Annotated in this window: 53 protein-coding genes and 1 tRNA gene (1 of these 54 running past the window's edge); 25 read left to right on the top strand and 29 right to left on the bottom strand. The window is 62.6% G+C overall.

Annotation, left to right across the window (positions count from 1 at the left end):
* Positions 1–102: 102 nt before the first annotated feature.
* Together IAE33_RS04425 and IAE33_RS04420 are read right to left on the bottom strand one after the other, a co-directional pair.
* Positions 103–1,686 (bottom strand): rhodanese-related sulfurtransferase, encoded by a 1,584-nt coding sequence (locus IAE33_RS04425; RefSeq protein WP_201162459.1) that lies wholly within the window; start codon positions 1,684–1,686, stop codon positions 103–105.
* Entirely contained in the window at positions 1,683–2,291 is a 609-nt protein-coding gene (locus IAE33_RS04420) for a cysteine dioxygenase (protein ID WP_201162457.1), read from the bottom strand. Before IAE33_RS04420 ends, IAE33_RS04425 begins: the two co-directional genes overlap by 4 nt.
* A gap of 244 nt (positions 2,292–2,535) precedes the next feature.
* On the opposite strand from IAE33_RS04420, the gene IAE33_RS04415 reads away from it, so the two are divergent.
* Positions 2,536–3,489, top strand: a complete 954-nt coding sequence (locus IAE33_RS04415; protein ID WP_201162455.1) for an ABC transporter substrate-binding protein — start codon at positions 2,536–2,538, stop codon at positions 3,487–3,489.
* 29 nt (positions 3,490–3,518) lie between these two features.
* Positions 3,519–4,838, top strand: a complete 1,320-nt coding sequence (locus IAE33_RS04410) for an LLM class flavin-dependent oxidoreductase (protein WP_201162453.1) — start codon at positions 3,519–3,521, stop codon at positions 4,836–4,838.
* 46 nt (positions 4,839–4,884) lie between these two features.
* On the opposite strand, the gene IAE33_RS04405 is transcribed toward IAE33_RS04410, so the two are convergent.
* The 9 genes from IAE33_RS04405 to IAE33_RS04365 all read right to left on the bottom strand — a co-directional run bounded on the left by IAE33_RS04405 (position 4,885) and on the right by IAE33_RS04365 (position 16,906).
* Positions 4,885–7,359 (bottom strand): TonB-dependent receptor plug domain-containing protein, encoded by a 2,475-nt coding sequence (locus IAE33_RS04405; protein ID WP_201162452.1) that lies wholly within the window; start codon positions 7,357–7,359, stop codon positions 4,885–4,887.
* Between the two features lie 175 nt (positions 7,360–7,534).
* The gene (locus IAE33_RS04400) at positions 7,535–8,635 is read right to left on the bottom strand and encodes an LLM class flavin-dependent oxidoreductase (RefSeq protein ID WP_201162450.1); all 1,101 of its coding nucleotides are present in this window, start codon (positions 8,633–8,635) and stop codon (positions 7,535–7,537) included.
* 93 nt (positions 8,636–8,728) lie between these two features.
* On the bottom strand, positions 8,729–10,345 hold the full coding sequence (locus IAE33_RS04395) for a dipeptide ABC transporter ATP-binding protein (RefSeq protein ID WP_201162448.1): 1,617 nt from the start codon (positions 10,343–10,345) through the stop codon (positions 8,729–8,731).
* A complete protein-coding gene (locus tag IAE33_RS04390) occupies positions 10,342–11,271 on the bottom strand; it encodes an ABC transporter permease (protein ID WP_201162446.1) in 930 nt (309 codons plus the stop codon). Before IAE33_RS04390 ends, IAE33_RS04395 begins: the two co-directional genes overlap by 4 nt.
* 1 nt (position 11,272) lies before the next feature.
* The gene (locus tag IAE33_RS04385; protein WP_201162444.1) at positions 11,273–12,223 is read right to left on the bottom strand and encodes an ABC transporter permease; all 951 of its coding nucleotides are present in this window, start codon (positions 12,221–12,223) and stop codon (positions 11,273–11,275) included.
* A complete protein-coding gene (locus tag IAE33_RS04380; RefSeq protein ID WP_201162442.1) occupies positions 12,220–13,839 on the bottom strand; it encodes an ABC transporter substrate-binding protein in 1,620 nt (539 codons plus the stop codon). Before IAE33_RS04380 ends, IAE33_RS04385 begins: the two co-directional genes overlap by 4 nt.
* Before the next feature lie 38 nt (positions 13,840–13,877).
* Positions 13,878–14,672, bottom strand: a complete 795-nt coding sequence (locus IAE33_RS04375) for a class II aldolase/adducin family protein (protein ID WP_201162440.1) — start codon at positions 14,670–14,672, stop codon at positions 13,878–13,880.
* Between the two features lie 57 nt (positions 14,673–14,729).
* On the bottom strand, positions 14,730–15,863 hold the full coding sequence (locus tag IAE33_RS04370; RefSeq protein ID WP_201162438.1) for an acyl-CoA dehydrogenase family protein: 1,134 nt from the start codon (positions 15,861–15,863) through the stop codon (positions 14,730–14,732).
* 152 nt (positions 15,864–16,015) lie between these two features.
* Complete coding sequence (locus tag IAE33_RS04365) at positions 16,016–16,906, bottom strand: LysR family transcriptional regulator (RefSeq protein ID WP_201162436.1); 891 nt, start codon at positions 16,904–16,906, stop codon at positions 16,016–16,018.
* A gap of 208 nt (positions 16,907–17,114) precedes the next feature.
* Between IAE33_RS04365 and IAE33_RS04360 the strand changes: the two genes are divergently transcribed.
* Positions 17,115–18,080 (top strand): ABC transporter substrate-binding protein, encoded by a 966-nt coding sequence (locus tag IAE33_RS04360; protein ID WP_201162434.1) that lies wholly within the window; start codon positions 17,115–17,117, stop codon positions 18,078–18,080.
* A gap of 13 nt (positions 18,081–18,093) precedes the next feature.
* Positions 18,094–19,050, top strand: coding sequence for an aliphatic sulfonate ABC transporter substrate-binding protein (locus IAE33_RS04355; RefSeq protein ID WP_201162433.1), 957 nt, complete (start codon positions 18,094–18,096; stop codon positions 19,048–19,050).
* Positions 19,051–19,086: 36 nt separating this feature from the next.
* On the opposite strand, the gene fdhE is transcribed toward IAE33_RS04355, so the two are convergent.
* From fdhE to IAE33_RS04330, 5 genes are all read right to left on the bottom strand, one after another.
* On the bottom strand, positions 19,087–19,995 hold the full coding sequence (fdhE, locus tag IAE33_RS04350) for a formate dehydrogenase accessory protein FdhE (RefSeq protein ID WP_201162431.1): 909 nt from the start codon (positions 19,993–19,995) through the stop codon (positions 19,087–19,089).
* Complete coding sequence (locus tag IAE33_RS04345; protein ID WP_201162429.1) at positions 19,992–20,624, bottom strand: formate dehydrogenase subunit gamma; 633 nt, start codon at positions 20,622–20,624, stop codon at positions 19,992–19,994. Before IAE33_RS04345 ends, fdhE begins: the two co-directional genes overlap by 4 nt.
* Positions 20,624–21,505, bottom strand: a complete 882-nt coding sequence (gene fdxH / locus IAE33_RS04340; RefSeq protein ID WP_028633574.1) for a formate dehydrogenase subunit beta — start codon at positions 21,503–21,505, stop codon at positions 20,624–20,626. Before fdxH ends, IAE33_RS04345 begins: the two co-directional genes overlap by 1 nt.
* A gap of 12 nt (positions 21,506–21,517) precedes the next feature.
* Positions 21,518–24,568, bottom strand: coding sequence for a formate dehydrogenase-N subunit alpha (gene fdnG / locus IAE33_RS04335; protein WP_201162427.1), 3,051 nt, complete (start codon positions 24,566–24,568; stop codon positions 21,518–21,520).
* 482 nt (positions 24,569–25,050) lie between these two features.
* A complete protein-coding gene (locus IAE33_RS04330) occupies positions 25,051–25,236 on the bottom strand; it encodes a hypothetical protein (protein WP_028633572.1) in 186 nt (61 codons plus the stop codon).
* A 233-nt stretch (positions 25,237–25,469) separates the two neighbouring features.
* On the opposite strand from IAE33_RS04330, the gene IAE33_RS04325 reads away from it, so the two are divergent.
* Together IAE33_RS04325 and IAE33_RS04320 are read left to right on the top strand one after the other, a co-directional pair.
* Positions 25,470–25,823, top strand: a complete 354-nt coding sequence (locus tag IAE33_RS04325) for an SH3 domain-containing protein (protein WP_201162425.1) — start codon at positions 25,470–25,472, stop codon at positions 25,821–25,823.
* Positions 25,824–26,224: 401 nt separating this feature from the next.
* On the top strand, positions 26,225–26,419 hold the full coding sequence (locus tag IAE33_RS04320; RefSeq protein ID WP_201162474.1) for a hypothetical protein: 195 nt from the start codon (positions 26,225–26,227) through the stop codon (positions 26,417–26,419).
* A gap of 195 nt (positions 26,420–26,614) precedes the next feature.
* Here IAE33_RS04320 and IAE33_RS04315 read toward each other — a convergent pair whose 3' ends face one another.
* From IAE33_RS04315 to IAE33_RS04305, 3 genes are all read right to left on the bottom strand, one after another.
* The gene (locus tag IAE33_RS04315) at positions 26,615–28,039 is read right to left on the bottom strand and encodes a GGDEF domain-containing protein (protein ID WP_201162423.1); all 1,425 of its coding nucleotides are present in this window, start codon (positions 28,037–28,039) and stop codon (positions 26,615–26,617) included.
* A 128-nt stretch (positions 28,040–28,167) separates the two neighbouring features.
* A complete protein-coding gene (locus IAE33_RS04310; RefSeq protein ID WP_201162421.1) occupies positions 28,168–29,997 on the bottom strand; it encodes an SLC13 family permease in 1,830 nt (609 codons plus the stop codon).
* Between the two features lie 134 nt (positions 29,998–30,131).
* A complete protein-coding gene (locus IAE33_RS04305) occupies positions 30,132–30,518 on the bottom strand; it encodes a glycine zipper domain-containing protein (protein WP_201162420.1) in 387 nt (128 codons plus the stop codon).
* Between the two features lie 224 nt (positions 30,519–30,742).
* On the opposite strand from IAE33_RS04305, the gene IAE33_RS04300 reads away from it, so the two are divergent.
* Positions 30,743–31,903, top strand: coding sequence for a GGDEF domain-containing protein (locus tag IAE33_RS04300; RefSeq protein WP_201162418.1), 1,161 nt, complete (start codon positions 30,743–30,745; stop codon positions 31,901–31,903).
* On the opposite strand, the gene IAE33_RS04295 is transcribed toward IAE33_RS04300, so the two are convergent.
* Complete coding sequence (locus tag IAE33_RS04295) at positions 31,904–32,194, bottom strand: RcnB family protein (RefSeq protein ID WP_028633565.1); 291 nt, start codon at positions 32,192–32,194, stop codon at positions 31,904–31,906.
* A 116-nt stretch (positions 32,195–32,310) separates the two neighbouring features.
* On the opposite strand from IAE33_RS04295, the gene IAE33_RS04290 reads away from it, so the two are divergent.
* Positions 32,311–32,661, top strand: a complete 351-nt coding sequence (locus IAE33_RS04290; protein WP_028633564.1) for a hypothetical protein — start codon at positions 32,311–32,313, stop codon at positions 32,659–32,661.
* 39 nt (positions 32,662–32,700) lie between these two features.
* On the opposite strand, the gene IAE33_RS04285 is transcribed toward IAE33_RS04290, so the two are convergent.
* The 4 genes from IAE33_RS04285 to IAE33_RS04270 form a co-directional block, all read right to left on the bottom strand.
* The gene (locus IAE33_RS04285) at positions 32,701–33,468 is read right to left on the bottom strand and encodes an SDR family oxidoreductase (protein ID WP_201162416.1); all 768 of its coding nucleotides are present in this window, start codon (positions 33,466–33,468) and stop codon (positions 32,701–32,703) included.
* Between the two features lie 41 nt (positions 33,469–33,509).
* Entirely contained in the window at positions 33,510–34,577 is a 1,068-nt protein-coding gene (locus IAE33_RS04280; RefSeq protein ID WP_201162414.1) for a phosphotransferase family protein, read from the bottom strand.
* A gap of 192 nt (positions 34,578–34,769) precedes the next feature.
* Complete coding sequence (locus IAE33_RS04275; protein WP_028633561.1) at positions 34,770–35,087, bottom strand: SCP2 sterol-binding domain-containing protein; 318 nt, start codon at positions 35,085–35,087, stop codon at positions 34,770–34,772.
* Between the two features lie 57 nt (positions 35,088–35,144).
* A complete protein-coding gene (locus IAE33_RS04270; protein WP_201162413.1) occupies positions 35,145–35,855 on the bottom strand; it encodes a histidine phosphatase family protein in 711 nt (236 codons plus the stop codon).
* Between the two features lie 197 nt (positions 35,856–36,052).
* On the opposite strand from IAE33_RS04270, the gene sohB reads away from it, so the two are divergent.
* Both sohB and IAE33_RS04260 read left to right on the top strand, forming a co-directional pair.
* Complete coding sequence (gene sohB, locus IAE33_RS04265; protein ID WP_201162472.1) at positions 36,053–37,072, top strand: protease SohB; 1,020 nt, start codon at positions 36,053–36,055, stop codon at positions 37,070–37,072.
* A gap of 154 nt (positions 37,073–37,226) precedes the next feature.
* Positions 37,227–37,300 (top strand) — tRNA-Cys (locus IAE33_RS04260).
* A gap of 259 nt (positions 37,301–37,559) precedes the next feature.
* Here the strand turns inward: IAE33_RS04260 and IAE33_RS04255 are convergent.
* Entirely contained in the window at positions 37,560–37,859 is a 300-nt protein-coding gene (locus tag IAE33_RS04255; protein WP_201162411.1) for a HigA family addiction module antitoxin, read from the bottom strand.
* Positions 37,860–37,867: 8 nt separating this feature from the next.
* Positions 37,868–38,146 carry a type II toxin-antitoxin system RelE/ParE family toxin gene (locus tag IAE33_RS04250; RefSeq protein WP_201162409.1) on the bottom strand — a complete coding sequence of 93 codons (279 nt, stop codon included), beginning with the start codon at positions 38,144–38,146 and terminating at the stop codon, positions 37,868–37,870.
* Between the two features lie 542 nt (positions 38,147–38,688).
* Between IAE33_RS04250 and IAE33_RS04245 the strand changes: the two genes are divergently transcribed.
* The 5 genes from IAE33_RS04245 to bla all read left to right on the top strand — a co-directional run bounded on the left by IAE33_RS04245 (position 38,689) and on the right by bla (position 42,990).
* Positions 38,689–39,039 (top strand): hypothetical protein, encoded by a 351-nt coding sequence (locus tag IAE33_RS04245; RefSeq protein WP_201162407.1) that lies wholly within the window; start codon positions 38,689–38,691, stop codon positions 39,037–39,039.
* A gap of 191 nt (positions 39,040–39,230) precedes the next feature.
* On the top strand, positions 39,231–39,593 hold the full coding sequence (locus IAE33_RS04240; RefSeq protein WP_201162405.1) for a hypothetical protein: 363 nt from the start codon (positions 39,231–39,233) through the stop codon (positions 39,591–39,593).
* A gap of 290 nt (positions 39,594–39,883) precedes the next feature.
* Complete coding sequence (locus IAE33_RS04235) at positions 39,884–40,189, top strand: NIPSNAP family protein (protein ID WP_201162403.1); 306 nt, start codon at positions 39,884–39,886, stop codon at positions 40,187–40,189.
* 384 nt (positions 40,190–40,573) lie between these two features.
* Positions 40,574–41,905, top strand: coding sequence for a hypothetical protein (locus tag IAE33_RS04230; RefSeq protein ID WP_201162401.1), 1,332 nt, complete (start codon positions 40,574–40,576; stop codon positions 41,903–41,905).
* A gap of 206 nt (positions 41,906–42,111) precedes the next feature.
* A complete protein-coding gene (bla, locus tag IAE33_RS04225) occupies positions 42,112–42,990 on the top strand; it encodes a class A beta-lactamase (RefSeq protein WP_201162399.1) in 879 nt (292 codons plus the stop codon).
* Positions 42,991–43,027: 37 nt separating this feature from the next.
* Here the strand turns inward: bla and IAE33_RS04220 are convergent, their stop codons facing one another.
* On the bottom strand, positions 43,028–43,933 hold the full coding sequence (locus IAE33_RS04220; protein ID WP_201162397.1) for a LysR family transcriptional regulator: 906 nt from the start codon (positions 43,931–43,933) through the stop codon (positions 43,028–43,030).
* A gap of 93 nt (positions 43,934–44,026) precedes the next feature.
* On the opposite strand from IAE33_RS04220, the gene IAE33_RS04215 reads away from it, so the two are divergent.
* The 10 genes from IAE33_RS04215 (at position 44,027) to IAE33_RS04170 (ending at position 50,244) form a co-directional block, all read left to right on the top strand.
* The gene (locus IAE33_RS04215) at positions 44,027–44,971 is read left to right on the top strand and encodes a ketopantoate reductase family protein (RefSeq protein WP_028633425.1); all 945 of its coding nucleotides are present in this window, start codon (positions 44,027–44,029) and stop codon (positions 44,969–44,971) included.
* Positions 44,968–45,366 carry a VOC family protein gene (locus IAE33_RS04210; protein WP_201162396.1) on the top strand — a complete coding sequence of 133 codons (399 nt, stop codon included), beginning with the start codon at positions 44,968–44,970 and terminating at the stop codon, positions 45,364–45,366. The genes IAE33_RS04215 and IAE33_RS04210 overlap by 4 nt, the downstream gene beginning before the upstream one ends.
* Entirely contained in the window at positions 45,363–45,818 is a 456-nt protein-coding gene (locus tag IAE33_RS04205) for a MaoC family dehydratase (RefSeq protein ID WP_201162394.1), read from the top strand. The genes IAE33_RS04210 and IAE33_RS04205 overlap by 4 nt, the downstream gene beginning before the upstream one ends.
* A complete protein-coding gene (locus IAE33_RS04200; protein ID WP_201162392.1) occupies positions 45,815–47,047 on the top strand; it encodes a CaiB/BaiF CoA transferase family protein in 1,233 nt (410 codons plus the stop codon). The genes IAE33_RS04205 and IAE33_RS04200 overlap by 4 nt, the downstream gene beginning before the upstream one ends.
* Positions 47,044–47,862: a shikimate dehydrogenase gene (gene aroE / locus IAE33_RS04195; protein ID WP_201162390.1), complete on the top strand. Its 819-nt coding sequence runs from the start codon at positions 47,044–47,046 to the stop codon at positions 47,860–47,862. The genes IAE33_RS04200 and aroE overlap by 4 nt, the downstream gene beginning before the upstream one ends.
* A 115-nt stretch (positions 47,863–47,977) precedes the next feature.
* Entirely contained in the window at positions 47,978–48,154 is a 177-nt protein-coding gene (locus IAE33_RS04190; RefSeq protein ID WP_154660064.1) for a hypothetical protein, read from the top strand.
* Positions 48,155–48,533: 379 nt separating this feature from the next.
* Positions 48,534–49,229 carry a lipopolysaccharide kinase InaA family protein gene (locus IAE33_RS04185; RefSeq protein ID WP_201162388.1) on the top strand — a complete coding sequence of 232 codons (696 nt, stop codon included), beginning with the start codon at positions 48,534–48,536 and terminating at the stop codon, positions 49,227–49,229.
* Positions 49,230–49,347: 118 nt separating this feature from the next.
* Positions 49,348–49,620 (top strand): hypothetical protein, encoded by a 273-nt coding sequence (locus IAE33_RS04180; RefSeq protein ID WP_201162386.1) that lies wholly within the window; start codon positions 49,348–49,350, stop codon positions 49,618–49,620.
* 85 nt (positions 49,621–49,705) lie between these two features.
* Positions 49,706–49,969 (top strand): hypothetical protein, encoded by a 264-nt coding sequence (locus tag IAE33_RS04175; protein ID WP_201162384.1) that lies wholly within the window; start codon positions 49,706–49,708, stop codon positions 49,967–49,969.
* Between the two features lie 35 nt (positions 49,970–50,004).
* Entirely contained in the window at positions 50,005–50,244 is a 240-nt protein-coding gene (locus tag IAE33_RS04170; protein WP_201162382.1) for a hypothetical protein, read from the top strand.
* A 46-nt stretch (positions 50,245–50,290) separates the two neighbouring features.
* Here the strand turns inward: IAE33_RS04170 and IAE33_RS04165 are convergent, their stop codons facing one another.
* Both IAE33_RS04165 and IAE33_RS04160 read right to left on the bottom strand, forming a co-directional pair.
* Positions 50,291–52,765 (bottom strand): TonB-dependent siderophore receptor, encoded by a 2,475-nt coding sequence (locus IAE33_RS04165; RefSeq protein WP_201162380.1) that lies wholly within the window; start codon positions 52,763–52,765, stop codon positions 50,291–50,293.
* A 93-nt stretch (positions 52,766–52,858) separates the two neighbouring features.
* Positions 52,859–53,709, bottom strand: the 3' portion of a protein-coding gene (locus IAE33_RS04160) for a FecR domain-containing protein (protein ID WP_201162378.1). Its footprint extends 79 nt past the window's final position; only the last 851 of its 930 coding nucleotides appear in the window; the start codon falls outside the window, past its right edge; the stop codon is at positions 52,859–52,861.

Genomic DNA, 53,709 nt, shown 5'->3' with positions numbered 1-53,709 from the left:
GTAGGAGCGAGCAAAGCTCGCGATGCGCCGCGCGGGCGGCGCTCGGTCTCACAGGCGCTGCAAACCTAACGATGTACACCCCCAGCCCCACCGCCCTCCAGCCTAAATCACCCGGAACCCATGCGTCCCGTCCCGCTCAAGCTGCGCCACCAGCCCAAACTCCCAATCAAGGTAGCCCTGCATCGCCTCCCGGGGGTTATCCGTGCCCTCATAAGGGCGGCGGTACCGATCACTACGGGCCACGGCCAGCCGGGCTTCCCCCGTTTCCAGCGGCTTTCCGGCCGCAATCCAGGCAGCAGTACCGCCCGTGAGCACATGCACCGGTGCACGGGTCAGCGCTCGCAGGTCCTGGGCGGCGAAGCGTGCCAGCAGGCTGCTGCCGCAGGTCAGCACGTAGCGTTGGGCCGCCGGCGTGCGTTCGAGCACTTCGGGCAGTTGCGCACGGATCGCCCACCAGGCGCCAGGGATGTGGCGTTTGACGTAGTTGGCGCTGGTGGTGAAGTCCAGCACCACGGTGCCGTCTTCATCCAGCCACTGGACCAGTTGCCGAAGATCGATTTCATCGGCGGTGGGCACGGCCGGCAGCGGTGGCTGCCAGTCGCCCTGGGCACTGAAGTGCTGCTGGCCCAGGCCGTCCAGTACTGCGACCTCCCAGCCCATTTGCGCCAGCCACGAGGCGCTCATGTTGGCGCGCACGCCGTCGTCGTCCACCAGCACGATGCGGGCACCCCGCACGCTGGCGACATGGTCGGTTTCCTGCACCAGTTGGCCACCCGGCACCGAACGGCTGCCAGGGAGGTGGCCGGCGCTGTACTCCTCAGGTGTACGCACATCGAACAGGTAGGTGGTACGGGCAAGCTCACCTTGCCAGCGTGCCAGCCCGTCAAGACCGAGCCGCTGTACACCGGCGCGGTCAGCCACTGCTCTGGCCTGGCGTGCGGCGCGGGCGCGGGTGCCTTCGCTCACCTGGGCAAAACGTTGCGCTTGGCCGTGGGCCAGGGCCTGACCTGCCAGGGTCCAGCCGATGGTGCCGTTGCGCAGGGCCGCTACCGGGTTAGGGATGCCTGCGTTGACCAGGGACTGGGTGCCGATGATGCTGCGCGTGCGGCCGGCGCAGTTGACGATCACCTGGGTGGAAGGGTCTGGCGCCAGTTCTGCCACGCGCAATACCAGTTCGGCACCCGGTACGCTGATGCCGCCTGGGATGCTCATGGTCTGGTACTCGTCGAAGCGACGCGCATCCAGCACAACCACGTTGGCGTTTTGCACCAGCAGTTGCTGCACCTGCTCAGCGGGTAACGAGGGGGTATGGCGCACGCTCTCGACCAGCTCGCCAAACGCCTTGCTGGGTACATTCACGTCGCGGAACAGCTCGCCACCCGCTGCCCGCCAGCCGGCCAGGCCATCTTCAAGGGTGGCCACGTCGCGGTAACCGAGGTCCAGCAAACGCCGGGCAGCCTGTTCGGCCAGGCCCTCGCCGTTGTCATACACGGTAATGGCGGTATCGCGCCGTGGGATGCGGGCCAGCACCTCCAGTTCCAGTTTCGACAACGGGATGTTGGCGGCAAACAGTGGGTGCGCCTGGGCGAACGGGTCTTCTTCGCGCACGTCCAGCAGGGCCAGTTCCTGCCGTGCCAGCAAGGCCCGGCGAATGTCAGTGTATTGGCGGGTGGTGACGGCGCTCATGGGGCAAGGTTCTCTTTGGACAGGTCCCAGATATTGGGCAGGTGAAGGTTGGAGTAACCGGAAATGAACGGCTTTTCGGTACCGTCCTCGCTGTACACGGCGCGTCGGACGGCGCCGATGTTGGCCCCGTAGACATGGATACTGACGGACACCTGGTCGGTGTAGGCATTGCTGACCTGATGGATGTCCCCCACCTGGGGCGATACCGCTTCCACCTGCCCGGGCGACAGGCGTATGGCGGGGCCATCAGGGCGCAGCCCGCCTGCCGGGTCGCGGACGAAACCTTGCGAGTCCTCGGCACCGCGCAGCATGCCGATCAGGCCCCACACACGGTGATCGTGCACTGGCGTACGCTGGCCCGGGCCCCACACGAAGCTCACCACAGAGAAGCGCTGGCGTGAATCGCAGTGCAGCAGGTATTGCTGGTAGCGCTGCGGGTCAGGCCTGGCGAGGTCGTCTGGCAGCCAGTCGTCGTGGCTGACAAGGTTAGCCAGCAGGGGCTGGGCATGCCGCAACAGGGTGGCTTCATCCGGTTGCCGGTCCAACAGCCCGGCCAGGCTGTCGATGAAGTGGCGCAAGCGTTCCGTGCGCAAGGGGTGGCTCATGACAGGGGCTCTTCGGCGTAAGGTTGGGTAAACCCTAGCAAAGGGGCCATCTATAATCAAAATGCAAAATATTCATAAGCTAATATGCAAATAATGCATTTACAGATGGCCTTTCATGCTTTCAAATCCCCCCACAATGCCCTGTTCGATCAAGCGTGGCGCTGCCACCTGGCTTGATCATTCACCCTGACGAGACCGCACGCGCGGATCGCCTTACAGGCCCTGATGGGCCCTGGAGACGTACGTGCGTTATTTCAAGCGATTGGCCGCCACCCTGTTGGCGTCTTCCCTGAGCGTTGCCGCTGCTGCCCAGACCCTGGTAGTAGGCGATCAGAGCTACAACGCCCGCGCGGTGATGGAAGCCGCCGGCGTGCTCGACGACCTGCCCTATACCCTGGAGTGGAAGCAGTTCACGGCGGGCTCCCCGGTCGCCGAAGCCCTAAACGTGGGCAGCCTGGACGTCGGCCTGCTGGGCGATGCGCCGCCGCTGTTCCTGGGGGCCCTGGGTGCGCCGATCAAGGTGATCGCGGTCAGCCGGCAGAACCTCGAAGGGGTGGCCATACTGGCACGCAAGGACTCGGCCATACACAGCCTGCAGGACCTGCGCGGCAAGCGCGCGGCCATCTGGAAAGGCTCATGGAGCCAGCAATTACTGTTCAGCGCCCTGGACAAAGCGGGCGTACCGCGCGATGCGCTGGAACTGCGTTACCTCAGTGCGCTGGATGCCTCCCATGCCCTGGATGGCGGCTCCGTAGACGTGATCGCCACGTGGGAACCCTACGTCACCCAGCAGGAGCGCCATGGCGCACGGGTACTGGCCACAGCCGAAGGGATCATCCCGGCGCAGAGCTTCGTGGTCGCCAACAGCAAGGCGATCGAGCACAAGCGCCCACAGATCGCCGACTTCCTGCACCGCCTGAAAAAAGCCCGTGACTGGGCCCTCGGCAACCCGGCCAACACCGAGGCCTATGCCGATGACTGGGCCAAACGCACCCGTGCCGACGCAGATATTGCCCGCGCCTGGTTCGCCCGCGCACGTACCGACCTGGCCCCGCTCGACCCGCAGGTGATCGCAGACGCACAGACCACCGTGGACTTCTTCGCCGGGCTCGGCCTGATCAAGGCCTACCCCGCAGCAACCCTGTTCGACACCTCGTTCACGGCAGCGATCGCCCAGCCCCAGGCCAGCAACCATTGAACCGGTCATCACCCCTTGCAAGGATTCCCATGAGCAAACGACAGATCAAGCTTGGCGCCCTGACCATGGGTTGCGGTGGCCCCGGCCGGCACAACCTGTGGCTGGACCCGGCGCTGCCCACCGACGCCAGCGTCAACATCGATTGGTACATCGATATAGCCCGGCAAGCCGAGGCCGCGCTGTTCGACCTGGTCTTCATCGTTGACAGCCAGTACATCACCCCCGGCTCGCCCTCGCACTACCTCAACCGCCTGGAGCCCCTGACACTGCTCTCGGCCCTGGCGGTAAGCACCCGCCATATCGGCCTGGTAGGCACGTTGACCACCTCATACAACGCGCCGTACAACGTTGCCCGCCGGCTGGCTTCGCTGGACCTGATCAGCAAAGGGCGCGCCGGCTGGAACGTGGTCACCAGTGGTGATGCCGGAACGGCTGGCAACTATGGCCTGGATGAGCATTACGACTACGACACCCGCTATGCGCGCGCCCAGGAGCATGTGCAGGTGGTGCAGGGGTTGTGGCAGTCGTACGAGGAAGGCGCGTTCCCCCGCGACCGGGCCAGCGGGCGGTTCCTCGACCCCTCGAAGCTGCACGCCTTGAATCATCAGGGGGCGCACTTTTCGGTGGTCGGCCCGCTCAACATCCAGCGCTCGCCTCAAGGGCAACCGGTGATCTTCCAGGCAGGGGACTCGGAACAGGGGCGTGACCTGGGGGCTGCCACCGCCGATGTGGTGTTTACCCATGCTGCCAGCATCGAACAGGGCCAGGCGTTCTACCGTGACATCAAGGGGCGCGCGGCACGCTTGGGGCGCGACCCGGACCAGTTGCTGGTGCTGCCGGGCGCGGAAATCTACGTGGGTGACAGCGATGAGCACGCCCGTGAGATCGAGCGCCATTACCACCAGGCCGACCACAGTTTCGACCTGGCCTTGAAAGAGTTTGGCCGTAACTTCGGTTGGCATGATTTCACCCAGTACGACCTCGACGCTCCCTTCCCCCAGCAAAGCCTGGAGCATGCGCGCAGTAGCTTCTTCACCAACGCCAAGCGCATCGCCGATCAGGCGCGGGACAAGAGGTTCACCCTGCGCCAGGCCATCGAGTTCGGGCGCCAGTTGCGCCCCGGGGCATTTGTGGGCTCGGCCCAGACCGTGGCGGCGAAGATGGCGCACTGGTTCGAAGCGCGAGCCCTGGACGGTTTCAATATCTACATTGGCCACCCGGAGCAGTTCCGCCGCTTCACCGAAGAGGTCGTGCCGCTGTTGCAGGAGCGGGGCGTCTACCGCAATGCTTATGAGGGCACGACGCTGCGCGAAAGCCTTGGGCTGAGCATTCCGCGTTTCAGCCGCTAGTGCACTGAAGGCCGCAATGCGGCCTTCAACCATTCCAGCCCCTGCCTTAGAAATCGTAGGCCAGCTTGGTGTACCAGTAGCCGCCGCCGGGATGGAAGGGTGGGTTGCCATAGGCGGCCTGGTTGCCGTTGGGGTTGTAGACCCCATTCTTGTCAGGCCGCACGTTGAAGATGTTGGTGCCGCCCAGGCTCAGGGTAAGGCTGTCGAACAGCAGATAGGACAGGTCCAGGTCGGTGATCCATTTGGCGCCGAAGCTGCGGTCCTGCGCGGCGTTCTGCTGCCAGGTCTCTACCTTGCCGTAGCGGGTGGTCTGCAAGGTGCCGGTGAAATTGCCCAGCAGCCATTGCCCCCCCAGTACCCACTTGGTTTTCGGTGAGGCCGCCACCAGGTCGCCCTCACGGCCATGCCCGACTACCTGAATGCCCGCATCCGCCAGCGCTTGTGGCGTGCCACGGGTACCGCGCACGGTGGTCTTGTTCCAGTTGAAGCCCAGGGTCCAGCGAACATCGCCCATGGCACCGAACTCGCTGGTGTGGTCGGCCACCAGGTCCAGCCCGCGGGTACGGGTGTCGAACGCGTTGGTGTAGTAGTTGATCCAGGTGGTGCGGGCCAGGCCGAGTGATGCAAGCATGTCGCCCACTGCGCCTGCACCGCCGGCGCGGTCGTAGAGGTTTTCGGTAAGCAGAATGCGGTCATCGATGTCGATCAGGTAGGTATCCAGGGTCACGCTGGTGCGGCGTGCCGGCTGCCAGGTAATGCCCAGGCCTGCGTTGCGCGACTTTTCCGGGTCCAGGGTGCCACCGCCGAAGGCCTGCGCTGCGGCGCTGCCCGGGGCTACGGTGCGCCGCAGCGCGGGCACCACATTGCCATCGGCATCCAGCGCGGTGCGGTTGTCGCTGACGGTGTAGCCCGACTGGGTCAGCGAAGGGGCCCGAAAGCCGCTACCCAATGTGCCGCGCACGGCCAGCGTGTCGGTGAGGGCGTAGCGTGAATTGAGCTTGAAGCTGGCCGTGTTGCCCGACTCGTCGTCATAGTGCTCGAACCGCGCTGCCGTGCCCAGGTACCAGCGCGGTGACAGGTCGAACCCCAGGTCGAGGTAGGCGGCGTAGTTGTTGCGTTTGACGTCCGCTTCATCTTCCGGGCGAATGGTCAGCGCCGCCTGGGCACCCACTGCGGTCTGGCCCCTGGCCAGTGCATACAGCGGGTTTGGCCTGCCATCGGCCAGCGTTGCCGGGTAGGTGTAGGGCCCCACGCTGTAGGCCAGCGGGTCGCCTGCGAACGTGCGAAAACGCTCCCAGCGATGTTCCAGGCCAGCCGATACGCGGGTGGGTACGGCCAGCCCGAACACACTGTCGAACGCGCGGGTGATGTCGAGGTTGTTGACCCACTGGTCGAATTGCAGGGTGGCCAGGTCGTCGAAGGACGTGGGCGAGGCGGGGCCGTAAGTGGGGTTGATGGTGAGGTCGCTGGACTGCTGGTTCTTGTTGCGCCCGTAGCTGGTGGACAGGTCCCAGTCCCAGTTGCCGGCAGCCCCTTTTGCCCCGAGCAGCCACTGGTAGTCGGTGTCCTTGATATTGTTGAGCGGGTAGTAGCCGTCAGGGAACAGCTCGGGGATGGACGCATTGCTGTTGGGCAGCCGGTAGTTGTTGTAGGCCTCGAGCTTGCGTTCTGCATAGGTGGCGAACGAGTAGAGCTTCAGGTCATCGCTCAGGGGCAGTTCGGCGTTGTAGCCCAGGTTGAAGGCGCGCAGGTCGGGGTCGCCGTTCTTCACGGCGCGGCGGTCCCAGGTGGCCTGGCGGTCATCTTCGAAATAGGCGCGGTAGCCGGGCGCTGCCTTGTCGATCCAGCTGGCGGTACCTCGCTTGCGCGCCTCGCCCGACAAGTGCAGGAAGCCACCATCACCCAACACGAAACCCTGGTCCCCGGCCAGCTTGAGGGTTTCGCCCTGGCCACTGTACAGCTGGCCATAACTGCTTTCGTAATGGCCTCCGCTGCTGGCGTTCTTGAGGATGATGTTGATCACTCCGGCCACGGCATCGGAGCCGTACTGGGCTGCAGCGCTGTCTTTCAGTACCTCGATGTGCGACACCGCGCTCACCGGGATCATGTCGATATCGACGGCATTGGCCCCGCTGTTGTCTGTCGAGCCGCTCGCCGGTACGGCGCTGTTGTGACGCCGCTTGCCGTTGACCAGCACCAGGGTGTACGCCGGGCCCAGGCTGCGATTGCTCAAGGGCCGCACACCGGACTGAAAGCCGGCGATGTTGGTACCGAAGTTGAACGACGGCAGTAGCCTGGCGATGGCCTCCGACAGCTCGGCGCGGCCGGTACGCAGCAGTTGCTCGCTGCTGATGACGTCGATGGCGGCGGGGCTGTCGGCCACGGTGCGCTGGTTGCCGCGCATGCCGGTGGAGATCACCGTGACGGTATCCAGGCGTGGGTCCTCGGGGGCGGGTTCGGCATTGGCCAGGGGCGCAAGCAGGCAGGCCAGTGGCAAGGCGATGAAAGGGGGTTTGGGCATCATGTCCTCGAAAAGCACGCAGGGGGGTAGGCGCCAGGCGCCTCATGGGCCTGGCGATTCAAGGTTTGCGGTGTTCAGGGGGCCGTTGTCGGCCTTTTTGCGGCGCTCGCCACCCCTACAGGAACGGCGCCGTTCCTGTAGGGGCTGGGCTGGCCTACCACGGGGTTGCGCCGTTTCAGGCGCTGCGGGTGCCCAGGCTGGCTTCCCGTTGTGCCACCAGCGCACGGATGCGTGGGATCAGGTGCTGGCCATAGTCCACGGCATCGCGCAATTGCTCGAACCCGCGGAACAGGAAGGTGGTCACGCCCAGGTCGTAATAGGCCAGGGCTGCCTCGGCCACCTGCTCGGCCGTACCTACCAGCGACGTGGAGTTGCCAGCGCCGCCGCCGAGGGCGGCAATCTCGGTCCACAGGCGGGTGTCATGCACCTTGCGCTGGCTGGCCAACTGCACCAGGCGTTCGGAGCCGATGTTGCTGCGGCCGAAGTTCTTTTCGCGGCGGTTGCCCTGGCGGATGCCGATAACGTTCTGGGCATCGGCCAGAATCCGCTCGGCACGGGCCCAGGCTTCTTCTTCGGTGGCCCCCAGGATCGGCCGCAACGACAGGCTGAAGCGGATGTGGTTCTCCCGGCCGTAGCGGGCCGCCGCCTTGCGTACCTGCGCAATGCGCTCGCGCACCTGTTCCAGCGGTTCGCCCCACATCATGTACACGTCGGCATGTTTGGCGGCCACTTCCACGGCCGCGTCCGACGCGCCGGAAAAGTACACGGGCAACTGGCCAACCGGTTTCACCAGCGTGAGGTTGTCTTCCACCCGGTAATGGGTACCGGCGTGGTCGAACGGTTGCTGTTGGGTCCAGGTTTTGCGCAGCACGTCCAGGTACTCGTCAGTGCGGGCATAGCGGGCATCCTTGTCGAGGAAGTCGCCATCGCGCTGCAGGTCACCACTGTCGCCACCGGTAATGACGTTGATAGCGGCTCGGCCGCGGCTGAGCTGGTCCAAGGTAGCGAACTGGCGCGCGGCGAAAGTTGGCGCCTGAAAACCTGGGCGGTGCGCCACCAGCAGGCCGATGCGCTCGGTGACGGCTGCCACGTAGCTGGCCAGGATCAGTGAGTCGGGGGCGCTGGTGCTCACCGCCAGCAGCGCCTTGTCAAAGCCTGCGTACTCTTGGGCCTGGGCGAAGGCCTTGATGAACGCCAGGTCCACCACCGGGCCACGGGGTGCCTGGGATTCGCTGCTTTCCTGTGGGCCGATCAGGCCGATGAATTCGAGGCTCATGCAAAGTGCTCCTGCGTTACGGATGGGAAACTCATGCGTGCTCCACGGCAGCGCATGAGGTGAGTGCTCGGTGTGGCGGCCACTGCCGGTGGGTCAGACCGCCACGGGCAGTACGCTGCGTGAATGCCCGGGTATCGCTGCTATCAGGGCTTGGGTATAGGGGTGGCCCGGGTGGCCCAGCACCTGGGCTGCCGGCCCTTGTTCAACCACCTGGCCTTGGCGTAGCACCAGTACCTGGTCGGCCATGCTGGCGACCACGGCCAGGTCGTGGGAGACCAGCACATACGCCACCTTCAACTCGCGCTGCAGGTCGTCCAGCAGTGCAAGAATCTGCGCCTGCACCGACACATCCAGGGCACTGACCGGCTCGTCCAGCAACAGCACCTCGGGCGCCAGGGCCAGTGCACGGGCGATGGCCACCCGTTGGCGCTGGCCGCCGGACAGCTCGCGCGGCAAGCGGTCCAGGAACTGCTCGGGCAGGCCCACCCGGCGAATCAGCTCGACGGCCTTGTGCTCCAGTGCCGGGCCTTTGAGCAGGCCAAAGGCGACCAGCGGCTCGACGATGCTGTCGTACACCGTGAAGCGCGGGTCAAGGGCGGCGAATGGGTTTTGTTGCACCAGCTGAACGCGCCGGCGCAGGGGGCGGAACTGCCGCCAGCTGTAGCCGCTCACATCCACACCTGAATATTCCACGTGCCCTGTGCTGGGGGGTTCCAGGCCAAGGGCGATACGCAGCGCCGTGCTTTTCCCGGAGCCCGATTCGCCAACGATGGCCAGGGTTTGCCCGGCATGCAGGCTCAGGCTCAGGCCCTGCAGCGCGGTGAACGTGCCCGCGGGTGCAGGCAGTGCGAACTGCTTGCCCACGTTGTGCAGGCGCAGCAACGGCTGGCCCGGTTGGGCGCGGGGCCGGCGCCGTGGGACGAAAGCCGGTGCGGCATTGAGCAGGGCACGTGTGTAGGGCTGTTGGGCGCCCCATAGCACCTGCTGGGGCGTGGCCAGCTCCACCGGTTCACCCTGTTTCATCACCAGCAGGCGGTCTGCGCGGTCACAGGCCATACCAAGGTCGTGGGTAATGATCAGCAGCGCGATACCCCGTTCAGCCGTCAGCTGCTGCAAGTGATCGAGAATGCGCCGTTGCACGGTCACATCCAGGGCGCTGGTGGGCTCGTCAGCAATGATCAGGCGTGGTTCTCCGGCCAGGGCGATGGCAATCAGCACCCGCTGGCGCATACCGCCAGACAGCTCATGCGGGTACTGCCTGGCGCGCAAGGTGGGGTCGTCCAGGCCTACCTGGGCCAACAGGGCCTGCACGTCGGCGTCCACGCCCCGGTAGCGTCGGCCCCGGGCCAGCACCAGCGCCTCGGCGATCTGCCGGCCAATGCGCAGGGTAGGGTTGAGGCTGACCATCGGGTCTTGCGGCACCAGGCCGACGGTCCGCCCGCGCACTGTGCGCCAGGTACGCTCGCTGGCGTGGGCCACGTCGACCCCCTCCACCCACACCTGGCCCTGGTCGACACGGGCATTGCCCGGCAGCAACCCCAGCAAGGCGTTGGCCAAGGTCGACTTGCCCGAGCCGGATTCGCCAACGATGGCCAGTGTCTCGCCAGGTGCCAGGCTGAATGTCACCTGTTTCAATGCCTCTACACGCTCACCGGCCACGCTGTAGCTCACGGCAAGGTCACGCACTTCTACCAAGGGTGGGCGGCTCATCGTGCGTGCTCCTCGGCGCTGCGCGCCAGGTGGTTGAGGCTGAACACCACCGCCACCACAAACAGCCCTGGCAGCAGGGATACCCACGGCGCTGTGATGAGGAAGTGCCGGCCGTTGGCGATCAGCGTGCCCCATTCCGCAGCCGGCGGCGCGGCGCCAAAACCCAGGAAGCTGAGCCCGGCGGTGGCCAGGATGGCTGCACCGAAGTCCAGCGTTGCGAGCACCGCCACGGGCCCCCAGGCATTGGGCAGCACGTGGCGCCACAGCGTGCGCACCCAACTGGCGCCCCCTAGCCGTGCCGCCTCTACATAGGGAAGGGTCTTGATGCGCAGCACTTCGCCGCGTGTGGTGCGGGCAAAGCCCGGCAGGATGCCGACGCCAACGGCCACTGCTACCTGCACTGTGCCAAAACCGATGGCGGTGACGATGGCCAGTGCCAGCAACAGGCCGGGCAGCGCCAGCAACACGTCGACCAGGCGCATCAGCAGCGCATCGGTGCGCCCCCCGGCGAACCCCGCCAGCACGCCCAGGCCCAGGCCACCAACCAGCGCAATGGCCACCGCCAGCAGCGCAGCCAATATGGACAGGCGTGCGCCGTATACCACCCGGGTATAGAGGTCGCGGCCGAGCTCGTCAGTACCAAACCAGTGGACAGCGTTGGGTGCGACCAGCTTGTCGGCCGGCGAGGTGGCGTACGGGTCGAAACCGGTCAGCACCTGCGGCGCCAGTGCAGCGAGCAGCGCAAACACCACCACCAGCAGGGCCAGGCTGAAACCAGGTTTGCGCAGCAAAGGCGCCAGGGCCTGCACGGTGCGTTGCAGCCGCGTACGGCGCTGCCACGGCGTAGCGGTCCGCCCGGCGTGACGGGTGCTACCCCGTGTAGCGGGCACGGCTTCGATGGGGGGCAGGGGGATGTCGACGGTCATGTCAGGTTACCTTGGCAGTGTGGGTGATGCGCGGGTCCAGGTACGGGTACAGCAGGTCCACGATCAGGTTCACCACCACGAACGCGGCGGCCGATACCGCGACGATTGCCAGCACCACCGGAATGTCCTGGCGCAGCACCGCTTCCTGGGCCAGCCGGCCTACGCCATTGCGCGAGAAGATGGTTTCGACCAGCACCGCGCCTGACACCGTATTGCCCACCTGCAGGCCCACCAGCGTGAGCAGCGGCAGCGCGGCGTTGCGCAGGCCATGGCGTGCCTGCACCTGGGCGCGGCTCAAGCCCTTGGCGAACGCGGTGGCGATGTAAGGCTCCTGCCATACCTCCTGGAAGCCGCGCTGCAGTACCTGGGCATACACGGCCGCGCTGGGAATGGCCAGGGTGATGGCCGGCAGCACAAGGCTGGCCATGCCCTGGCTGCCGGTGGCCGGGAACCAGCCCAGGCCGAAGGCGAACACCTGGATCAACAGCAGGCCCATCCAGAACACCGGCACCGAGAACCCTAGCGACGGCAGGCGCGCCAGTGCAGCCTTCAGCGGCCGCCACTGCACATAGGCAGTGAGGTAGGCCAGGCCGCCCCCGGCCAGCAGAGAGAGCCCGATAGCGGTGCCGGCCAGCGCCAGGGTCTGCGGCAGGCGTTCAGCCAGCAGCGCGGTGACCGGCCGCCCCAGCGACAGCGACTGGCCAAGGTCGCCCTGCAGCGCCCCCCACAGCAGGGCGAAGTACTGCTCGAACACCCCCTTGTCCAGCCCGTAGAATGCCCTTGCCTGCGCCAGTTCCTGGGGCGACAGGCCGTCGGCTTCCATGCCCGACGCACTGAGCATGATTGCCAGGGTGTCGCCCGGCAGCAGGTAGAGGATGAAGTAGGCGAGGGTGTACGCCCCCCACAGCACCAGTACGGCCTGTGCCAGGCGGCCTGCCAGGTAGCCCTTCATGGCTGGGCCACCTGGATGTCACTGAGCAGCGCGAAGCCTTCGGCGGTCCAGCGGAAGTCTTTCACACGTGCTGCGGTAGCGGCTTGCCACACGCGTTCGTAGAGAGGAAACGCAGAGGCTTCATCAACCAGCAGGTCCTGCAGTTGGCCATAGGCGTGCGCCCGCTGCGGTTCGGCAGTGGCGGTGATGCCGGTGTCGAACAGCGCCTGGGCTTTGGCCAGGGTGGCCGGCGCGTAGGTGTTGGTGGCCAGGGTGGCGCTGTTGGCCGCCCTGGGGTCCAGAATGGTCTGCAGGATGATGGGGTCGGCGCGGGTCATGTAGGTGGAGGTCAGGTCGTAGTTGCCCGAGGCATTGCCCGCCACCCATTCGGCACGGGTCAACACGTTCAGCCGCAGGTCGATGCCCACTTTGCGCAACTGGTCCTGCACCAGCACGTCGCCTGCGCTTTCAGCCGGGGTGAGGTTGTAGCGCAAGGTCAGGCGCTGGCCGTTCTTGTGCCGGTAGCCGTCGTCGCCTTTGTGCCAGCCTGCGGCGTCAAGCAGCTGTTCTGCCGCTTTAGGGTCGTAGGCCAGTTTTTCGGCCTGGGGCTTGAAGAAGGGGGTGGTGACGTCGTACACGCCAGTGACCACAGGGAAGGCAGTGTTGTAGACGGTATGGGCGTAGCTGGTGCGGTCGATGGCCTTCTGCAGTGCCAGGCGCACCTGGCGGTCGCCCAGCAGCCGGCCGTTGCGGGTGTTGGGGTACAGGTTCAGGGCAGGGCCAGGCAGCGAGCGGCTCTGGATGGTGGCGCCCTTGCTTTGCAGCAGGTTGAGGTCTACCTCGGAGAATGGGTTGCGTGGCCACAGGATGTCGGCCTTGCCCTGCAGGAACAGGCCGTTGCGCACGCTTTCTTCGGGGATGTAGCTGATGTCCACTGCCTCCACGTGCGCCGGGCCCTTGTTGTGTACGTTGGCCGACGCCCAGGCGTAGTCGGCGCGCCGGGTCAGGCGGGCGCCCACTTCAGGGGTGTAGTGGTCGAGCACGAACGGCCCGGTGCCGATGATCTTGCCCAACGAGCGCTCTTGCGCCGTAAGCCGATAGGAGGCCGGCGCCAGCACTGCCAGGTTGGTGGTGGAGGTGGCCTGCAAAAAGCCTGCGTTGGGCTTGGACAACACCAGCCGCACGGTGAAGTCGTCGAGCACCTCGGCGTGGTCATAGCCCGCCAGGTAGGTGGCGCCGAAGGTGGCAGGCAACTGGGTGGCGAAGGCCTTGTTGCTGTCGAAGGCGGTCTTGACGGCGTGGGCATCAAAGCGCTCGCCATTGCTGAAGGTCACGTCCTGGCGCAGGTGGAAGGTGTAGTTCAAGGCATCTGCCGAAACCTCCCAACGCTGGGCCAGCCAGGGGATGATGCGACCGCTGTCCGGGTCCTGGTCGGTGAGCGATTCCACCACGTTGCGCAGCAGCACGCGGTGCTCCAGCCAGTAAACCTGGAACGGGTCGACGCTCACCAGGGTGGTGTTGTCACCCCAGAAAGCGATACGCAGGGTTTTGTCTGCGGCTGTGTTGTCAGTGGGCGAGCAGGCAGCCAGGGCCAGAGCCAGTGAACCGATGGCGAACAGGCGGTGCAAGGTGGGCATGGGGTGATCCTTCAGTGGCAGGGCAGGTAGTGCTTGAATCAGTCCTGATACGCGCGGCCTTCGCGGTCCAGTTGCCGGATCAGCGCATCCCAGTGCCGCTGGATGCCTTCGCCCTTGCCGTCGGAAAAACGCTTGGATTGTTCGTGGACCTTGGCGATGGCGGCAGGCGAGGCATGGCGCAGTTGGTCATTGCCGCCTGCCTGCGCGGCAATCTGGATGTTGCAGGCCCGCTCCAGGCCATGCAGCTCCCGGAAGGCGTGCTCCACGCTGATGCCCCCGGTGAGCAGCCCGTGGTTGCGCAGGATCAGGATGTTGCTGTCACCCAGGTTGGCGACCAGCCGCTGCTGCTCGTCCAGGTCCAGCGCCACGCCTTCGTACTCGTGGTACACCACGCGGCTGTAGTACGCCAAAGCATGCTGGGAAATGGGCAGCAGGCCGTCGCGTTGTGCCGATACCGCGGCGCCGTCACGGGTGTGGGTGTGCAGCACCGCAGCAAGGTCAGGCCGGGCGCGGTGGATGGCGCTGTGGATCACGTAACCGGCCTGGTTGATCCCCAACCCCAGCGGGTCATCGATCAGGGTGCCGTCCACATCCACCTTCACCAGGTTGGACGCGGTGATTTCGTCGAACAGCAGGCCGAAGGCGTTGATCAGGAAGTGTTCGTGCGGGCCGGGCACGCGGGCCGAGAAGTGCGTGTAGATATGGTCCGTCCAACGGAACAGGGCGGCCAGGCGGTAGGCGGCGGCCAGTTTTACCCGTACCTCCCATTCCTCGGGGCTGACGCGGTCGCGGACATGTTCGGCGACAGGGCTTATGGCGGACAGGGCGTTCATGGTGGGGCTCCAGTAATCAATGACGGCATGTGTTACGCAGGGCGGTGGTTGGCGCGTTCATGGCGTGGCCTGGGCGAGAGTGGCGCGGCCGGCCTGGGCGAAGATCACGTCATCCTGCGGGGTATGGATACGGCTACAGAGCACGTCGCGGTAGTGCCGCTCCAGCGGGTTGCGCCGTGACAAGCCGGGGTTGCCGGCGGCTTCGATTGCCAACTCGACAGCGCCGATGGCATTGGCGCTAACCAGGTGCTTGATCTGCCCGGCATGCAGCGGGTCGATGAAGCCGGCGGCGGCCGAATCCAGCAGGCTGCGGTTGGCGAACAGCAAGGTATCGATACGCCCCACAACGTCCTGGAAGCGCGGCAGGCTGGCCAGTGGCGCGCCCAGGTTCGAGGGTGCGCGCCGGTTCAGAAACCCTGCCAGCCAGTCGCGTGCAGCCTGGGCTATGCCGTCGTAAACGGCAGGCAGCAGTACCGCCATCCATAGCAGGCTCTGGGGATCGAGGTCGGCGGTGGGGGCGCTGGCGGGGCTCAGGGCCACGGCGTGGTCCAGCGGAATCTGCACGTCATCGAAGCGAACCTCGTGGCTGCAGGTAGCCCGCATGCCCAGGTGGTCCCAGTCGTCGACGATGGTGATACCCGGGGTATCGCGGTGCACCAGGAAGCCGCCTACGCGCGGGTCGCTTTCATCCGTGCGGCCCCACACCAGCATCCAGGTCAGGCCATGGCTGCCGGTTGAGTAGATTTTTTGCCCACTGACGCGCCAACCAGCGGCGCTGCGGCGGGCGACGGTGCCAGGCAAGCCGCCGCGGGCCGGGGTGCCCAGTTCGGGCTCGACGCGCAAGGCATTGATCAGCGCGCCGTGCTGCACGGCATCCCGCGCCACGCGCTGGCGCAGGTGCTCCGGCCACTGCGTATTGGCCTGCAGGCGAGCGTGTTGCAGGTACTGCATCACCAGAATCAGGGCGGTGGCAGGGTCACCTTTGCCCACGGCACCGATCACCCGCCGAGTGGTGACGAGGTCTGCATCGCCGCCGCCCAGCGCCGTGGGTACCGTCAGGGCCAACAGGCCATGGCGGTGCAGCAGGTCGAAGTTGTCCTGAGGAAAGCTGGCACTGCGGTCATAGCGTTCGGCGTTGGCTGCGAGCGCCAGTGTCAGCTCTGCAAGGGCGCTGTCGGACGGGTGACTCATGGGGCTTCATCCCTGAATGACGGTGTATGGCTAAGACCGTATTCTTATGGATGAGCGCTGTAAAAGGCTTATTTGTTCTAAGCTAATTATTTGTTTTTATAATTTCAATTGTTTATTTTTATGCGCAAATTGCATTTAAAGCTTAGCGATTTTTACTCAAGCAGCTGTTGCCCGGCCACGGTTCCGAACAGTTCGACCGGGTCCTGCAGGTTGCCCAGGTAGCGCGGGTGGAACAGCCACAAGTCCACCTGTGGCTTGAAATCACTGACATTGAGCACTTCCAGTGCGTCGCGGTGGCGGCTGGCCTGCAGCAGCGGCTCTGGCACCAGCCCAAGGCCCTGGCCATCGGCAACCAGGCCCAGTTGCAGCTCGGTGCCGAAGGTTTCCAGATTGATCGAAAGGCTCAGGCCCTGTTCGCTCAAGGCGCGCTGCAAGCCGGCGCGGAAGCCGCAACCGTCGGGGTTGAGCACCCAGCCGCGGGTGTAGCAGTCCCTGAGCTTGTAGCTGCGCTTGCTGGCGCCGCTTCTGGCTGCCACCACTTTCAGCGGCATGCGTCCGATCGAGCGGCTGGCAATGCCCTCGGGGAAGATCTTGCCTGGCGGAAACAACGCGGCAGCGGCATCCAGTTCGCCGTTTTCCATGCGCGTTACCAGGCTGCTGCCCCAACCACTGCTCACTTGAGTACGCAGTTGCGGGTACACCTCGCGGATTTGCGCCAATGCCTGGAGCAACACCACATCACCCAGGGTTTGCGGTACACCCAGGCGCAAGGTGCCGGAGGGCGCGCCATCGTTGGCCACCAGCTCACGCAATGAGTCGATCTCGCGCAGGATCGCCTTGCATTGCTCGTATACCCGCAGCCCCATGGGCGTGGGCTTCAGCGGCTTGGTCTGGCGGTCGAGCAGGGTGGCCCCCAAGTCTTCCTCGAAGTTCTGCAAGCGCCGGGTGATCGCCGGCTGGGTGAGTTGCAGCGCCTCTGCAGCAAGGTTGGTGGACTGGCAACGAATGACCGCGACGAAGGCGTCCATATCATCGATTTTCATGAGCTGTGTTCACCAGATTGGGCGGGAAATAAGGGATTAGCATAATCGGGCATTAGCGTAATGCCTGCCATGTTACACGCAAGCCCCGGCGTGATAATGAATTATGCATATTAGGTTATTCCTAAAATCAATTTAATCTATTTTTCACGATTGGTTAGAGTCGGTATCCCCGGCGCACCCTGCGCTGCTGCAATTGCTGAGGACCACCATGCCATTCCGATCCAAACTGCTCACCCTGGCAGCTGCGCTGCTGGTAGCGGCCCATGCCGGCGCCAGCGAGCGGCTGACCCTGCGCATTGGTGACCAGAAGGGCAACATGCGTGCCCAGTTGGAGGCCGCCGATGCGTTGCGCGACCTGCCGTATGACATCCGCTGGGCCGAGTTCCCCGCTGCGGCCCCGCTTGCCGAAGCGCTGAATGCGGGGGCCATTGATGCAGGCATCATCGGCGATGCCCCGCTGTTGTTCGTGCTGGCTTCGGGTGCGCCGGTAAAGGCCATTGCCGTGGACAAGTCCGACCCCTACGGCACGGCCTTGCTGGTGCGCCCCGATGCACCGTTGCACAGTGCCGCCGAGCTCAAGGGCAAGCGCATCGCAACCGGCCGCGGTTCCATAGGCCACCACCTCGCCCTCAAGGCACTGGACCAGGCAGGCCTCAGTGACAAGGACGTGGAGTTCCGCTTCCTGGGGCCGGTGGATGCCAAGATCGCCCTGGCCAACGGTTCGGTAGATGCCTGGTCGACCTGGGAGCCCTACACGGCGCTGGCAGAAACCAGCGGGCAGGGCAGGGTGCTGGTAAACGGGCGTGGGCTTTCCAGCGGCAACAGCTTTCTGGCAGCCACCGATCAAGCGCTGGGGCAGGTGGCCAAGCGTGAGGCACTGCAGGACTACCTGAACCGCCTTGCAGGCGCACAAGGGTGGGCCTACCAGCACCTGGACAGCTACTCGAAAACCCTGGCGGCGATCATCGGTTTCCCGCAAGAGGCGGCCCGCCTGCAGTTCGAGCGCCGGCGGTTGCATTGGCAGGTCATCGACCCGCAGACCATCGGCGAGCAACAAGACACCGCCGACTTCTATCACGCCCACGGGCTGATGAGTCAGCGCCTGGACGTCGCCCCCACATTCGCCACAGGCTTCACCGTGCCCGCCAACGGCCCACTGGCCAAGCAACCCTGAACCGGAGACGTACATGCCTTTGAATAAACTGCGCCAAATGTGCCTGGCGTTGCTGGCCAGTGCCTTGCTGCCGAACCTGGCCAGCGCCGAGCAGACCCTGCGGATTGGCTACCAGAAGTCCTCTACCCTGATTACCTTGCTCAAGGCCCGTGGCAGCCTGGAACAACGCCTGAGTACGCAGGGCATACGCGTCAGCTGGCACGAGTTCCCCAGTGGGTTGCCGCTGCTCGAAGCACTGAACCTGGGCAATGTGGACCTGTCGGCTGACGTGGCTGACACGGTGCCGGTGTTCACCCAGGCCGCCGGCGCAAGGCTCACCTACTTTGCCCGGGAAGCACCGTCGCCCACTGCCCAGGCCATTCTGGTGCCGGCGGACTCGCCGCTCCGCACACTGGCTGATCTAAAGGGCAAGCGTGTTGCTGTCACCAAGGCGGCGGGCAGCCATTACCTGTTGATCCAGGCGCTGGCCAAGGCCGGGCTGACCTTCAAGGACATCACCCCGGCTTACCTCATCCCTGCCGATGGCCGCGCGGCCTTCGAGAACCACAAGGTGGACGCCTGGGTGACCTGGGACCCGTACGTCGCCAGTGCCCAGCGTCAGCAAAACGCACGGGTTCTGGCTGATGGCAGTCAGTTGGCCAGCTACCAGCGCTATTACCTGGCGGGCAGCGACTATGCCCAGGCGCACCCACAGGTGTTGCAGCAGGTGTACCTGGCCCTGCGCGACGTGGGCACCTGGACCAAAGCCAACCCCGTGGCGGCAGCGCGGATTCTGGGGCCTTTGTGGGGCAACCTGGACAGCGCGACGGTGCAGCAGGCCAACGCCCGGCGCAGCTATGACGTGCAGCCGGTGAGGCCGGAAAACCTGTTGGAGCAACAGCAGATTGCCGATGCGTTCTACCGTGAGGGGTTGCTACCGAAGGCCGTGGATGCGACGGCCGTGACATTGTTCGAACCGGCTGCGCGTTGAGGCTGGGTGGGGCCGGTAATGCGGCCCCACCCGCATTCAACCCGGGAACAGAAACGGGTTGAAGCTGCTACGGGCAAACCCTTCTCGCTGCATTTCTGCATCGAGCACCAGCGAACCCAGGTCATCGGCTACCACCTCCAGCCCCTGGTCGTGCTCGCCGTACAACACTTTCAGGTAGCTGCCACAGTCACCACAGCTTTCGGCCTTCACCGGGCTGGCCTGCCGGTCCAGCGACCAGTAGTCCAGCTTGCCGGTCTGTTCACAATTGCTGCATTTAGCCCGCACCATGTGCCAGCGGCTTTCGCACAGGCTGCAGTGCAGGTAGCGCAAGCCGTTGCGCTTGCCGGTCATGATCACGCTGGCGATGGGGGCGCTGCCGCACACCGGGCAATACTGGCGATGTTCGCCCACTGCGGCCTTGGCCGTGACCGGCAGAGCCGCAGCCAGTTGGCCGGCGTACAGCATCAACGCCGCCCACAGAAGCACGGCCTGGCCGCTGTTTACCTGGTCGTAGCGGCCCTGCAGCAGGTGGTCAGCCGCCGCCTCGCGTTGCTCAGGGGGCGTGTTGGCTAGGCTTGCCAGCGCATCGGCCAGTACCGGGCCGGCGCCAGGCATCAGTTGCTCGATCAGTTGCTGCAAGGCTGCCTGCCAGTAGCCGGAGCGCGCCAGCCGCTCTGCCGTCAACGGCACGTGCGGGCCCAGGTTGGCCACCACCGCCTGCACCTCGTCGGCCGGCACGGGAAAGCGTTGCAGCAAGGCCTGTTGAGCCTGCGCCACCTGTGCAGCAAACAGCAGGTAGTCGGCCTGTTCATGCCCCTGCGCCAGGTGGCGCAGGCGTGCGGCCCGCTGTTGGTAATACTGGCCGGCGGGCGGCAGCAGCAACGGGGTGATCTCATTGACGCCGCCGGTGGCTTGTTCCACGGGCACCACCGTGATGCTGCTCATTGCTTGTCACCCTTGGAGATCTGCTGATACCAGCGGTCATGGTGCGACTTGGCCCAGCGACGGCTCACGTAGCCGGTGACCATGCCGCGTATCGACCCTTTGACCCAGAACGCCAGGTAGGCGTGGCCGATGATCAGCAGGATCAGGCAGATACCTGCCACTGCGTGGGTGAACAGCGCCACGCGGATCAGGGCGATATCGAACAGGTGTGCGAACCATGGCCGCCAGATCACCACGCCGCTGAGCATCAGCAGGGTGATCAGGCCCATGATCCCCCAGAACAGCACCTTCTGCCCGGCATTGTACTTGCCAATCTGCAGCGGCTTGCTGTGGTCCCCGGCGAGTACGGTCTTCACGTTGCGAAACCAGATGGCGTCCTGGCGCTCGGGCAGATTGTATTTCACGAAGCGCGCAAACAGGAACATCAGCACCACGAACACCACCACCCCGAAGAACGGGTGGAGGATACGCGCGAGCTGCGGCGTGCCGAACACGCCGTTAAGCCAGTTCAGCGACGGGAAGAACCACGACAGCCCCGACAGGGCCACCAGCAAGAAGCAGATGACCATGAACCAGTGGCTGGCCCGGTCAATGAAGCGGGTACGCAGAATCAGTTTGTCCTTGTTCATCACGCGTGTTCCTCGTGGTCTTCTTCCACCTCATTCGGGCCAACGCCGATGTAATGGAATACGGTACCGGCCAGGGTGGCGAAGAACGCCGCCGCTGCCACCGGCTTCAGCCAGCCTTTCCAGCCACTGATGGCCGTGCTGATGCGCGGGTCCGGGTTGAGCTTATGGTACAGCTCGGGTTTGTCCGCGTGCTGCAGCACGTAGAACACGTGGGTGCCACCGACGGCCTGGGGGTCGTAGATGCCCGCGCCGGCAAAGCCGCGGCCATGCAGCTCGGTGACACGTTCCTCGGCCTGTACCAGCATGTCGGCCTTGCTGCCGAAGTTGATGGCGCCGGTGGGGCAGGTTTTCACACAGGCCGGTTCCTGGCCGACCGTGACCCGGTCGACGCACAGGGTGCACTTGTAGGCCTTGTTGTCCTTCTTGCTGATGCGTGGCACATCGAACGGGCAGCCGGCCACGCAGTAGCCGCAGCCGATGCAGTGCTCGGACTGGAAATCGACGATGCCGTTGGCGTACTGGATGATGGCGCCGGGTTGCGGGCAGGCTTTCAGGCAGCCGGGGTCGGCGCAGTGCATGCAGCCGTCCTTGCGGATCAGCCACTCCAGCTTGCCGGCCTCGTTCTCGTGCTCGTCAAAGCGCATCAGCGTCCAGGTGTCGGCTGTAAGGTCGGCCGGGTTGTCATAGACGCCCACGTTATGGCCGACCTCGTCGCGCAGGTCGTTCCATTCGTTGCAGGCCACCTGGCACGCCTTGCAGCCGATGCAGATGCTCACGTCGATCAGCTTGGCCACCTCGGCCTGGTGATCGCGTGCGCGGGGTGCCGGTGTGAAGGCGTGGGTGGCCGAGCGGCGGATGATGTCTTGGGATTGCAGGGACATAATAGGGCTCCGTCAGGCCTTTTCCACGTTCACCAGAAACGCTTTGTATTCCGGGGTATTGGTGTTCGATTCGCCCACCCCCGGGGTCAGGGTGTTGGCCAGGAAGCCCTTGCGGGTGGCGCCCTCGAAGCCCCAGTGGCAGGGCACACCGATGGTATCGACCGCCTGGCCGTCGATCTGCAGGCGGCGAATGCGCTTGGTCACCACGGCCTTGGCCTTGATGTAGCCCCGCTTGGTACTGACCCGCACCAGGTCGCCCTGCACGATGCCTTTGTCCTTGGCCAGCAGCTCGCCGATCTCGACGAACTGCTCAGGCTGGACGATGGCGTTGAGCCGGGAATGCTTGGTCCAGTGGCGGAACAGCTCGGTGATGGAGTAGGTGGTGGCCACATAAGGGAACGCCTCCCGGCTGCCCATGCGTGCCCGGTCACTGTCATACAGCCGCGCGGTGGGGCTTTTGCTGACGGTGGGGTGCAGCGGGTTACTGGCCAGCGGGCTTTCGGTGGGCTCGTAGTGCTCAGGGAACGGGCCATCGTTCATCGCGCCTACCGAAAACAGCCGCCCGACCCCTTCGGGCAACATGATGAAGGGGTGGGTGGCGGTACCGGGGGCCACGCTTACCGGGAAGTCCGGCACGTCGATGCCGCTCCAGCGGCTGCCATCCCAGCCGATGACCTTGCGCTTGGCGTCCCACGGCTTGCCCTGAGGGTCGGCCGAGGCACGGTTGTACAGAATGCGGCGGTTCTGTGGCCAGGCCCAGGCCCAGCCTGGTGTGCAGCCCAGCCCGCTGTCGGCGTTGTCGCGCCGGGCCATCTGGTTGCCGGCTTCGGTCCAGCAGCCAGCGAACACCCAGTTGAAACAGGCGGTGCTGCCGTCGTCGCGCAACTGGCCGAAATTGTCCAGCAGCTGGCCCTTGCGCAGTACCAGGTTGCCCTGATCGTCGTGCAGGTCAGCCAGGGCATAGCCGTTGGATTCCTTGGCCACCTCTTCAGGTGCCGGGTCGTACGGGTCTTTGTAGTCCCAGGCCATGTTCAGTACCTGCTCAGGGCAGGCGCCGCCTTCTTCCTGGTACAGCTCGCGCAGCTTCATGAACAGGTGGCCAAGGATCTTGCCGTCATGCCAGGCCTCGCCGGGCGGCGCGGCACCGGCCCAGTGCCACTGCAACCAGCGCCCGGAATTGACGATAGAGCCGTTTTCCTCGGCAAAGCAGCTGGAGGGCAGGCGGAACACTTCGGTCTGGATCTGTGCGGGGTCCACGTCATTGGACTCGCCATGGTTCTGCCAGAAGCTGGAGGTCTCGGTGGCCAGCGGGTCGATGATGACCAGGAACTTGAGCTTGGCCAGTGCCTCGGCTGCCTTGTTCTTGTCCGGGAACGCGGCGATGGGGTTGAAGCCTTGGGCGATATAGCCGTTGACCTTACCGTCATGCATGCGGTTGGCGAAGTTGAGCACGTCGTAGCTGTCGTCCCATTTGGGCAACCAGTCGAAACCCCAGTCGTTTTCGCGGGTGGCTTTTTCGCCGTACAGGCTCTTCATCAGGCTGATGAAGAACTTGGGCGTGTGCTGGTAGTAGTTCACCTGGTCGGGCAGCTGGGCCTTGGGCGTGGTTTGCTGCAGGTAGGTGTGCAGGTTGGCCTGGCTGTCCGACGGCAGGTTCATGTAGCCCGGCAGGCGCTGGGACAGCAGCCCCAGGTCGGTATAGCCCTGGATGTTGGAGTGGCCGCGCAGGGCGTTGACGCCACCACCGGCCATGCCGATGTTGCCCAGCAGCAGCTGGAGCATGCCGGAGCCGCGAATCATCTGCGCCCCGGTGGTGTGGTGGGTCCAGCCGAGGGCGTAGAGGAAGGTGGCGGTGCGGTCTGGCACGCTGGTGCTGGCCAGGATGTCGCAGATCTCCAGGAAGTCGTCCTGCGGTGTGCCGCACAGCTGGCTGACCAGCTCCGGGGTGTAGCGGCTGACGTGCTGTTTGAGCAGGTTGAACACGCACCGGGGGTGGCTCAGGGTCATGTCCTGGCGGGCATGGCCGTTGTCATCCAGCTCGTAGGCCCAAGAGCTGCGGTCGTAGCGCCGCGCCTTGGCGTCGTAGCCGCTGAACAACCCGTCATCGAAGTGGTAGTCGCTGCGCACAATGAGCGAGGCATTGGTGTAGGCGCGTACGTATTCATGCTGGATACGGTCGTGGGTCAACAGGTAGTTGACCATGCCCATCAGGAAGGTGATGTCTGAGCCCGCACGCACCGGTGCGTAGATATCGGCCACTGAAGCGCTGCGGTTGAAGCGCGGGTCGACCACGATCACTTTGGCGCCATTGCGGATCTTGGCCTCGATCACCCACTTGAACCCTACAGGGTGCGCTTCGGCCGGGTTGCCGCCCATGATCAGCACGACGTTGGCGTTCTTGATGTCCACCCAGTTGTTGGTCATCGCGCCGCGGCCGAAGGTAGGCGCAAGCGCGGCTACCGTAGGGGCATGGCACACCCTGGCCTGGCTGTCGGTGCCCAGGATGCCCAGCGCACGGGTAAAGCGTTGGTCCAAGGCGCCGGTTTCGCTGGAGGCGGCAGAGGAGCACAGCATGCCGGTCGACAACCAGCGGTTGACGGTGACGCCCTCGGCGTTGCGGGCAATGAAGTTGGCATCCCGGTCATCTTTCATCAGCCGGGCGATGCGGTCGATCGCGTAGTCCCAGCTCACCCGTTCCCATTTGTCGGAGCCGGCTGCGCGGTATTCGGGGTGCAACAGGCGCTGTTCGCTGTGGATGTAGTCGACCAGGCCTGCGCCCTTGGGGCACAGCGAACCGCGGCTGACGGGGTGGTCGGGGTCGCCTTCGATGTGAAAGATGCGCGCTTTGGCATTCTTCGCGCCGTCACCCAGGCTATACATCAGGATGCCGCAGCCCACTGAACAATAGGTGCAGTTGTTACGGGTCTCTTTGGCCCGCAACAACTTGTACTGCCGGGACTGGCTGGCATTGGCCACGGTGGCGCCAAAGCCTAAAGAAGCAGCTGAAACAGCGGCGGCACCGGTGGTGCAAAGTTTAAAAAACTGCCGTCTGCCAAGATCCATTAACGTTCCTCCAACAGGCGTCAGGCTGCGCGGTGTGGCAAGCCCGGCCTGGGTTACATAAGGCCCCGGTCCAATGCAGGCAGCCGGGTGCCCGCCGGCCATTTGCATGGCTGGCGCAATCAATAGGTATGCCCGTTGCAAGGAGGCGGCAGGTGGCCTGCCTGACCAATGAGAGGGTGCTGTTTTGTATGACGAAAACGCAGTGGGTTATTCGAAAATTATAAGGACTGAATCACGGTCGTGCCGGGGCGTTTGCTAACGTGGCGGGGCAGAGTTTAATGGGTTGGCGGTGGGTGGGCTAATTGGCCGGCTCGATCAATTGATAGAGCGTTTCGATGAAGTAACTGATACGGTTAAATAATAAGGTACTGTATTGATCTGAATCAATAAACCTTTCGCGTGACCGCCCGGCAATTAAAAACAATACGACTAAAGTGCAACGCCCGGCGGGCTGAAGGTTCAGGCGCCGCCGGGCTGAGCAGCTATTGCAGCGTGCCCGGTTTGAGGGCGGGCGGTAGTTGTTTGATGGCGTCTTCCAGCAGTGCGATAGGCGCTTCCAGGGCCTGTGCTTCGCTGTGCCTGTTTTGCGAAATGAGCCGGTCGCGCTCAGTACGCAGGTTCAGCAAGTTTTTCTGCAGTTTCAGGGCTGACGCGTTGTATGTGTCCATAAATTTCTCACGTAGGTAGCTTCCATGCCGATGTAGGAAATACGGACGGTATCAGCTCGAATTTGTAGGAGAAACTGATGTTTCATACAGCGACTGGGTTAGATGGCGAAAGGTCCTACATGGTTGGGTAATTATTCCTACAACTTGAGAAATCTGCCGCCCGTAACTTGCTACACGCTGCAGGTTGCGCAGCCTCTGCTACGATCGATGTTTTCCCGGCCAAGGAGAGGCCTATGCACTACGTTGTGATCGAGAGCCACCGCAGTGAGTACCCGCGCCCTATTCGGTTCGCCAAGGGCACCTTGCTGGAAGTAGGCCCGCGCTACGAAGGTGAGCCGGGCTGGCAGGACTGGTACCTGTGCAGTTGCACCGGTCAGGAACCTGGCTGGGTGCCCGCGCAACTGATCGAGCGGTTGAGTGTTGGTCAGGGCAGGGCGCTTGACCACTATTCAGCCCATGAGTTGGATGCTGAACCTGGGCAACTGGTGCAGATGCTGCGCCCCTTGAATGGTTGGTTATGGTGCCGCCGCCATGGCAATGGCGAGCTGGGATGGCTACCCGCTCAGAAGCTCAGGCGGCTCACCTGACGCGAGGCGCATAGGGCTGGGCAGGGCAGGGATGATCCTGCCATTGCACGGCCAATCTGATCTGCTTTTTTTCTACAAACCTGCATCTGTAACCGTATCAGCTGAAGCGCGAAAATAGCTGCATCCCGTATCGTCATGTAGAGGTTCCAATGGGCAAGCTCGCGCTGTTCCTCGGTGGTTTTCTGGTCCTGACCATCCTTATCGGCTTGCTGGGTACCATTCCGCCAAGCTGATTGTTGGTCCCCAACCCTCCGGCCTGCCTTCTTCCCTCCGGCAGGCCCGCCCCCCAATACACTGCAGACCAGCGGTAGGCAGCTGTCATTCTCAAGTGCCAAGGCGTCGTGTAGTCTCCGGCCGCCGTTCATTCGGGCGGGTACTTATGCCTTGGAGTCCAGTCGTTGATAGAAAGCAAAAAAGGCGCTTCAGCGATGCTGGAGTGGCGTGCCCGTTTCCTGGCCAAGGGTGCGCTCGACGAGCCGCGTTACCACACGGCGTTACACGATGCGCAGGTGTTGGAGCGGGCGGGGTTGATCAGCACGCAGGAGTGGATCGAGCTGGTCAAGCTAGCGAACGCCGCGTTGCTGGCTGTGGGATAAGTCATTCTCCACGCTCAGAAATCTGTCCACAAAAAACGTGGGTAGGTCTGTGGATAACGTGCTGAAAGCCAAGCCCACGGCGGCCTCTGTTAGATTGAGCAGAATTTGAGCAGTTGCACGGGTTGTTTTTTAGGCGAGCATGCGGGGGCATAGGCGGGGGAATCACGCAGTAAAAACGGTAGGCCCGCAACCCACTCAGATTACCCGGCGCATCGGCTCAGCCTGTTCCACACGGTTACGGCCCTGTGCCTTTGCCTGGTATAGCGCCTTGTCGGCACTTGCCAGCAACGCGTCCAGTGCCGGCGTTGGCAGGCCGGCATCGCAACCTGCAATACCAATGCTGACGGTAATCTGCACGCGCTTGTCGGCTTGCTGCACATTCAGGTCCTGCACCGCGCGGCGAAGCCGTTCGGCGGTGAACTGAGCCCGGTCGGGGGCAAGGCCTGGCAGGATGATGACGAATTCCTCACCGCCCATGCGCGCCAGCAGTTCGTCGCTGTGCAACTGGTCCCGCAAGGTGTCGGCAAACTGGCGCAGTACCAGGTCCCCTACGGCGTGGCCATGGGCATCGTTGATCGACTTGAAGTGGTCGATGTCGAGCATCATCAGGGTCATGGGCAGCAACTGGGCGTGCTGCTGCCGGCTGTCGAGCAGCGCGTTTGCGCGCCGTGTGAAGGCGCTGCGGGTGAGAGTACCGGTGAGGTGGTCGACGGTGGCCTGATGCGCCAGACGCGCCATCAGGCTGCGATTGGTCTGGGTGACGCAGGCAACCACCAGCGGGCCCAGCACCAGCATGGCGATGCCAAGGCGCGCTGACATCAGCGCCGTGACGCCGGATTCACTCTGCGGCACGCTGAAGTGCATGAGGTTTTGTGCCACTGCCACGATCAGCGTACTGCCGGCTGTGAGCGTGAGCAGCGAGACCATGAACGGCGAGTATGTCCAGGCACACCACAGCAATGCCGCGATGGGAAAGGCGATGGCGCCGGGCCCGCCGAATGCGATGCTGAATGCGAGCGACACCAGCATCACCAGCAGGGGTGACAGGCGTATGGCCTGCCCGCCGCTGCGGATCAGCGCCTGTGCTGATGGGGCGGTGAGCAGCACCGGCAGCACCAGCACGCTGGTAGAAAACTGTTCACTGAACCAGGCCAGCCAGGTGGCACGCACCGACTGTTCGAACCAGGGGGCCGCCATGGCTGCGGCCATGCTGGCGGCCACCATCGCGCCGCCCGCGCAGGCGCCAAATACGCACAGCACCCCGTGTGGGGTACGCATGCGGCGGTGCAGGCGTGGCAAGCGGGATAGCAACTGCCAAAGTGTTGCTACCACCCCCATGTTGCACAGGTTGAACCACAGCGCCGGAGCCCACTCACTGCCGCATAGCAGGTCCGCAGCGACCATGCCCAGCCATATCAGCAGCAAGGCGGGCAATGTGGCGTGGTGCGGGTAGCGCAGCAGTACCCCGGCCAGTACCGCATTGACGGGCCAGAACAGCGAAAGGGATTCGATCGGACGTGCCAGGATGCCGCCAAGGGTGAGGGCAAAGGTCAGGCAGAGCAGAGCGACATATGAAAGCAGGCGCGATTGGGCTGGAAAAACCATGGGTTCGACCGACAAGCGGAAACGAGATCCAGGACAACGGCTGAAAGCACCTGGGGCAATGCTGCTCAGTGTGTTTCGTCCTGCTACTTGATGTCAATCTGCCCCAAGTCATGGCTTTTTGCTAGTAGCTGTGCTGTTCGGCCTCAAAGCCCATAGAACCAGGGCACCATGATCACTGCCACCAGCATCACCAGTAACGTGAACGGCACCCCGACTTTGACGAAGTCCGCGAAGCGGTATTGCCCGGGGCCCAGTACCAAGGTGTTTACCGGCGAGGAGACGGGTGTCATGAAGGCGGCCGAGGCGGCCAGCGCCACGGTCATGGCAAACGGGTAGGGCGACATGCCCAGCTGCGTGGCGGTGGTAATCGCCACCGGGGCCATCAACACCGCAGTCGCAGTGTTGGAGATGAACAGCCCGATCACGGCGGTGACCGCAAACAGGCACGCCAGGATGGCACTGGGGCCGGCCCCGCCAAGCAGGCTGACCAAGCCACTGACCGCCAGGTCGATCCCCCCGGTTTTTTGCAGCGCCTGGGCAAAAGGCAGCATGCCCACGATCAGTATCAGGCTTTGCCAGTGAATGGATCGGTAGGCGCTGTTCATGTCGATGCAGCGGCCTGCGCCCATCAACAGGCAGCCGATGAGTGCGGCCAGCACATTGGGCACTGCACCGCTGACCATCAGCCCAACCATCACCGCCAGGCTCAGCAGCGCCTGTGGCGCGCGCCGGCGGGCCGGGGCCACCAGGTCGATTTCAGCGGGCAGGCTCAGCACCAGAAAGTCCTTGGGTTTGCTCTGCAACTGGCGCACCGCCTTCCATGGGCCCACCACCAGCAAGGTGTCGCCCAGGCGCAGCTTCTCCTCCACCAGTTGCTCTTCGATGGCGGCCTGCTCACGGCGCAGGCCCACGACGTTGAGGTCATAGCGCGAACGGAAGGCCAGTTCGAGGATGCTCTTGCCAATCAGCTGCGAGCCGGGCGGCAGCGATACCTCGGCCATACCCACTTCCTGGGATTGGTCAATGAAGTAGGCAGCCTTGAAGTGCAGGGGCTCCAGCTGCATGGTCTGGCACAGGCTGCGCAGGTCGTCGCGTTTGGCGAACAGGTCCAGCAGCAGTACATCGCCTTGGTGCAGCACTGTGCCGGAGTCGGGCGCGATCACGCGGGTGGTGAATTTGTGCTGGCGCTCGATACCGATGACGTTGGCGCCGTGGTCCGTGCGCAACTTCAACTCGCCCAAGGTGTGGCCGATCAAGGGCGAGTGCGGGCGAATGCGCAGCCGGCGCTCGCGGCCATTGAGCTTGTAGTCCAGCACCAGGTCCAGCAGGGTGCGGCGGGTCTCCACGCGCCCGTCCTTGCGTACTTCCCCGCTCAGCCAGTGGCGGGTCAGCAGCATGTAGCCCACGCCCAGCACCAGTATCACCAGGCCGAACGGGGTGAAGCTGAAAAAGCTGAAGCCCTGCTCGCCGTGGCGCACCAGCTCACTGTGCACCACCACGTTGGGCGGCGTGGCCACCAGGCTGAGCATGCCGCTGATGAGGCCGGCGAAGCTGAGTGGCATCATCAGGCGGCTGGGTGAAAGTTGCAGGCGCGCCGCGATGCTGAGCACCACCGGGATGAAAATGGCCACCACACCGGTTGAACTCATCACCGAACCCAGGCCCGCCACTGCCACCATCAGCAGCACCAGCAGCCGTGCTTCGCTGTTGCCGGCCCGTTCGCTCATCCACTCGCCGATGCGGTACGCGATACCCGTGCGCACCAGGCCTTCGCCTATCACGAACAGCGCTGCGATCAGCACCACGTTAGGGTCGCTGAAGCCTGCAAGGGCCTGTTCGACGGTGAGGATGCCGGAAAGCGGCAATGCGAGAATGACCAACAGCGCCACCACATCCATGCGTGGGCGGTTGATGACAAACAGGATGACCACGATGGCCAGCAGGCCGAGGACCCAAAACAGCTCTTGGTTCATTGGGAGGGGTGTTCCTTCACACAGGGCACGTTAAGCATTGATAGCTACCAGTGTGCCAGCAAGTGATGAAGGGCGTGTTGACGTGCTGCAGGTTTTGCCTGCCTGGGGCCGCATTCCGGCCCCAGGCGGGGGGGTTAGTGGCGGTGGCGGCGGTGTTTTTTTCCGCCATTGTCGCCCATGTTGTTACCCACAGCGCCGCCAGCCGCGCCGCCCAGACCTGCACCAATCGTTGAGCCAGTGCTGCCACCCAACGCGCCGCCAACAAGGGAGCCGCCTGCTGAGCCCAGGCCACCCCCTACAGCTGCTTTGGTACGGTTGCGCTTGGGGGCGCCGACGGCGCTGCCAGCGGCACCGCCCACGCCAGCACCAATGGCGGCACCGGTACGGCCCCCGAGTTGCTGGCCAACGACATTGCCCAAGGCGCCCCCCAGGCCACCGCCAATGGCTGCATTACCGTCACCGGCGAACGCGCCTTGGCAGAGCAGCAGGCCAAGGGCAAGGGAAGGCAGGGTCAGGCGCATGATGGAAACCTCGAATCAGTCAGGTGGCCGAATCCACGTTAACCACTGGGACTTCAAAACGTGCGTTTGGTTTCCTGAGGTGTGCCAACCTGGAAGTGTGCATGACGGGCGGTGCTGGCAAGCGGCCTTTCTGTCTCAAGCAGTCATGGCCGAGTGCCTTCAAGGGCTCTAAACTGCACATCAAGCCGCAATAAAGACGGCTGCCTGCCACCTGGTGAATCACGATGATCGCCCATACCCCTACGCTGTTCGCCGCCGTTGCATTGGTCGCAACCATTCTGGCTTTCTGCCTGTTGCTGGTCGGGCGCAGCAGCCCCCGCGACAACCTGCTGCTCACAGGTTGCGGGCTGCTGGTGCATGCGCTGGCCTATGTTTGCTACACCGTTTATGCAGTGGCACCGTTGTGGCTGAGTTACGGGTTGGGCAACAGCCTGCTGTCGCTGGCGTTGGCGTTCTACACGGCCAGCTTGTTCAGGGTGCGCGAACAGGTGGTGCCGTGGCGCACCATCTTCGTTATCCCGGCGTGCATGCTGGTGGGCCTGATGCTGTTGCTGCACACCGTGGAGCCGCGGATGTTGCTGGCGACACTGGTGCTGATGGTGCAGTGCGCGATGATACTGTACTGGGCGCGGCGCCATGCCGAGCGGCCCGGGCGTGCTCACCTGCTGCTGCAGATCGGGGCACTCATCAGCCTGGTGGGCCTGGGTATGCGCGTGGTCGCGGTGGCCACGGGCACGGCGGCGGATATGCGTTATGACACCAGCAACCTGAAACAGAGCGTCTCGGTGGCTATCGGCACCGTTACCGTGATGATGTACTCGATCGGCCTGGTGCTGATGGCCAAGGAACGCAGCGAGTCGCGCTTGCAGCACCTGGCCTTGCGCGACGTGCTGACCGGCACCTTCAACCGGGGCGCCATTCTGGAACGCTTTGCGGTTGAGCTGGACCGGGCCCGTGCAAATGCCACCCAGCTGGCGGTGGCAATGATCGACATCGACCACTTCAAGCGCATCAATGACCTGTACGGGCATCTGGCTGGGGATGAGGTGTTATGCCACTGCGTGCGTCAGTTGCAGCAGCGCCTGCGCGAAGGGGACAGCCTTGGCAGGTATGGCGGTGAAGAGTTTTTGCTGCTGCTGCCTGATACCGACCATGCCGGGGCGATGGGCGCCGTAAACGGCTTGCGCGAGGCGATTGCGCAAAGCCCTGCCTGGTTTGCAGGTGACCGGATCGAGCTGCGCTTCAGTGTGGGGCTATGGTGCGGCAAACCGGGGCGTGAAGACAGCACCGCAAGCTTGCTCGCACAAGCCGATGCGGCGCTCTACCGGGCCAAGGCTGCCGGGCGCAACACCGTGCACCTGGCAGCACTTGCTGATCAGGGGTGATCAACGGACGGGGCGAATAGCCAGGATTACGCCATTGGTGGTTTGCACCAGTACGTAATGGTCTTGCATCTTCACCCAGTGGCTTTCTTTCTCAGGCGCCGGCAGCCCTTTGGCTTTCCAGTCCTTGACCGAGGCATCCTCACGCTTGAATTGATCGGGAACCTTGTCACCCTCTTTCAATTCCCGGTTACGGGTGGAGGAGTTCTGGACACTGTCGTCTGTCGAGGTGGCCGCATTGGCGGCCATTGGCAAGCAGGGCAGGGCGGCGAGCAGCAGGTAGTGCAGTTTCATGGCGATTTCCTTGTTGCGTCATGTTCCCCGTCAGACAGCGCAACGTGCGCCACAATTCACTCGCGATGCTGGCAGTGCTAGAGTCGCGTTCTTTTTCAAGATTTCGAGGACTGAACATGCGTGCGATTTTGCCCGTGGCCGTAGCGTTGGTGCTGGTCGGTTGTGCTTCGGCGACCATGGAGGCAGCCCGCAAAGGCGAGCCCACCGCCAAGCTCACCTCGCAAAAGGCAGCGGACCGGGTTGCCCAGTGCATCCAGTTCGGCTGGCAGGAGGAGCGTGTGTTCGGTCAGGATGCCAGCGGCTACCTGGAGCCCCGCCCACAGGGTGGTTTTACCGTGTACACCCGTGAGGCCGAGACGTTCGTCGACGTTTATCCGCAGGCAGGTGGGGTGCAGGTGGACTACTACGCACAGAAAAACGACGGGGTTTCCCTGCAGCACCGTGCGGCGGCCGCCACCTGCCTTTGACGGGCGCCGTGGTTCCAGGCTCGTGCAGCGCTGGCGCGATCAGGCCAGGTAACCGCCGTCGACGTTCAGCGCTGTGCCTGTGGTGTAGCTGGATGCATCACTGGCCAGGTACAGCACGGCCCCTGCCATTTCCTTGGGGTCGGCCACACGCTTGAGGGGAATTTGCTGCAGCGCAGCCTTGAGTATCGCCTCGTTCTTGACCAGCGCAGACGCGAACTTGGTGTCGGTCAGGCCCGGTAGCAGGGCGTTGCAGCGTATGCCGAATTGTGCGCATTCCTTGGCGAATACCTTGGTCATGTTGATGACGGCTGCTTTGGTCACCGAGTAAATGCCTTGGTACAGCCCCGGTGAAACGCCGTTGATCGACGCCACATTGATGATGCTGCCAGCGCCGTGCTCGCGCATCAGCTTGCCCGCCTCAACCGACATGAAGAAGTAACCCCGAATGTTCACGTCGACCGTTTTCTGGAACGCCCCAGGGTCGGTGTCCAGCACGTTGCAGAACTGGGGGTTGGTGGCTGCGTTATTGATCAGAATGTCCAGCCGCCCAAACTGCTGCCGGATGGCTGCGAACGCCTGGCTGATCTGCTCCAGTTCACCAATGTGGCAGGGGATGGCGGTAGCCTGGCCGCCCGCCGCCACGATGGCATCGGCGACCTGCTGGCAGCCTTCATGTTTGCGGCTGGAAACAATGACGTGGGCGCCTTGCTGTGCAAGCAGGTGCGCAATCGCCTCGCCGATGCCGCGGCTGGCGCCGGAAACGAAGGCGATCTTGCCCGTGAGGTCGAACAGCTGAGTCTGCGACATGATGCGTTCCTTGGTAAGGGCCTTGGTGTGGGAAGAGCGGCTCAAAGGCTGGATTTTGCGATCACCTGAAGGGCCATCTGCTCCAGCAGCCGGTTCATGTGGATGAACTGGGCAAAGCGCTTGTCCTGGGTTTGCCCGTGGAAATAGCGGTAGTAGATTTGCTGCACAATGCCCGCCAGGCGGAACAGCCCGTAGCAATAGTAATAATCGAAATTGTCCAGCGGGATACCGGCGCGCTGTGCGTAATACTCCACGAACTGGCGACGGCTGAGCATGCCAGGTGCATGGCTTGGCTGGCGGCGCATCAGTTGCACCGGGGCTGGGTCACCCGCTTCGATCCAGTAGGCCAGGCTGTTGCCCAGGTCCATCAGCGGGTCGCCCAAAGTGGCCATCTCCCAGTCAAGCACCCCGATGATCTGCATGGGGTTGTCGGCATCGAGGATCACGTTGTCGAAGCGGTAGTCGTTATGCACGATGGCCGGTTGCGGGTGGTCGGCAGGCATCTTGTCATGCAGCCAGGCCGTTACCTGCTGCCAGCGGGGCGCATCGGGGGTCAGGGCTTTTTCGTACCGACTGGTCCAGCCGGCGATCTGCCGCTGTACATAACCTTCAGGCTTGCCCAGGTCGGCAAGGCCGCAGGCTTCAAAGTCGACTTGGTGCAGTTCGACCAGCCGGTCGATGAAACTGTGGCACAGGACCTGGGTGCGGGCAGCGTCCAGGTTCAGTTCTGCAGGGATGTCGGAGCGCAGGATAATGCCCTTGACCCGTTCCATCACATAGAACTCGCTGCCTATCAGGCCGGTATCGGTGCAGTGGGCATAGGCCTTGGGGCAGTAGGGGAAGCCGCTGTTCAGCTGGTTGAGGATGCGAAACTCACGGCCCATGTCATGCGCCGACTTGGCCTTTTGCCCGAAGGGCGGGCGACGCAGGACTAGATCACGGTCCGGGTAGCTGATCAGGTAGGTAAGGTTGGACGCGCCGCCTGGGAACTGGCTGACCTTTGGCATGCCGCCCAGGCCATGGATGTGCGCCTTGAGGTACTGATCGATGAGGGCGGCATCGAGCTCTTCCCCTGGGCGGACCTGCGCTGACTGATCGGTGAGCGTCATGGGGTTTCCTTATTCTCGCTCGCAAGGACTATTTTGCAATCTAATGGCAATCAGCTAGTGGAACAAGCGTACCAGTGGCTCATTGGCCGGGGTGTTGCCGGTGAATCAACGGGGTTGATGCGTGGCGCTTTGTGGGCGAAAAAAAACCGAAGCCAGGCTGGCTTCGGTTTCTGCCCTGCTGCGGCCCTGATATCAGGACGGGAACAGTTCGCTCAGTTTCATCGACAGCATCATGTCGCCCTCAACGCGCAGTTTGCCGCCCATGAACGCCTGCATGCCGTCGGTTTCACCGCTGACGATACCTTTGAGGGTTTCGCTGTCCATTACCAGGGTGCAATTGGCGTCGGGGTTTTCGCCCTCCTGCAACGCGCAAGTGCCATCCTTGACGATCAAGGCGTAGTGCTTGTCTTCGTCGGTGATGTTAAAGCCGAACACCAGGTCCAGGCCGGCGGCAGCGGATGGGTTGAACTTCTCTTGCATCTTTTTAACGGCATCAGCTACGGAGGTCATGGTGCATTCCTTATAGAGTGGTTTTCACGTCCCCGAGGGGACACTGCAAGCCGGGGCTTATCGATAGGTGACAAGCGACGGTGTCCTCAACAGCTGCACATGTGCCTGGCTGTTGAAGGAAGCCAGTGCCACCTCGCGCCCGCGGAATTTAACCTGGGTGAGCGAGGTGTTGATTATCTGCCAGTTCAGGGCAAAGGCCTGATCCGGGGTAACGCCCGTAATGAGGTGCAACAGCGCAGCGATGGTGCCGCCTGAGGTGAAAATGGCGATATTGTCACCGCTGCCCGCAGCCTCCAGCACACGATCCAGGCCGCCCTGTACACGCCTGGTGAATGCAGCCCAGCTTTCCAGGCCATCCAAGGCATGCTCACCACGGTGCCAGCGTTGAACCATGATGGCGAACAACCGTTGGAATTCGCTTCGGTTGTTGGCGCAGTCCCGCAAAACGTCTAGTGCATTGGGCTCGTCTGCCATCAAGCCTGGCAACAGGGCGCGAATCACCCCGTCGGCATCGAACTCGTTGAACGCAGCGTCGGTCTCAATGGCCGGCACGGGGGAACCCCCGTGGTGCAACGCTTGAAGTGCGAGCCGGGCGGTGTCCTGCTGGCGGCGCAGGTCGCCAGCCACGCAGCGGTCCAGGCCCAGGCCCAGTTGAGCCAGGTGTTCACCCAGTGCCTGGCTCTGACGGACGCCGACGGGCGAAAGGACATCGTAGTCATCCGCACCGAAAGAAGCTTGGCCATGTCTGATCAGGTAAAGGTTGCCCACGTAAGCGTCCGGCCTGTTGGTGATTGCTGCCGAGGTTAGGACGCGAAAATCGGGCTGTCAACGAAAAACATACAAGCGTTTGAAAAGGTTGTTTGAAAGATGTTGCCGGCATTTGCAACCGCTGGCGGCACCCCAGGCGCACCGGTATGCTTGCTACAGTTACGCGCCAGATGGCGCAGCAATTCAAAGGAGTCAACGTGGAGTTTCTTGCCGAATACGCAAGCTTTCTCGCCAAAACCGCCACCCTGGTCATTGCCATTCTGGTGGTGCTTTCGGCTGTCGCCGGCCTGCGCGGCAAGGGCCGGCGCAAATCGGGTGGGCATTTGCAGGTTACAAAGCTGAACGATTTCTACAAGGATTTGCGCGAACGCCTGGAGTCAGGCCTGTTCGACAAAGCCGAGCTCAAGGCCTTGCGTAAACAGCAGGGCAAAGCGGAAAAGAAGGTCAAGAAGGCCAAGGCCGACGATAAATGCCGGGTCTACGTGCTGGATTTCGACGGCGACATCAAGGCCTCTGCCACGGAAAGCCTGCGTAACGAAATTACCGCGCTGCTTACCCTCGCCACCCCGCGGGACGAGGTGGTACTGCGGCTGGAAAGCGGCGGCGGGCTGGTGCACAGCTATGGCCTGGCAGCCTCGCAGTTGGCACGCATTCGGCAGGCGGGCATACCGCTGACGGTGTGCATCGACAAGGTAGCGGCCAGCGGTGGTTACATGATGGCCTGCATCGGCGAGAAGATCATCAGCGCACCCTTTGCCGTGCTCGGTTCGATCGGCGTGGTTGCCCAGTTGCCCAACGTGAACCGCCTGCTGAAGAAGCACGACATCGATGTCGAGGTGCTGACCGCCGGTGAGTACAAACGCACCCTTACCGTGCTGGGTGAAAATACCGAAAAGGGTCGGGAAAAATTCCAGGAAGACCTCGACGTCACCCATCAGTTGTTCAAGGACTTTGTCGCCCGTTATCGTCCGCAGCTGCACATCGATGAGGTAGCCACTGGCGAAGTCTGGCTAGGCGTCTCGGCACTCAACCGCCAATTGGTGGATGCCCTGCAAACCAGCGACGAGTACATCAGCGACCGCGCCCGCACCGCCAACGTGTTCCACCTGCATTACGCAGAGCGCAAGAGCCTGCAGGAGCGTATCGGCATGGCTGCCAGCGGCACGGTCGAGAACGCTTTGGTAGGGTTGTGGAGCAAACTCAACCGCCTGCGCTAACACCTTGAACCTGTTGAAATTTTTTTTCGATTAGGGGGTTGCAAGGTGAAACGAATGCAGACATAATGGCGCCCATCGAAACGCAGCGAACTTTGAAAAAGGGTCAGCGTTTCAAGGAGATAGCGAAGCGCAAGCGGCTAACTCCGAACTTTGAGGCCGAGTAGCAAAGTGGTTATGCTCCGGATTGCAAATCCGTCTACGCCGGTTCGATTCCGACCTCGGCCTCCATATTTGAAAGCCCCGCAGATTAGCATCTGCGGGGTTTTTATTTATGGGTAAAAAAAGCCAAGCGTTCTGAAACTTGACCTATCGAGTGCCTGGCAATCATTGCCTTCAGCCGGGTGCGCCTGTGAGCGTAAAAAGAAGAGCTTTGCCTTGGTCATCCAATAATCATCGGCTGAAAATCGGGCTTCCCGGCATCCTCCGCTGGGCTTTTTGCGTCAGGATGCATGAAAAAGCCCGCGCACTGCGGGCTCGTAAGTTTGCCTCAGGCAACCAGGCGATGTACCGCTCCGGCAATCTCTTCTCCGTGCTCTTGCTCGGCCTTGCGCAGCTCGTATGCTGTTTGCAGGTTGAGCCAGAACTCTGGGGTAGTGTTCAAGCACGCGGCCAGGCGCAAAGCCATGTCAGCAGAAATGCCGCCACGCTCGAGCAGGATGTTGTTTACGGTTGGGGTAGAAACACCCAAGGCACGGGCCAAGGCTGCAGCGCTAAAGCCCATTTCGCTTTGGAAGTCCTCCCGGAGCACCTCGCCAGGATGTACGGGTCGCATGCCATTCTTGAACATGATGCACCTCAGTGATAGTCGACAATTTCAACGTTTTCTGGGCCGTTATCGGTCCATATGAAGCAGACTCGCCATTGCATGTTGATGCTTATGCTGTGCTGGCCCTCTCTACCACCTTCTAGGGGGTGAAGTCGATTTCCCGGTGGAGAGCGCAAGTCTCGAAGCTCTTTAGCTGCATCCAGTGCGGCCAGTTTACGTTCTGCGACCGACCTGATGTCGGACCAGCGCCTTGTTCTGCCAGTGGTGAACAGCGCTTCCGTGTCGGCGCATGCAAAGCTCCGAATCATGAATGTGAACGCTTAACGTTATTCGTTAAGCTCGAGTATACGCCCTTCGACACGGTATTCAACTGATTGTTGAATAGCGTCTTCAACGAGACATCCAGTATCCGCTTCGGCGCGAGATTGGAGCAGGGGCTCGGCGGGGAGTTGGGTCTGAAGGTCGTGGCTCAGGAAGTAGTGTCACTGAGCCAGCCGAAGGCGCCCTGTGGGCGAAAGAGGGTGGTCATCGTGGTGCTTGGCGAACGTTGAGTCTGTGAAGACCCAACACTCACGAGGAAACCACGATGGCCAAGCCCACAATCGCACTCAAGGCTAAACCCAGACAACTGGGCTATATCACGCGGAAGCGATGGCGTTAAGCCGATTAAGGAATGGCTGCGCTGGGGTGACTGCATTTGTCACACTTGAGCCATGCACTTCTTCTGGTCGAACTCCTTCATGCGGTGATCAAAACTACGACGGCTGAATGATGGTTTATACCGTCATTTCATCCATGCTGGCTCTCTAGTCACCCCGGCTGCTAGAGTCAGGCTTCAAAGAGAAATGTCATGCGAATCCTGATAGCTGGCTTGGGGATGGCGATGCTGGCGGGGTGTGTGGCCCCAACGATGAATGAGGCTCGCGGAAAAGGCCCCTATAAAATACTGAACTCGGCTAAGTCCGACCAAGCGCTGGCAAAGTGTGTGCAGTATGCGTGGGAAAATCAGCCGATCTTTGGCGGAGCGCCCGGAGCCACTCTGCAGTCAGGGCATGATGCTGGTTACACGGTCCACACTTTTGGGTCTGAGTATTTTGTCGACATAAGGCCAAGGGGAAGTGGCTCGGAAGCGAAGTACTACGTGGTGCATGGCAACTGGATCGCCAAAAAACGCCTTTCCGCTTTACAGGGCTGCTTGTAGACCTAGGCCGTAGCAGTTTCCCATCAGCCAAAAGAGCCGTCCCCGAGCGGTTTCGACCATGAGGGAAACGCCTGCCCGTTGGCAGGGTGTTTCGGGCCGTCTCGATTGGCGACCTCATGACTGAGGGGCGGCACTGATAACCGAAGGTTGAAAACCATTTAGTGCTGTTTCATTTTTACAGGAGGGGACGTATGCGAATTCTGATCGGAGCAATGGTGGTGGCAGCACTGGCGGGGTGCGCAAGTGTCGGCGACACGCGAAGCAACCCGCCCTTGTTGGAGCTGAAGTCATCGAGGCAGCCTCAACAGGTTGCTGAATGCATCCGTGATGCCTGGCAGAACACCACGGTGCTGGGTGTAAGCGTAGGTGGCATTTTGCAGGTATCTGGAGCCCGCTACTCTGTCTTGGCACCTGACGCACAGGCCCCGCTACACCTGGTCGATGTTAATGCGGCGCCAGGCGGTTCGACCATTCGCTACCACTTTTACCGCACTTGGCAATCACCACTCGAGCGCGTGAAAGATGCGGTCAGGTCATGCAGCCTGGGCGCCTGAAAGCACGCTCAGCAGCGCCCCAACTAGCTACCGCATTCGGTTAGACATTGATCTGGTAGGCACGCCGGTGATGGCGTTAGTGCAGCGCCGTGCCGTGGGTGCCGAGGTTCGCATTTACACGCGCAACGGTACGTGGTCCAAATGGGTGAAGGTGGCGCGCACCTGCATTTGAACGGGTCTAAAACTAATTCTTCTTCTCAGCCATCACGCTCGCATTGGGGCCCTGCGGTTTTCTGTTGTACCGTGGCCGCCCTCTCTACAATAAATATCCCAAATCAAGGAGTGATTTAATGCTCACCTGCCATGTCCGTTATATCATTGACCCCTATCAGCTCGATGCATTCGAACGCTATGCTCGCGCTTGGATACCCGTGGTCACCAGAATGGGTGGGCAGCACCATGGCTACTTCCTGCCGGCGGAAGGCGCCAATAATGTTGCGTATTGCCTCTTCAGCTTTTCCAGCCTTGCCGACTACGAACGGTACCGGCAAGAAGCCGCCGTCGATCCTGACTGTATGCGCTTGGTTGATGAAGCGTCCAAACTGAAGTTCATCGTGAGCTACGAGAGAAGCTTCCTTCGCCCTTTGCTTGCGTAATGCTTTTGAGTAAGTGGCCCGCACTGGGGGGCCGGCTGATATCCCACCACCTATTTTGAACTGCTCTAGCGAACCCAATCTATCAAACGATTGAGCGCTCCTTCACTACGCGGCTCGCGCTGATAACAGCTCGGCTGGTTGGGGGGAGAGGCATCGCAGGCAAGCGCCGGCGGGTCGGTCGACTGCCCTGGACCGCTGCCGGAATAGTGGGAACACCTATCAACGAGCGCCCATTGCTCGACACCTCTCTGAGGGCCCCACCACCGGGGCGTTCAATCCCCTCCGTCGCTGTGGCGCAGTGCGCAACCTATCATTTTTGCCAGTTGGAGAGCCCTATCGACTGCCTTAGTCTCAAGGCATCCTAACATTCAGGGGTTCACCAGCATGTATGCACAATCTCCCGGCACGCCTGACTATGACTACGGCACGCAAGGTGTGGCCAATATTCCGCCCGAACCTGGCTATAACCCGGACGTGGCCTCTCTCCAAGTCGGGCCATCCACCCTCGACGCCAAGGGACGGGTGGTGGTATTCGGCCGTAACCCTGCAGACTCCAGCCCAGGATTGCTCACCCGGCTCAATGCCGATGGTCACTGGGACGTAAGTACCGGCCATGTGGTAGTAGAAGCTGACGATCTGCCCGATGAGACCCTGGACTTCAGAGGAATTGTCGGCGCCACGATCAATGGCCAGCAGACCTATTTCGCCGTTGGCTTGCCCACCTATTTCGATGCCAACTTCGAGCAGTATCTAAACTTCATCGGTGTCAGTCGCTTTGATGAATACTTCAAACCGGTCACATCCTTCGGCGATAATGGCCATGCGTTACCAGACCCCGGCGAAGGTTGGCAAACGGGTGACGAAGGCCGCGCAAAAATGCGTCGGGTGGAGGACTCGACGAAAGCGCTTTTATCCTCCAGCGAGCGCCCTTTGGCATTTGCGAACGGCTCACTGCGAGCCATCTTCCCCTACACCGTTGGAGATGAGTACGACGAGCACACGGAAAGCTGGTTGGCGGTCTTCAACCCTGAGACTGGCGAGTTGGTACATGAGCTCGGCGAGGCGCGTGATCTCGGCATGTTGCCACTGACCGACAACGCCGGTTTTTCATTGCGGGTCTTGCGTGCGCACTTCTTCGCCGACGGTAGTTTCCTGGTGCTAGCAGAAAGCACCAACCAACGCGTCATCGTGAGACGTTACGACCGGCATGGCATCGCCGATGAGCGTTTCAATGATGGCCAGGGGCAGCGAGACCTGTTCGCCGTTCAGGCAAGCATGCGCCTGGGTATATTCTCAAGAAATGGTCGGATCGCTGTATCCAGGGGCGAGGAGTACCAGCTCCAACAACCCACGACAGTATTCGTGTTGGCCGAGTCAGGTGCGAACGACCCAACCTTCAATCGCGGCCAACCCTTAACGCTCGGCAGCGATGGCCATGGTCTGGCCCTGGGCGAGATTTACATCGATGACCAGGATCGCATTGTGCTCGGTGGCGCCCTGCTGACCGCCACCAACGTCGGCCGTTTGCAAGTGTATCGCCTGACACGGTCCGGAGAGCTCGACAGCGCCTTCGGCAACGGGGGGCTGTTCGACGGTGGCCCTGACTTCAGGACGGCGAACAAGGTGTTTGCCAGTGGGCACGGCATACACATCCTGACGCTGACCCCCACCCGCGGCTCATACTTCTTGGAAAGGGTGCTCAAGCTGCACGATTGATTGGTTTCTGCGGCACCTTGCGTACCTCACATGCTTGCTGACGCAGAGTCCTTGCGTCAGTACTGCGACCGGTGCCGCCTATAACCCGTCATTCCGATGCGCTCAATAAAAGTTATGCAGCTGCCCATTCCATGGCCAAGCACTGCCCCCAACTCACACGCGCACTGTAGAATCCCACCTCACGCATTCAACACAGGGAGCGCTTAATGGTCCAGCCGGTAACCCGCAGGCAGTTGATCAAATCGGGCATGATTTCAACTTGCGCTGCGGCGGCCTGGCCCACCTGGGCCGCTACCGACATCGACAGCGACCTGTCCACTGTCGAGCACTCATTCAACGTGACCCTGGGCGTCTGGGCCATCGATACGGCATCAGGCAAGACCGTCGCGTACCGCGCTGGGGACCGCTTTGCATTCTGCAGCACCTTCAAAGTCATCCTGGCGGCCGCCATCCTGGCAAAAAGCGCCAAAGACCAGGCACTGCTGGACTGGCGCATCACTTACGCCGCAGACCAGCTGGTGACCTATTCGCCGATTACCGAACAGCACGTCCAAGCCGGCATGACGGTTCGCGAACTGTGCGCTGCAGCGCTGCAATACAGCGATAATACGGCGGGTAACTTGCTGCTTGAACTCATCGGTGGCCCAGAAGGGTTGACGGCCTACGCCCGAACCTTGGGTGACCCAGCGTTCAGGTCAGACCGTAATGAGCCTTCACTGAACACCGCTCTACCCGGTGATCCTCGTGATACGACGACGCCCCTGGCCATGGGCGTGACATTGCAAAAGTTGCTGCTTGGAAGTGGTCTTGCGGAGGATGCCCGTCAACAATTGCAGGGCTGGCTGAAAGGCAATACCACCGGTGACAAACGCATCCGCGCCGGCGTGCCACAGGGCTGGTTGGTCGGCGACAAGACTGGCTCTGGAGACTACGGTGTGGCAAACGACGTGGCAGTGATCTGGCCGCCCGGCAAAGCCCCCTGGATCGTTGTAGTGTTCTCGCGCGCCGAGACTAAAGCCTCTGAGTGGAACAATGACGCCATCGCCGCCTCGATGAAAGCGGTTGTCAGAGTACTGAGGCATTAACCCCTTCTGGCGGGGCAGAAGCACCGTTGCCCTGGGGTCACTCCGACTGAAACAGCCCCCGGATCACCTCTCTCAACCAACGGTTACCTGCATCCTGGTGATAACGCGCATGCCAGTGCTGTTTGACCGTGAACCCCTCTACCGCAAAGGGGCAGTCATGCAGCCGGAGCCCGTGCATGTCGGCAAGCGTTTGCCCGATATGCCGGGGCAGGGTCGCGATCAAATCCGTAGACCCTACAATCATGCCCAGGCCAAGAAAACCCGGCAGCTCCAACATGATCCTGCGTTCAATCCCGGCGCGGGTCAGGCTGCCTTCCAGCAGCTTCTGGCCCGTGCCGGCACTGATCTGTACATGCCCTTCGGTCTGGTAGCAGGCAGTGGTCAGGGGCCCCTGCAAGCGGAGGTGTTGCGGGTTGCTCAGGCACACCCAGTCCTGATTGAACAGCACCTGTTGGTACATGCCACCCCCCAGCCATGGCACAAAGCCTATCGCCAGGTCCGCTTCACCGGACTCCAGTGCGCTTTCTGTATTGCCATCGATGCGCACGGCATCGAGGCGTATACCCGGTGCATGGTTGCGCAGGTGGTTGAGGATACGGGGCAGTAACGTGATATGGCTGGCATCACTGACGCACAGGCGAAAGCGTCGCTGGGCAGTAGCCGGTGCAAACTGGGGCTCCCAGGTGGTCAAGCGCCGCAGGGATTCCAGCACCTCACGGCACGGGCCGATCAGCTGGTCGGCGCGCGGCGTTGGCGCCATGCCGCCAGGTGTGCGCACGAACAGAGGGTCTTTGAGCTGCTCGCGCAGGCGTGCCAGCCAGATACTGATGGTGGGCTGGCTTTGCCCGAGTTGCTCGGCGGCCCGTGTGACGCTGCGGCAGTGATACAGCACGTCAAACAGCTGCAGCAACTTAGGCTCAGGAAGGTGCTGCAACTCACTCATTATTGCGATTCTTAATGATTGTATTGAGGCCATTGTATAGCGCGAATAAGCGCTGCCGCCTAGTGTGGTCACAAGCCGAAGGAGGTTTGCGACTTGAAAATATGCATTCTGGGCGCTGGTGCCCTGGGTTGCGCCATTGGCGCGGCCTTGAGCGAAGCCGGGCATGAAACCTGGCTGTTGAACCGCGGGCGTGCGCATGTGGACGCCATCAATCGGGAGGGGCTGCGGGTACAGGACGAACGCGGCGAGCGATGGGTGAAGGTAAATGCCACATCCGATGCGGCGGATGCAGGCGTAGCCGACCTGGTCCTGGTGCTTGTGAAGTCGTTCCACACTGCCGAGGCCATCGCCGGGGCTGCCGCCCTCATCGGCCCGCAGACCGTGGTGCTGTCGCTGCAGAACGGGCTGGGGCATGAGGACATCCTGGCAGCCGCCGTGGGCCGCGAGCGGGTGCTGGCTGGCAAGACCTACGTCGGTGGCGTGATGCTGGCGCCGGGCTGCATCCGTGCCGGCGTGGCCGGCAAGCAGACCTACATCGGCGAGCTGGACGGGGCCGTGACGCACCGCGTGCAGGCCATCGCCGACGCCTTCAATGGTGCCGGGCTGGCGACCGCCGTCAGCGACAACATTCTCGGCACCATGTGGGACAAGTTGCTGGTCAACGTGGCTACCGGCGCGCTCACCGGCATTACCGCCCTCAGCTATGGGCAGTTGTACAGCGAACCCCTGCTGGAACGGACCGCCAAGGCCGCTGTGGCTGAAGCCATGGCCGTTGCCGAGCGTGCCGGGATTTGCCTGGGCCTCACCAGCGCCGACGCCGTCTGGGCCCTCGCCGCTGAAGGGCTGCCGCCAAGTTTTCGCACCTCGATGTTGCAGAGTCTGGAAAAAGGCTCGGTGACTGAAATCGACTTCATCAACGGCTCCGTCGTGCGCTGGGGCGAACGCCACGGCGTGGCCACACCGGTCAACGCCACACTGGTGGCCTGCATCAAGGGCATCGAACGCGCCATGGCCGACAAGCAGAAGGAAACCCTATGAGCCAGCCAAAGGCCTACCTCGAACACGTTGCGTTCTGGGTGAGCGACATCCAGTGGCATATCCGCTTTTTCAGCGAAGTGTGTGGCATGACCATGCGCGAAGTGCAGGGGAGTGTGGAACAGCCCTCCCAGTACTGGACGCTGGGTGGTTTGCAGTTCATTCACCAACCCGGCTTCGCCGGCCCGGAAGGCCGCATGGCCCACCTGGGCATCATGTGCGAAGACCTCGCAGCAGCCCTGGCAGCCGCACAGCGTTTTGACGTGAGCGAGATGCCTCAAGGGCGCAACTGGCTGCGCCTGCCGGACGGTCTGGCTGTTGAGTTCATCCAGGCGCAACCGGCGAACTGCGTCGCCAAGGCCTTGGCCATTGACCCGCGCGCGGAGGTGCAGGCATGAGTGGGATGGAAAAATACTGGGACGATGCCCGTGAAGGTGACGAATGCCTGAGCCCCACCTACACGGTCACCCGCGAACGGATCCTGGCCTACGCCGACCTCACCGGTGACCACACCCCGGTGCATGTGGATGAGGCCTATGCCAACGCCAGCCACTTCGGTTGCCTGGTGGCCCATGGCCTGTTTGGGTTGTCGATTGCCGACGGATTGAAAACCCAGTGCGAGTACCGCTTTGTACCGGGCATGTCGTTGGGCTGGACCTGGGACTTCGTGCTGCCGATCAAGGTCAACGATGTGCTGCAGGTGCGCATGCGCGTCGGCTCGATGCGCCCGAGCAACAGCAGGCCAGGCTGGGGCATTGTGGTGCTGCCCTCCGAGTTGATCAACCAGCACGGCCAGGTGGTGCAGCTCGGCGAGCACCGCTTGATGGTGCCCAGGAGGGCCGCAGCATGAGCCAGGCCCTACCATTGGCAGGTATCCGTGTGATCGACTACAGCCACTTCCTGGCCGGGCCATACGTGGGCCGGTGCCTGGCCGCCCTGGGCGCTGAAGTGATCAAGGTCGAGCGGCCAGGCAGCGGCGATGCCGGGCGCCAGCATGCGTATGCACTGGATGACCAGCAGAGCGGCTATTTTCTGCAACTGAACATGGGCAAGCAGGGCGTCAGCGTGAACATGAAGGACCCGCGCGGCAAAGCCTTCATGCAAAGGCTGACCGACTCAGCGGACGTATTCATCGAAAACTATCGCCCGGGCGCCCTGGACAAGCTGGGCCTGGGTTACGCCGAACTGTCGGCGCGCAACCCACGCCTGGTGTACTGCTCCATATCGGCTTACGGCCATACCGGCCCGGATGCACACCGTGCCGGTTTCGGGCTGATTGCCGAAGCCAAGAGCGGCATCATGCAGATGGTTGGTGTGCCAGGGGAGGCGCCACCGTTGCTGCGTATCTCACTGGGTGACATGTACACCGGCATTCATGCGGTGGCGGCGATCAATGCCGCGCTGCTGGGGCGGGTGAACAGCGGCGCTGGCCAACACATCGACATGGCCCTGTACGACACGCTGGTGTCGATGCACGAGTATGCCGTGCAGTGCTACACGCTGTCTGACGGTACGGTGTTGCCGGAGCAAACCGGCCATGACATGCCTACCTCGACCTTGTACGGGGTGTTCCGCGCGGCCGATGGCGACCTGGTGATCGCGGCCCAGGTCGACGACGCCTGGCAGCGCTTTGCCGCCATGCTCGAAGCCCATGGCGGGCCAGCAGGCTTTGGCAGTGACGCCCGTTATCACAACCTCAACGGCCGTAACATCCACCGCGAATCCATTCTGGCCGTGGTCCGCAGCTGGGTAGGGGCCCGCTCGGTGGCCGATGTACTCGCCTTGCTCGATGCCGTCGACATCCCCAGTGCCAAGGTACAGCGCATTGATGAGGTATTGGCCGACCCGCAAATCCAGGCGCGCAACATGGTGCTTGAGCAAGAGCACCCGCGCTACGGCACCTTGCGCCTGCCCAACCTGCCATTCCGCTTTTCGGGTTGCGATACCACGGTGCATCAGGTTGCCCCAGACCTGGGCGAGCACAACGCGCAAGTCGCGGCTGGGCTTGGCTTCAGCCCCGAAGAAATCACCGCCATGCAGGCGGACGGTGTGTTATTCAGACACGGAGATGCACGATGAGCGACCGCTATGCAGTGATCGGCCGGCCGATCAACCACACCAAATCCCCGTTGATTCATGGCCTGTTTGCCAACGCCACTGGCCAGCAGCTGGAATACGGCGCCATCGAAGGTTCGCTGGAGGCGTTCGAGGCCCAGGTGCACCAGTTTCGCGACGGTGGCGGCCTTGGCATGAATATCACCGCACCCTTCAAACTGCGCGCCTTCGAGCTGGCCGACCAGCGCAGTGAGCGTGCCCGGCTGGCCCGCGCGGCCAATGCGCTGAAGTTCGAGGGTGGCTGCATCACGGCTGAGAACTTCGATGGCATAGGGCTGTTGCGCGATATTGAAGTCAACCTGGGTGAGCCGCTGCGCAACCGCCGGGTGCTGGTGCTGGGGGCCGGTGGTGCAGTGCGGGGGGCGTTGCTGCCATTCCTGGGCGCTGAACCTGCCGAGCTGGTGGTTGCCAATCGAGACATGGCAAAAGCCATGGAATTGCGCAACGAGCTGGACCATCCACGGCTGCGCATCAGCCGCTACGAGGCGCTAGAGGGTCAGGCCTTCGACATCGTGATCAACGCTACCTCGGCGAGCCTGGTGGGTGAACGGCCGCCGTTGCCGGGTCAAGTATTGGGCACTGCACAGTTGGCCTATGAACTGGCCTACGGCAAAGGCCTCACGCCGTTTTTACGGCTGGCAGGGGAGCAGGGCGTTGGACGCCTGGCCGACGGTGTAGGCATGCTGGTGGAGCAAGCGGCCGAAGCGTTTGCCTGGTGGCGGGGCGTGCGCCCGGATACCCGGGCAGTGATCGACCAACTGACCATCCCGCTGGAGTGAGCCATGGGTCGCCACGTGCGGGCTTGGCTTAAAGCCCGCTCGCGCCGTGGCGAGGTGTTTCATTGAACTGCGCCTAGTGAGTTCGGGTCGGTGAGTTAAAGAGGGAGGATCCGCAATGCCAGTCACACTCAGAACACTGACCGATGACGAAATACCGCAGGCTTACCGCGAACCTGACCTCGCCGAGCTGTACGAGGTCGACGACGGGGAGGGTGAGGTTCACTACCTGAAAAGTGACGCAGACGCAGCCAAGCTGGTCGTCGAACTGACAGAGAAACACGCGTCAGCCTGATGGACCGCCCAGGAAGCGTGCTGCGGCGCGCCAGGCACTGGTTGTCGCGACGCTGGATGACCCCGGCCCGCCAGCGCTGGGCGGGCGTTTTGCTGATTATCCTCGGCCTTGTGGGGTGGTGCCTGAACCCCGGCAGCAGGTGGCCGTGGGTGCTTGCAACAGGGGTTATCTGGCTGCTTGCGGCATGCCCCGCCACCTGGTTTACCAGGAGATCGCACCGCTCACGCCTTGGAAAGCGTCGGGGTTGAGGTTTGAGCCGTAAGTCACGCTTGTCCGAATTTCAAAGCAGGTGTGGGCAATATCTTCGCCATTCGTACGAATTGGCTGATATATTTTCTCCCTCGCCACGTCGTGGCTCATAACAAGTAGTAGGCTCCTCATGACTTACCAACTCTCCTCTGATCTGGGGCCAAACCACCCGCCGGTGAAGGATATCCTCAACGCCCCCGGTGTCTGGGTGGAAGAACCCAATATCCGCAGAGGCGGCGAAAGCGGGGTGCTAAAGGTTGAGGTGGAAGGTTTCACCTTCTACAAAAAGCAGCAGGTTGGGCATATTTACCGCAGCCTGTTGCACCCGTTCGGCTACCCAACGGTTGCCCGCGAAGCCAAGGCCTTGCGCGCTGCCGCTTCGCTTGGCGTGGCTACGCCTGCGCTGCTGCATAGCCATGTGCACAAACAAGCGGGCGAATGGCAGGCCGTGATGGTTACCGCCGCGCTGGACGGGTACCTGTCGCTGGAGGACTTCTACCTGCAAGGCGTGGATAAAACCGTCGGGCCTCGGCGCCACCACGAGATCCTTGAGGCATACGGGCGTGCGCTGGCCAGGTTGAACCTTGGGCGTTGGCAGCATGGTTGCCTGTACCTGAAACATGTATTCGTCGATTTCAGCGAGTCGAGCATCAAGGTAGCCTTGCTCGATTTCGAAAAAGCCCGCCAACGCATGACAGCGACCAAAGCCAGCCGCCATGACCTGCGGCAGGTCAAACGCAGGTCTGGCTGGGAGGCTGCGGAATGGGAGGCCTTCTGCAGAGGCTACCGCTATGGTTACGGCGCTGACGTGGAGCGTCTTCTCTAACCACTCGGATCAACGTGGTGGGCGGTCGCCCACTTTCAGATTTGTCTGAGGATATTTCTCCTGCGGGTCCAGTCGGTAGCCATAACGACTGGACCACCGCTTTTGTGCAGGAGACCTTATGAGTGCCACCAAACGGGAACGTCAGTATCAGGCGTACCAAGCGCTGAAGCAGCTCAGTGATGCTGCCGGCGAAACCATGAAACAGATTGCCTACGACCAGTTTGATCACATCGACTGGCAGGAAACCTGCCGGCTCCACCGCGAGGTATTCGAGCGGTGGATCATCTATGCCCAGGCTCAAGGCCAGCTTCTTTCGAGCCCGAATTCCGATACGCTCAACGCGGTGCCACAATCGGTGGGCGGTTGCCTGCCCACGCGGCGAGGGTGTTAATGATAAATGCAGGTGTGCGCGTGCGGGGTTCTCTGTCTAGAGTTTTCAGTCGAAACACTGATTTCCAAACCACGGAGACTTACCCATGAAGATAAGGACACTTGCGGCTGCAAGCTTGGCGTTTGCCGCCCTGTTGGGGGTGTCGGCCGCCCAGGCTGAAGGCGAACTCGGCAAGGGCGTGCGGCACGATGTGCGTGAAGTCGACAAAGGTGTGGACCACAGCGCCGATGAAGTCGAAAAAGGCATCCACTACGATGGCGAGGAGATGGAGAAAGGCGCCGACCACCTGGACAAGGAACGCCACAAGGCAGACAAGCACGTTGATAAAGAGGTCAAGAAGGACCTGTAGCCATTCTGGACAACCCCAACCTTTAGGCGCTTTGAATGAAAACTATCATCGCAGTTGCGTTCGGCATTCTGCTGGCCACAGGTTTTGCACTGGCCAAGGACCACCAGCATGAATGCGAGGCGGCCTTGGATAAACTGAAGGCAGCGACCGAAACAGACTTCACGCAAAACGGTCATCACGAGCATCAGCAGGCCAAGGAAGCGCATGCGTCCGGGGACTACAAGAAATGCGCTGACCAGGCCAACAAGGCGCTGTCGCATCAGAAGAGCGGCTGATCAAGTCGTTCAGAACGAGCCCAGGATGCGCTGGGCTCACTTACTCTCAGTATTTCGCCCGGATTGTCAGCAGGTAGTTGCGGGGCTCCCCGTAGAAGTTGCCATACTCCGCCATACCCACCGTCGAGTAGTATTTCTTGTCCGTCAGGTTGTTGGCGTTGAGTGACACCGTCCAGTGTGTGTCCAGCGCGTATTCGGCGTGCGCATTCCACACGGCATAGCCCGCCTGCGAAAAGGCGTAGGTGTTGGACGTTTCTTCCAGTTCCCCGTCTGCGCCCCTGGCGTATACCGTACCGCTGACGTAGGCGGGCGTCTGCGCGACAACGCCGCCGCCTACCTTGAACTTGTTCAAGGCGCCCGGGAGTTGGTACGTGGCAAACAATTTGAACAGGTGCTTGGGCGTTACCGTGTTGTAGGCATTGCCGGCAATGTTGTTGCGGGTGGTGTTGAACGTATACCCCAAGGTCGCCTGGAGGCCCTCCGCCAACTGGCCGCTGACTTCCAGGTCTACGCCCTTGCTCACATTTTTGCCGCCGTCACGGTAGCAGCAGTCGGATGCGTCGCCTGGGCGGTCGTAAATGCCTTCGCCGTCGCGGTTCACGTAATAGATGGCCGCGTAGGTATTCACGCGGCCGTCGAACAGCTCGCCCTTGATACCAAACTCGTTGCTCACACCGGTGATGGGTTGCAGCGGTGCGCCTGAACGGTCACGCAATGAGGCCTGGGACTTGTAGATATCGGCGCGGCTGAAGTACAGGCTCCAGGCCGGCGAAAGCGCATAGGTGGCCCCGTAAAAGGGCGTTAGCACGTCCCGGTCGCGGAAGAACGTACCCGATGAAGAGCCGTTGGCATTGCGGCGCGTGTAGCGTTGTTCATAGTTGCTGTAGCGGGTGCCGACAATGAGGTGCAGAGGCTCGGCGATGTGTATCCGCCAGCTGCCATACAGGCCTTTTTGTTCGATGCGCTGGACATCCCGATAACTGAACGCCGAGTCGCTCGCTGAGGAGGGGTAGTCGTGGGGGTCGAACACATAAATATTATCGATTTCCCGGTACGCCCCCTGGCGGTGATCGGACCCAAAGTAGTTGTTTGTCCAGCTGGCCCCAAGCAGGAAGTCGTTCTCGAAACCGCCGAGGGTTTCCGAGCCTTTCACGTTCAGGTCATAGGCCCTGGAATAGTAACCCTGCTGTTGACCCTGCCAATTGGCGGCAGACCCGGCACCGGTTGCCGGATCGATGGCGCCGTAAAAGTTGTAGTAACTGCGGTCTTGGTCCATCACCGCCACCGTGGTGTCCAGGGTGGCAGCCCAGCGCTCGCCCAGCTGTTGGTTCAGGGTGGCGAAGTAGGATTGGGTCTTGCTGTTCTTGTAGTCATGAGCCCCGCCCAAGAAGGTGCTGCGTGGCAACTTCAAGTCTGCACCGTCCAGTGCCCGTGGCCAGCCGTACGCCTGGTCTGCGGACTTCGCGTCGTCGTTGGTCAGGCCTGCCAGCACGGTGGTGGTGTCGGTGATGTCAGCTTCGATCACGCCATAGAACAGGCTGCGCTCGGCATTGGCGGTGTCGTAGAACATATCGCGGTTGTTGTAGACCACCACCGTCCGCCCGCGGACCTTGCCGTCCAGAGCCAGCGGGCCGCTCACGTCCAGCTGTGTGCGGTAGTTGTGCCAGCTGCCCACGGACGTTTCCAGGCCATACTGGTTCTCGAAGGTGGGCTTCTTCCTGACCAGGTTGATGGTGCCACCTGGCTCGCCAGCGCCGGAGAACAGGCCGTCGGAGCCGCGCAGTACTTCTACCCGGTCATAGATAGCCATGTCGTGGTCTTTGGGCGAGTAGGTGGCGTTGTCGATAGGTGCGCCGCCATCCACCCGGTAACTGGTAATTTCAAACCCCCGTGACAGGTAACGGGAGTTGGTGAGGCTGCCCTGATAGGGCGTGATGCCGGTGGTTTGCAGCATCACGTCGTTGATGGAGTTGAGGCCCTGGTCTTCGATCCTTTGCCGGGTCATCACGCTGACAGTTTGCGGCGTGTCCTTGATCGACTGGGGCGTCTTGCCGAGGGTGACCTGCCCCGTGGTGTAGGAACCAGTGCCTTCGCTGACCGTACCTGACCAGCCTGCCGACGCATTGACGTCGGTTGGCTGCAGCTGCAGGGCGTGCTCGTCGCTGGCAACCAGGGTGTAGCTGTTGGCCGAGCGCTCCAACGCCTGCAGGCCGGTACCCTGCAACAGCGCGTGCAGCGCTGCTGCGCCAGTGAGGTGGCCCTTTACCCCCATCGAGCGCTTGGCCAGCGTGGTGGCGGGTTCGAACGACAGGTTTGCCCCGGTGACGCGGGCATAGTCAGCGATGGCGTTCTCCAGGTTACCGCCAGCGATATTGAAGTCGTACTGTGCTGCACTGCCCTGCGCCCAGGCCGCCAATGGATAGACGCTGGCCGCCATCGGTGCGGTGAGCAGGGCTGCAGTGATCACCACTGAGCATGCGCGTTTGTTGAAGGGCGGTGAGGGGTGGGCACTCTGTAGCATGTCGGGTCCTTGAGGTGGCAGTGAAGGGCGTCTTTGCGCCTCTACTGACCTAGTCGGACGAGAATCAAAAACACCAACCCCTGGGCGCTGAATTCACGCAGGTTCCACCGTGGCCCAATAGCGGGTGAAGCGGTTGATACGCACAGGCAGTGTGCCGCTGAGGTTGTCCAACACCCGGTCGGTGTCCCCCAACTGGAATGCCCCCGACACACGCAACCCCGCAACCGCAGGGTCACAGGCCAGGTGCCCCGGGCGGTAGCGTGACAGCTCGTCGATGAACGCCCCCAGGGGCCAGCCACTGACCACCAGCTGGCCGCCACTCCATGCGCCGGTGCCTGCCTGCAGCGGCAGCACCGCGCCGTGGGACGAGGCGGTGAAGCGCAGCTGCTGGCCGGCTTCAAGGTGTACCGTGGCGCCTGCATTAGCCACCTCGATGGCCTGCTCAAGCACGCTGGCCTGGGCCCAGGCGTTCTCGCTGCGCACCAGAAACCGCGCGGCGTGGGTGTGAATTCGGCCTTGTGCAAGCTGCACGATCAGAGGCCGCTGCCCCGGGTCAGTCGCTGTGCCCACCAGCAGTTCGCCATGGTGCAGGGTGATCAGCCGCTCGGTGGCGCTGAAGTCGATGCCCATGGCCGTGCGGGTGTTGAGCGTGACCTGCGTGCCATCCGGTAGCCGCACCTGCTGACGCTGGGCAGTGGCTGTACGATAGGTGGCCAGCGCGCCTTGCCAGGGTGTGACGCTTGCCGCCAGGCCCGCCGCGCTGGCTGCCATGAGCACCCCCAGGACTTTCAACACACTGCGCCTGTCGACGACGGTGGCCTGCAGCAGGGGCCGTGCCGTGACCCCGTCCAGGCGGCCGAAGCTGGCCTGCAAGCGTTCTACCCGCGCCCAGGCCTGAGCGTGGTGCGGGTGGCTGCGTAACCATTCGGCGTGGGCCTTGCAGG

Origin of the sequence: Pseudomonas sp. S60 (assembly GCF_016647865.1) — a bacterium.
Taxonomy (GTDB): Bacteria; Pseudomonadota; Gammaproteobacteria; order Pseudomonadales; family Pseudomonadaceae; genus Aquipseudomonas; species Aquipseudomonas parafulva.
This window is presented reverse-complemented; position numbering and strand designations above follow the sequence as displayed.

Coding starts and splice junctions, on each gene's coding strand:
- IAE33_RS04425 (WP_201162459.1), bottom strand. CDS start 1,686: ATGAGCGCCGTCACCACCCGCCAATACACTGACATTCGCCGGGCCTTG.
- IAE33_RS04420 (WP_201162457.1), bottom strand. CDS start 2,291: ATGAGCCACCCCTTGCGCACGGAACGCTTGCGCCACTTCATCGACAGC.
- IAE33_RS04410 (WP_201162453.1), top strand. CDS start 3,519: ATGAGCAAACGACAGATCAAGCTTGGCGCCCTGACCATGGGTTGCGGT.
- IAE33_RS04405 (WP_201162452.1), bottom strand. CDS start 7,359: ATGCCCAAACCCCCTTTCATCGCCTTGCCACTGGCCTGCCTGCTTGCG.
- IAE33_RS04400 (WP_201162450.1), bottom strand. CDS start 8,635: ATGAGCCTCGAATTCATCGGCCTGATCGGCCCACAGGAAAGCAGCGAA.
- IAE33_RS04395 (WP_201162448.1), bottom strand. CDS start 10,345: ATGAGCCGCCCACCCTTGGTAGAAGTGCGTGACCTTGCCGTGAGCTAC.
- IAE33_RS04390 (WP_201162446.1), bottom strand. CDS start 11,271: ATGACCGTCGACATCCCCCTGCCCCCCATCGAAGCCGTGCCCGCTACA.
- IAE33_RS04385 (WP_201162444.1), bottom strand. CDS start 12,223: ATGAAGGGCTACCTGGCAGGCCGCCTGGCACAGGCCGTACTGGTGCTG.
- IAE33_RS04380 (WP_201162442.1), bottom strand. CDS start 13,839: ATGCCCACCTTGCACCGCCTGTTCGCCATCGGTTCACTGGCTCTGGCC.
- IAE33_RS04375 (WP_201162440.1), bottom strand. CDS start 14,672: ATGAACGCCCTGTCCGCCATAAGCCCTGTCGCCGAACATGTCCGCGAC.
- IAE33_RS04370 (WP_201162438.1), bottom strand. CDS start 15,863: ATGAGTCACCCGTCCGACAGCGCCCTTGCAGAGCTGACACTGGCGCTC.
- IAE33_RS04365 (WP_201162436.1), bottom strand. CDS start 16,906: ATGAAAATCGATGATATGGACGCCTTCGTCGCGGTCATTCGTTGCCAG.
- IAE33_RS04360 (WP_201162434.1), top strand. CDS start 17,115: ATGCCATTCCGATCCAAACTGCTCACCCTGGCAGCTGCGCTGCTGGTA.
- IAE33_RS04355 (WP_201162433.1), top strand. CDS start 18,094: ATGCCTTTGAATAAACTGCGCCAAATGTGCCTGGCGTTGCTGGCCAGT.
- fdhE (WP_201162431.1), bottom strand. CDS start 19,995: ATGAGCAGCATCACGGTGGTGCCCGTGGAACAAGCCACCGGCGGCGTC.
- IAE33_RS04345 (WP_201162429.1), bottom strand. CDS start 20,624: ATGAACAAGGACAAACTGATTCTGCGTACCCGCTTCATTGACCGGGCC.
- fdxH (WP_028633574.1), bottom strand. CDS start 21,505: ATGTCCCTGCAATCCCAAGACATCATCCGCCGCTCGGCCACCCACGCC.
- fdnG (WP_201162427.1), bottom strand. CDS start 24,568: ATGGATCTTGGCAGACGGCAGTTTTTTAAACTTTGCACCACCGGTGCC.
- IAE33_RS04330 (WP_028633572.1), bottom strand. CDS start 25,236: ATGGACACATACAACGCGTCAGCCCTGAAACTGCAGAAAAACTTGCTG.
- IAE33_RS04325 (WP_201162425.1), top strand. CDS start 25,470: ATGCACTACGTTGTGATCGAGAGCCACCGCAGTGAGTACCCGCGCCCT.
- IAE33_RS04310 (WP_201162421.1), bottom strand. CDS start 29,997: ATGAACCAAGAGCTGTTTTGGGTCCTCGGCCTGCTGGCCATCGTGGTC.
- IAE33_RS04305 (WP_201162420.1), bottom strand. CDS start 30,518: ATGCGCCTGACCCTGCCTTCCCTTGCCCTTGGCCTGCTGCTCTGCCAA.
- IAE33_RS04300 (WP_201162418.1), top strand. CDS start 30,743: ATGATCGCCCATACCCCTACGCTGTTCGCCGCCGTTGCATTGGTCGCA.
- IAE33_RS04295 (WP_028633565.1), bottom strand. CDS start 32,194: ATGAAACTGCACTACCTGCTGCTCGCCGCCCTGCCCTGCTTGCCAATG.
- IAE33_RS04290 (WP_028633564.1), top strand. CDS start 32,311: ATGCGTGCGATTTTGCCCGTGGCCGTAGCGTTGGTGCTGGTCGGTTGT.
- IAE33_RS04285 (WP_201162416.1), bottom strand. CDS start 33,468: ATGTCGCAGACTCAGCTGTTCGACCTCACGGGCAAGATCGCCTTCGTT.
- IAE33_RS04280 (WP_201162414.1), bottom strand. CDS start 34,577: ATGACGCTCACCGATCAGTCAGCGCAGGTCCGCCCAGGGGAAGAGCTC.
- IAE33_RS04275 (WP_028633561.1), bottom strand. CDS start 35,087: ATGACCTCCGTAGCTGATGCCGTTAAAAAGATGCAAGAGAAGTTCAAC.
- IAE33_RS04255 (WP_201162411.1), bottom strand. CDS start 37,859: ATGTTCAAGAATGGCATGCGACCCGTACATCCTGGCGAGGTGCTCCGG.
- IAE33_RS04250 (WP_201162409.1), bottom strand. CDS start 38,146: ATGATTCGGAGCTTTGCATGCGCCGACACGGAAGCGCTGTTCACCACT.
- IAE33_RS04245 (WP_201162407.1), top strand. CDS start 38,689: ATGCGAATCCTGATAGCTGGCTTGGGGATGGCGATGCTGGCGGGGTGT.
- IAE33_RS04240 (WP_201162405.1), top strand. CDS start 39,231: ATGCGAATTCTGATCGGAGCAATGGTGGTGGCAGCACTGGCGGGGTGC.
- IAE33_RS04235 (WP_201162403.1), top strand. CDS start 39,884: ATGCTCACCTGCCATGTCCGTTATATCATTGACCCCTATCAGCTCGAT.
- IAE33_RS04230 (WP_201162401.1), top strand. CDS start 40,574: ATGTATGCACAATCTCCCGGCACGCCTGACTATGACTACGGCACGCAA.
- bla (WP_201162399.1), top strand. CDS start 42,112: ATGGTCCAGCCGGTAACCCGCAGGCAGTTGATCAAATCGGGCATGATT.
- IAE33_RS04220 (WP_201162397.1), bottom strand. CDS start 43,933: ATGAGTGAGTTGCAGCACCTTCCTGAGCCTAAGTTGCTGCAGCTGTTT.
- IAE33_RS04210 (WP_201162396.1), top strand. CDS start 44,968: ATGAGCCAGCCAAAGGCCTACCTCGAACACGTTGCGTTCTGGGTGAGC.
- IAE33_RS04205 (WP_201162394.1), top strand. CDS start 45,363: ATGAGTGGGATGGAAAAATACTGGGACGATGCCCGTGAAGGTGACGAA.
- IAE33_RS04200 (WP_201162392.1), top strand. CDS start 45,815: ATGAGCCAGGCCCTACCATTGGCAGGTATCCGTGTGATCGACTACAGC.
- aroE (WP_201162390.1), top strand. CDS start 47,044: ATGAGCGACCGCTATGCAGTGATCGGCCGGCCGATCAACCACACCAAA.
- IAE33_RS04190 (WP_154660064.1), top strand. CDS start 47,978: ATGCCAGTCACACTCAGAACACTGACCGATGACGAAATACCGCAGGCT.
- IAE33_RS04185 (WP_201162388.1), top strand. CDS start 48,534: ATGACTTACCAACTCTCCTCTGATCTGGGGCCAAACCACCCGCCGGTG.
- IAE33_RS04180 (WP_201162386.1), top strand. CDS start 49,348: ATGAGTGCCACCAAACGGGAACGTCAGTATCAGGCGTACCAAGCGCTG.
- IAE33_RS04175 (WP_201162384.1), top strand. CDS start 49,706: ATGAAGATAAGGACACTTGCGGCTGCAAGCTTGGCGTTTGCCGCCCTG.
- IAE33_RS04170 (WP_201162382.1), top strand. CDS start 50,005: ATGAAAACTATCATCGCAGTTGCGTTCGGCATTCTGCTGGCCACAGGT.
- IAE33_RS04165 (WP_201162380.1), bottom strand. CDS start 52,765: ATGCTACAGAGTGCCCACCCCTCACCGCCCTTCAACAAACGCGCATGC.